This is a genomic window from Pontibacter chitinilyticus, assembly GCF_039748935.1.
Classification (GTDB): domain Bacteria; phylum Bacteroidota; class Bacteroidia; order Cytophagales; family Hymenobacteraceae; genus Pontibacter; species Pontibacter chitinilyticus.
In genome coordinates this window covers 115,343-173,013 of the sequence record NZ_JBDIZJ010000003.1, presented here as the reverse complement: position 1 = coordinate 173,013, position 57,671 = coordinate 115,343, and the positions used below count along the sequence as shown (strand labels likewise).

45 protein-coding genes, 1 tRNA gene and 1 pseudogene (2 of these 47 running past the window's edge) are annotated in these 57,671 nt (G+C 53.0%); 23 read left to right on the top strand and 24 right to left on the bottom strand.

Annotation, left to right across the window (positions count from 1 at the left end; translation table 11 throughout):
- On the bottom strand, positions 1-1,025 hold the 5' portion of the coding sequence (locus tag ABDW72_RS07115; protein WP_347157813.1) for an MFS transporter. The gene continues 313 nt to the left of window position 1, outside the view; the window shows 1,025 of its 1,338 coding nt (coding positions 1-1,025); it begins with the start codon at positions 1,023-1,025; the stop codon falls past the left edge of the window.
- A gap of 283 nt (positions 1,026-1,308) precedes the next feature.
- Here ABDW72_RS07115 and ABDW72_RS07110 point away from each other — a divergent pair, with 283 nt between their 5' ends.
- Both ABDW72_RS07110 and dnaE read left to right on the top strand, forming a co-directional pair.
- The gene (locus ABDW72_RS07110) at positions 1,309-2,424 is read left to right on the top strand and encodes a mechanosensitive ion channel family protein (protein WP_347157812.1); all 1,116 of its coding nucleotides are present in this window, start codon (positions 1,309-1,311) and stop codon (positions 2,422-2,424) included.
- Between the two features lie 198 nt (positions 2,425-2,622).
- Entirely contained in the window at positions 2,623-6,246 is a 3,624-nt protein-coding gene (gene dnaE / locus ABDW72_RS07105) for a DNA polymerase III subunit alpha (protein ID WP_347157810.1), read from the top strand.
- A 179-nt stretch (positions 6,247-6,425) separates the two neighbouring features.
- On the opposite strand, the gene ABDW72_RS07100 is transcribed toward dnaE, so the two are convergent.
- Positions 6,426-6,824, bottom strand: coding sequence for a GlcG/HbpS family heme-binding protein (locus ABDW72_RS07100; protein ID WP_347157809.1), 399 nt, complete (start codon positions 6,822-6,824; stop codon positions 6,426-6,428).
- A gap of 629 nt (positions 6,825-7,453) precedes the next feature.
- Between ABDW72_RS07100 and trxA the strand changes: the two genes are divergently transcribed.
- Positions 7,454-7,780 carry a thioredoxin gene (gene trxA / locus ABDW72_RS07095; protein WP_242923051.1) on the top strand — a complete coding sequence of 109 codons (327 nt, stop codon included), beginning with the start codon at positions 7,454-7,456 and terminating at the stop codon, positions 7,778-7,780.
- 72 nt (positions 7,781-7,852) lie between these two features.
- On the opposite strand, the gene ABDW72_RS07090 is transcribed toward trxA, so the two are convergent.
- Positions 7,853-8,353 (bottom strand): DUF421 domain-containing protein, encoded by a 501-nt coding sequence (locus tag ABDW72_RS07090; protein ID WP_347157807.1) that lies wholly within the window; start codon positions 8,351-8,353, stop codon positions 7,853-7,855.
- A 42-nt stretch (positions 8,354-8,395) separates the two neighbouring features.
- Entirely contained in the window at positions 8,396-8,575 is a 180-nt protein-coding gene (locus tag ABDW72_RS07085) for a hypothetical protein (RefSeq protein ID WP_347157806.1), read from the bottom strand.
- An 18-nt stretch (positions 8,576-8,593) separates the two neighbouring features.
- Between ABDW72_RS07085 and ABDW72_RS07080 the strand changes: the two genes are divergently transcribed.
- The 4 genes from ABDW72_RS07080 to ABDW72_RS07065 all read left to right on the top strand — a co-directional run bounded on the left by ABDW72_RS07080 (position 8,594) and on the right by ABDW72_RS07065 (position 11,334).
- Positions 8,594-8,998 carry a DUF5329 family protein gene (locus tag ABDW72_RS07080; protein ID WP_347157805.1) on the top strand — a complete coding sequence of 135 codons (405 nt, stop codon included), beginning with the start codon at positions 8,594-8,596 and terminating at the stop codon, positions 8,996-8,998.
- Positions 8,999-9,066: 68 nt separating this feature from the next.
- Entirely contained in the window at positions 9,067-9,423 is a 357-nt protein-coding gene (locus ABDW72_RS07075; RefSeq protein ID WP_347157804.1) for a SpoIIAA family protein, read from the top strand.
- Positions 9,424-9,735: 312 nt separating this feature from the next.
- On the top strand, positions 9,736-10,134 hold the full coding sequence (locus ABDW72_RS07070; protein ID WP_347157803.1) for an NUDIX hydrolase: 399 nt from the start codon (positions 9,736-9,738) through the stop codon (positions 10,132-10,134).
- Positions 10,135-10,623: 489 nt separating this feature from the next.
- On the top strand, positions 10,624-11,334 hold the full coding sequence (locus ABDW72_RS07065) for an OmpA family protein (protein ID WP_347157802.1): 711 nt from the start codon (positions 10,624-10,626) through the stop codon (positions 11,332-11,334).
- Between the two features lie 94 nt (positions 11,335-11,428).
- On the opposite strand, the gene ABDW72_RS07060 is transcribed toward ABDW72_RS07065, so the two are convergent.
- Both ABDW72_RS07060 and ABDW72_RS07055 read right to left on the bottom strand, forming a co-directional pair.
- Positions 11,429-11,938: a DUF6141 family protein gene (locus tag ABDW72_RS07060; protein WP_347157801.1), complete on the bottom strand. Its 510-nt coding sequence runs from the start codon at positions 11,936-11,938 to the stop codon at positions 11,429-11,431.
- An 81-nt stretch (positions 11,939-12,019) separates the two neighbouring features.
- Positions 12,020-13,159 (bottom strand): cystathionine gamma-synthase, encoded by a 1,140-nt coding sequence (locus ABDW72_RS07055; protein WP_347157800.1) that lies wholly within the window; start codon positions 13,157-13,159, stop codon positions 12,020-12,022.
- Between the two features lie 405 nt (positions 13,160-13,564).
- Here ABDW72_RS07055 and ABDW72_RS07050 point away from each other — a divergent pair, with 405 nt between their 5' ends.
- From ABDW72_RS07050 to ABDW72_RS07040, 4 genes are all read left to right on the top strand, one after another.
- On the top strand, positions 13,565-14,296 hold the full coding sequence (locus tag ABDW72_RS07050; protein WP_347157798.1) for a TVP38/TMEM64 family protein: 732 nt from the start codon (positions 13,565-13,567) through the stop codon (positions 14,294-14,296).
- 55 nt (positions 14,297-14,351) lie between these two features.
- Positions 14,352-14,425, top strand: a tRNA-Arg gene (locus tag ABDW72_RS07045).
- 232 nt (positions 14,426-14,657) lie between these two features.
- The gene (locus ABDW72_RS20350; RefSeq protein ID WP_430438147.1) at positions 14,658-14,840 is read left to right on the top strand and encodes an AAA family ATPase; all 183 of its coding nucleotides are present in this window, start codon (positions 14,658-14,660) and stop codon (positions 14,838-14,840) included.
- On the top strand, positions 14,813-16,354 hold the full coding sequence (locus ABDW72_RS07040) for an ATP-dependent nuclease (RefSeq protein WP_347158056.1): 1,542 nt from the start codon (positions 14,813-14,815) through the stop codon (positions 16,352-16,354). Before ABDW72_RS20350 ends, ABDW72_RS07040 begins: the two co-directional genes overlap by 28 nt.
- Before the next feature lie 84 nt (positions 16,355-16,438).
- Here ABDW72_RS07040 and ABDW72_RS07035 read toward each other — a convergent pair whose 3' ends face one another.
- Together ABDW72_RS07035 and ABDW72_RS07030 are read right to left on the bottom strand one after the other, a co-directional pair.
- Positions 16,439-16,723: a HigA family addiction module antitoxin gene (locus ABDW72_RS07035; protein WP_430438146.1), complete on the bottom strand. Its 285-nt coding sequence runs from the start codon at positions 16,721-16,723 to the stop codon at positions 16,439-16,441.
- A 50-nt stretch (positions 16,724-16,773) separates the two neighbouring features.
- Positions 16,774-17,049 carry a type II toxin-antitoxin system RelE/ParE family toxin gene (locus ABDW72_RS07030; protein WP_347157795.1) on the bottom strand — a complete coding sequence of 92 codons (276 nt, stop codon included), beginning with the start codon at positions 17,047-17,049 and terminating at the stop codon, positions 16,774-16,776.
- 181 nt (positions 17,050-17,230) lie between these two features.
- On the opposite strand from ABDW72_RS07030, the gene ABDW72_RS07025 reads away from it, so the two are divergent.
- The gene (locus ABDW72_RS07025; protein WP_347157793.1) at positions 17,231-18,322 is read left to right on the top strand and encodes a Gfo/Idh/MocA family protein; all 1,092 of its coding nucleotides are present in this window, start codon (positions 17,231-17,233) and stop codon (positions 18,320-18,322) included.
- A 31-nt stretch (positions 18,323-18,353) separates the two neighbouring features.
- Here the strand turns inward: ABDW72_RS07025 and ABDW72_RS07020 are convergent, their stop codons facing one another.
- Complete coding sequence (locus ABDW72_RS07020; RefSeq protein WP_347157792.1) at positions 18,354-18,767, bottom strand: hypothetical protein; 414 nt, start codon at positions 18,765-18,767, stop codon at positions 18,354-18,356.
- 356 nt (positions 18,768-19,123) lie between these two features.
- Here ABDW72_RS07020 and ABDW72_RS07015 point away from each other — a divergent pair, with 356 nt between their 5' ends.
- Positions 19,124-20,101 (top strand): nitrilase family protein, encoded by a 978-nt coding sequence (locus tag ABDW72_RS07015; RefSeq protein WP_347157791.1) that lies wholly within the window; start codon positions 19,124-19,126, stop codon positions 20,099-20,101.
- 44 nt (positions 20,102-20,145) lie between these two features.
- Positions 20,146-20,760, top strand: a complete 615-nt coding sequence (locus ABDW72_RS07010; RefSeq protein ID WP_347157789.1) for a DapH/DapD/GlmU-related protein — start codon at positions 20,146-20,148, stop codon at positions 20,758-20,760.
- Positions 20,761-20,990: 230 nt separating this feature from the next.
- Here ABDW72_RS07010 and ABDW72_RS07005 read toward each other — a convergent pair whose 3' ends face one another.
- Positions 20,991-22,169: an acyltransferase family protein gene (locus tag ABDW72_RS07005; RefSeq protein WP_347157788.1), complete on the bottom strand. Its 1,179-nt coding sequence runs from the start codon at positions 22,167-22,169 to the stop codon at positions 20,991-20,993.
- Positions 22,170-22,258: 89 nt separating this feature from the next.
- The gene (locus ABDW72_RS07000) at positions 22,259-23,125 is read right to left on the bottom strand and encodes a creatininase family protein (RefSeq protein ID WP_347157786.1); all 867 of its coding nucleotides are present in this window, start codon (positions 23,123-23,125) and stop codon (positions 22,259-22,261) included.
- Positions 23,126-23,777: 652 nt separating this feature from the next.
- Here ABDW72_RS07000 and ABDW72_RS06995 point away from each other — a divergent pair.
- The gene (locus tag ABDW72_RS06995) at positions 23,778-24,314 is read left to right on the top strand and encodes a TetR/AcrR family transcriptional regulator (RefSeq protein ID WP_347157785.1); all 537 of its coding nucleotides are present in this window, start codon (positions 23,778-23,780) and stop codon (positions 24,312-24,314) included.
- A gap of 186 nt (positions 24,315-24,500) precedes the next feature.
- Here the strand turns inward: ABDW72_RS06995 and ABDW72_RS06990 are convergent, their stop codons facing one another.
- The 9 genes and pseudogenes from ABDW72_RS06990 to ABDW72_RS06950 all read right to left on the bottom strand — a co-directional run bounded on the left by ABDW72_RS06990 (position 24,501) and on the right by ABDW72_RS06950 (position 42,129).
- Entirely contained in the window at positions 24,501-27,437 is a 2,937-nt protein-coding gene (locus ABDW72_RS06990) for a glycosyl hydrolase 115 family protein (RefSeq protein WP_430438145.1), read from the bottom strand.
- A gap of 77 nt (positions 27,438-27,514) precedes the next feature.
- Positions 27,515-28,842 (bottom strand): annotated as a pseudogene (locus tag ABDW72_RS06985) (MFS transporter).
- Positions 28,843-28,871: 29 nt separating this feature from the next.
- Complete coding sequence (gene uxaC, locus ABDW72_RS06980) at positions 28,872-30,308, bottom strand: glucuronate isomerase (protein ID WP_347157784.1); 1,437 nt, start codon at positions 30,306-30,308, stop codon at positions 28,872-28,874.
- Positions 30,274-31,482 (bottom strand): mannonate dehydratase, encoded by a 1,209-nt coding sequence (uxuA, locus tag ABDW72_RS06975; protein ID WP_347157782.1) that lies wholly within the window; start codon positions 31,480-31,482, stop codon positions 30,274-30,276. The genes uxaC and uxuA overlap by 35 nt, the downstream gene beginning before the upstream one ends.
- 102 nt (positions 31,483-31,584) lie before the next feature.
- Entirely contained in the window at positions 31,585-33,117 is a 1,533-nt protein-coding gene (locus ABDW72_RS06970) for a glucuronyl esterase domain-containing protein (protein ID WP_347157780.1), read from the bottom strand.
- Between the two features lie 9 nt (positions 33,118-33,126).
- A complete protein-coding gene (locus ABDW72_RS06965) occupies positions 33,127-35,091 on the bottom strand; it encodes a sialate O-acetylesterase (protein ID WP_430438151.1) in 1,965 nt (654 codons plus the stop codon).
- 189 nt (positions 35,092-35,280) lie between these two features.
- On the bottom strand, positions 35,281-36,924 hold the full coding sequence (locus ABDW72_RS06960; protein WP_347157778.1) for an endo-1,4-beta-xylanase: 1,644 nt from the start codon (positions 36,922-36,924) through the stop codon (positions 35,281-35,283).
- A gap of 169 nt (positions 36,925-37,093) precedes the next feature.
- On the bottom strand, positions 37,094-39,043 hold the full coding sequence (locus ABDW72_RS06955) for a RagB/SusD family nutrient uptake outer membrane protein (RefSeq protein ID WP_347157777.1): 1,950 nt from the start codon (positions 39,041-39,043) through the stop codon (positions 37,094-37,096).
- Positions 39,044-39,051: 8 nt separating this feature from the next.
- Positions 39,052-42,129 (bottom strand): SusC/RagA family TonB-linked outer membrane protein, encoded by a 3,078-nt coding sequence (locus ABDW72_RS06950; protein WP_347157775.1) that lies wholly within the window; start codon positions 42,127-42,129, stop codon positions 39,052-39,054.
- Between the two features lie 599 nt (positions 42,130-42,728).
- Between ABDW72_RS06950 and ABDW72_RS06945 the strand changes: the two genes are divergently transcribed.
- The 4 genes from ABDW72_RS06945 to ABDW72_RS06930 all read left to right on the top strand — a co-directional run bounded on the left by ABDW72_RS06945 (position 42,729) and on the right by ABDW72_RS06930 (position 48,231).
- The gene (locus tag ABDW72_RS06945) at positions 42,729-43,769 is read left to right on the top strand and encodes a LacI family DNA-binding transcriptional regulator (RefSeq protein ID WP_347157774.1); all 1,041 of its coding nucleotides are present in this window, start codon (positions 42,729-42,731) and stop codon (positions 43,767-43,769) included.
- Positions 43,770-43,832: 63 nt separating this feature from the next.
- A complete protein-coding gene (locus ABDW72_RS06940; RefSeq protein WP_347157773.1) occupies positions 43,833-45,995 on the top strand; it encodes an alpha-glucuronidase family glycosyl hydrolase in 2,163 nt (720 codons plus the stop codon).
- 16 nt (positions 45,996-46,011) lie between these two features.
- Entirely contained in the window at positions 46,012-46,770 is a 759-nt protein-coding gene (locus ABDW72_RS06935; RefSeq protein ID WP_347157772.1) for an SDR family NAD(P)-dependent oxidoreductase, read from the top strand.
- A 279-nt stretch (positions 46,771-47,049) separates the two neighbouring features.
- Entirely contained in the window at positions 47,050-48,231 is a 1,182-nt protein-coding gene (locus ABDW72_RS06930) for an endo-1,4-beta-xylanase (RefSeq protein WP_347157770.1), read from the top strand.
- A gap of 423 nt (positions 48,232-48,654) precedes the next feature.
- Here ABDW72_RS06930 and ABDW72_RS06925 read toward each other — a convergent pair whose 3' ends face one another.
- The gene (locus ABDW72_RS06925; protein WP_347157769.1) at positions 48,655-49,683 is read right to left on the bottom strand and encodes a LacI family DNA-binding transcriptional regulator; all 1,029 of its coding nucleotides are present in this window, start codon (positions 49,681-49,683) and stop codon (positions 48,655-48,657) included.
- Between the two features lie 229 nt (positions 49,684-49,912).
- Between ABDW72_RS06925 and ABDW72_RS06920 the strand changes: the two genes are divergently transcribed.
- The 3 genes from ABDW72_RS06920 (at position 49,913) to ABDW72_RS06910 (ending at position 54,386) form a co-directional block, all read left to right on the top strand.
- Positions 49,913-51,391 (top strand): xylulokinase, encoded by a 1,479-nt coding sequence (locus tag ABDW72_RS06920; protein ID WP_347157768.1) that lies wholly within the window; start codon positions 49,913-49,915, stop codon positions 51,389-51,391.
- A gap of 205 nt (positions 51,392-51,596) precedes the next feature.
- Positions 51,597-52,928, top strand: coding sequence for a xylose isomerase (gene xylA / locus ABDW72_RS06915; protein ID WP_347157767.1), 1,332 nt, complete (start codon positions 51,597-51,599; stop codon positions 52,926-52,928).
- Between the two features lie 633 nt (positions 52,929-53,561).
- On the top strand, positions 53,562-54,386 hold the full coding sequence (locus ABDW72_RS06910) for an SDR family oxidoreductase (protein WP_347157766.1): 825 nt from the start codon (positions 53,562-53,564) through the stop codon (positions 54,384-54,386).
- A gap of 55 nt (positions 54,387-54,441) precedes the next feature.
- Here ABDW72_RS06910 and ABDW72_RS06905 read toward each other — a convergent pair whose 3' ends face one another.
- Positions 54,442-54,750, bottom strand: coding sequence for a hypothetical protein (locus ABDW72_RS06905; RefSeq protein WP_347157765.1), 309 nt, complete (start codon positions 54,748-54,750; stop codon positions 54,442-54,444).
- Between the two features lie 442 nt (positions 54,751-55,192).
- On the opposite strand from ABDW72_RS06905, the gene ABDW72_RS06900 reads away from it, so the two are divergent.
- Positions 55,193-55,612 (top strand): BrxA/BrxB family bacilliredoxin, encoded by a 420-nt coding sequence (locus ABDW72_RS06900; protein WP_347157764.1) that lies wholly within the window; start codon positions 55,193-55,195, stop codon positions 55,610-55,612.
- Between the two features lie 108 nt (positions 55,613-55,720).
- Here ABDW72_RS06900 and purD read toward each other — a convergent pair whose 3' ends face one another.
- Both purD and recQ read right to left on the bottom strand, forming a co-directional pair.
- Entirely contained in the window at positions 55,721-57,010 is a 1,290-nt protein-coding gene (gene purD / locus ABDW72_RS06895; RefSeq protein WP_347157763.1) for a phosphoribosylamine--glycine ligase, read from the bottom strand.
- 188 nt (positions 57,011-57,198) lie between these two features.
- Positions 57,199-57,671: the 3' portion of a DNA helicase RecQ gene (gene recQ / locus ABDW72_RS06890; RefSeq protein ID WP_347157761.1), read on the bottom strand. The gene runs 1,708 nt beyond the window's last position; the window shows 473 of its 2,181 coding nt (coding positions 1,709-2,181); the start codon falls outside the window, past its right edge; the stop codon is at positions 57,199-57,201.

The window sequence follows — 57,671 nt, the reverse complement described above, 5'->3', positions numbered from 1 at the left end:
GTATTGCAGGAAGCCAGCTGCACGATCATCCCAAACCCCGTAAACAACATACACACCAGCGAGAGCCATAGCACCTTTGTAAAGGAAAAAGCAATCAGCCCTAAGCCAAACAGCACAGCTGCTCCTATAATCACCTTGCCCAGCCCTACAGCTGATTTCCGGGGGGCCAGGTATAAGGCGCCAGCCAGTGCCCCAATGCCGGAGGCGCCCATCAGGAAGCCCAACGTGTTGGCATTACCGCCCAGCACATCGCGCGCAAAAGCAGGCATCAGCACACTAAAGGGCATACCGATGAGACTGGTGCCGGCTACTACCAGAATAATAGCCCGGATAGGAGGAAACCGGAACGTATACCGGAAGCCTTCCTGCAGCTGTTGCCATACTTTGCGCTTATGCTTTGAAGGTACAAAAGGCTTGGTATGCATCAGCAGCAATGAGCCGATCACCGCCAGGTAACTCAGCGCATTGATCAGAAAACAAGCCCCCTCGCCCACTGCCGCAATGATTACCCCTGCAATGGAAGGTCCCACCAGGCGCGCCACGTTAAATAACGACGAATTCAGGGCAATGGCATTGCTCAGGTCCTCCCGGTCCTCCACCAGCTCAATTACGAAAGCTTGCCGGGTAGCAGTATCGAAGGCATTAACGATGCCCAGGAAGGTGCTCAGGGTTAGAATATGCCAGATCGTAACGGTATCGGTGAGCACCAGCGCCGCTACCACGCTGGCCTGCAGCATAAAGAGCGTCTGCGTGATGACCAGTATCCGGTGCCGGTCAAAACGGTCGGAGATCACTCCTGCAAAAGGGCCCAGCACAAAAGAGGGGGCCAGGCTGCAGAAGCTCACCATCCCCAGCAAAAAAACAGAATCAGTGAGGCGGTACACCAGCCAACTCATGGCGATGCGCTCCATCCAGGTACCGATCAGCGATACGCCCTGTCCTATAAAAAATAACCGGTAGTTCTTGTGGCTCAATGCCCTGAACATACCGCTTAACCTGTTTGTCGATGTTTCCGCTTGCTCCATACCGTAATGCTATGTGGCCTTGTTGCTTGGCTGCCACTGCTTCTTGTGTACGTACGGGCACACAGCACGCGTTATACTTTCAAGCAGCTTGCTAACGGTCCTGCCCTTTAAGCCGACGATCAAATTGGAGCAGCCCATCATTTTCGCCAAAGTCCTTGCTCCACTTATTAACGCTACCTCTCTGACTCTCAGAAAAGTAGTATGGCGAGAAGGCACAATAGCGGGAGAGAAAAGAAACCTATGACCGGAAGGCCGGTATAACTAACTTAAATCTGAAGTAAAAATGAATACGAATATAAATGAATTTCTGGACCGGGTTTATTACCATAATACGGTCCGGGACTATCTGCTTGTTTTAGGATGTGTCTTTATCGCTTTACTGCTGATCAAGCTGTTTAAGCGGGTTATTTTAACCCGGCTTACCAAGTGGACAGAGCATACCAGTACCACCTTTGACAACCACCTGGTGAGCAGCTTTGAGCGCTTCGGCATCCCGATCATCAACATCTGCATCGTGTATGCCGGCCTGGATTACCTCAACCTGAGCGCCCGGGCAAATCAGATCCTCAACATTGCCACCACTGTCGCTATCACCATTCTGGTGATCCGGTTTGTGACCTCTACGTTGGTGCTGGTCATCAACTCCTATTTCCGTAAGAAGCACAACATTGTGAGCGCTGCCAGCGAGATGGGGGCTGTAAGCCTGATCATCAACTTTGTGATCTGGTTTATTGGCCTTGGCTTTTTGTTTGATAACCTGGGCTATGATTTAACCGCCATTATTGCTGGCCTGGGCGTGGGTGGTATTGCCGTGGCCCTTGCGGCTCAGAACATTCTCGGAGACCTGTTCAACTACTTTGTTATTTTCCTGGACAGGCCCTTTGAACTGGGCGATTTCCTGGTGGTCGGTGACGAAAATGGGGTTGTAGAGCACATTGGCGTGAAAACAACGCGCCTCCGCACCTTATCAGGCGAGCAGCTGGTGTTCTCGAACAGCGATTTAACTTCCTCGCGCATACACAATTTTAAAACCATGCAGCAGCGCCGGATCGTGTTCAAGATCAGCGTTACCTACCAAACGCCTTATGAGCAACTCGAGCAGATACCCGATATCATCCGATCCATTATCGATGCACAACATCCCGTACGTTCTGACCGGATTCACTTTAAAGCTTACGGCGATTCCAGCCTGGATTACGAGATTGTATACTATGTACTCGACCCCGACTACACCAAGTATATGGACATTCAGCAGGCCATCAACCTGGGTATTTATAAAGAGTTCTCCAACCGAGGTATCGAGATCGCTTACCCAACCCGTACGCTGTATATGGTAAACCAGCAGCAGGATGGGCAGGAGATGGAGCAGTTACAACAACCTCAGCGCAGTAGATATTGAAGCAGCTAACAGGAGGTATAAATACGAAAGCAGCGGAGACTTTTTCCGCTGCTTTTTTGTTGTAAGAACAGCTGTTTATACTTGGGCAGCCGCCCGAATTTCCGTACTTTTAACCTCCCAAGAATGACCCGCAAGTATAGCTTTATACTTATACAGCTTCATTCAGAATTCAAGATATTTAATCCCTAACTCCCCGAAATGCCTGTTTTTTCGCATTTACACACGCATACGCAGTACTCGCTGCTCGACGGCCAGGCCAGCATTGCCGCGCTGATGAAAAAGGCGCAGGCCGATGGCATGCCTGCCGTGGCCATGACCGACCACGGCAACATGTTCGCCGCCTTTAACTTTGTGGCCGAGGCCAACAAGTATAACGTGAAGCCGATCGTGGGCTGCGAGTTTTACCTGGTGAAGGACCGCCACCTGAAAACCTTCAGCAAAGAGGTGAAGGACGTGCGCCACCACCAGCTGCTGCTGGCCAAAGACCAGGAGGGCTACCAGAACCTGGCCAAGCTGTGCTCGCTCTCTTACATCGAAGGCATCTACAGCAAATGGCCGCGCATCGACAAAGAGCTGCTGCAGAAGTATAGCAAGGGCTTGATCGCCACCAGCTGCTGCATCGGTGCTGAGCTGCCGCAAACCATCCTTTGGAAAGGGGAAGAAGCGGCTGAGGAAAACCTAAAATGGTGGCTCGATCTGTTCGGCGAGGACTACTATATCGAGCTGCAGCGCCACGGCCTGCAGAACATCGACGGCACCGGCAAAAGCCAGGAAGACGTGAACCAGGTGCTGCTCAAGTTCGCCCAGAAGTATAACATCAAGGTCATCTGCACCAACGACTCGCACTACGTGGACCAGGACGACTGGAACGCGCACGATATTCTGCTGTGCGTGAACACCGGCGAGGACCAGAGCACGCCCGTAGGCGACTTTGCCACCAAGTATTACCGCTTTCTGTCGGATGACCAGAAGGTGATCTACGACACGGTGGACAACGTGCGCAACAGCCATGGCCACCATTCCAGCGTGCGCCAGATGCTCAACCGCATCGACGAGGCCGGTCCGAAAACGCGCTTCGGTTTCCCTAACGACCAGTTCTATTTTAAGACGCAGGCCGAGATGAACCAGCTGTTCAAGGACGTGCCGCACGCCGTGGACAACACCAACGAGATCATCGACAAGATCACGCCGCCCAAGCTCAAGCGCGACATCCTGCTGCCCAACTTCCCGATTCCGCCAGAGCATGCCAACGCCGACGCCTTTTTGCGCCATCTGACCTTTGCTGGTGCCGCCAAGCGCTACACCAAGGTGACGCCGGAGATCGAAGAGCGCCTGGACTATGAGCTGCGCATCATCGAGACGATGGGCTTTGCCGGCTACTTCCTCATCGTGCAGGACTTCATCAACAAGGGCCGCGACATCGGTGTGGCCGTGGGGCCGGGCCGTGGCTCGGCCGCGGGCTCGGCGGTGGCCTACTGCATCGGCATCACCAACATCGACCCGATCAAGTATAACCTGCTCTTCGAGCGCTTCCTCAACCCGGAGCGTGTGTCAATGCCCGATATTGATATTGACTTTGACGACGTGAACCGCCAGCGCGTGATTGACTACGTGGTGGAGAAGTATGGCAAAACGCAGGTAGCGCAGATTATTACCTTCGGTACTATGGCGGCCAAATCGTCGATTAAGGACGTAGCCCGCTCTACCTCCTTGCCGCTGGCCGAGGCGAACGAACTGGCCAAGATGGTGCCCGACACACCGGGAACGACGCTGGCGAAAGCCTTTATCGAGAACCTGGAGCTGGCCGCCATCCGCGAAGGAAACGATGCGCGTGCTGCGGTGCTGAAGCTGGCAGAGAAGCTGGAAGGCTCGGTGCGTAACACCGGCATCCACGCCGCCGGTGTGATCATTGCCCCCGACGATATTACGAATTATATACCGGTTTCGACTTCCAAAGACTCGGACCTGCTCGTGACGCAGTTCGACGGCAAGGTGATCGAGAGCGCGGGCATGCTGAAGATGGACTTTCTGGGCCTGAAAACCCTCACTATCATCAAAGACGCCATCGAGCTCATCAAGAAAAACCACGGCGTAAAAATTGATATCGACGAAATTCCGATTGATGACGAAAAAACCTACCAGCTCTACCAGCGCGGCGACACCATCGGCACGTTCCAGTTCGAGTCGGAAGGCATGCGCATGTACCTCAAGGACCTGCAGCCAACCAACATTGAAGACCTGATTGCGATGAACGCCTTGTACCGCCCGGGCCCAATGCAGTTCATCCCGAACTTCATTAACCGCAAGCATGGCCGCGAGGAGGTAGAATACCCGCACGAGCTGCTGAAGCCGATCCTGGAATACTCCTACGGCATTATGGTGTACCAGGAGCAGATCATGCAGACGGCCCAGATCCTGGCCGGCTACTCGCTGGGCGGTGCCGACTTGCTGCGCCGCGCCATGGGTAAGAAGGACATGAAGAAGATGGCCGAGGAGCGCGAGAAGTTCATCAAAGGAGCCGCCGAGAAGCACAGCATTCCAGCCAAGAAAGCTTCTGAGGTGTTCGACGTAATGGAGAAGTTCGCCCAGTACGGCTTTAACCGCTCCCACTCCGCCGCGTACTCCGTAGTAGCCTACCAGACCGGTTACCTGAAGGCCCACTACCCGGCCGAGTACATGGCCGCCGTGCTCACCAACAACATGAACGACATCAAAAAGGTGACGTTCTTTATCGAGGAGGCGCGCAAGCAGGGCGTGGAGGTGCTGGGGCCGGACGTGAACGAATCCTTGCTCAAGTTCAACGTGAACGAAAAAGGCCAGATCCGCTTCGGCTTGGCAGCCATCAAAGGCACCGGCGAATCGGCGGTGGACGCCATCATATCTGAGAGAGAGGAGAAAGGGCTCTACCAGGATATTTTTGACTTTGCCAAGCGCGTGAATTTGCGGGCCGTGAACAAGAAGACGTTTGAAAGTATGGCCCTGGCCGGCGCCTTCGACTCGTGGGAGCTGTACCACCGCGCCCAACTGATGGAAACGGCGGAGGGCGAAAGTATGAGTTTGCTGGAGAAGGCGGTGCGCTACGGCAACAACTATCAGGCAGAGCAGCAGGCGGCCCAGCAGTCGCTGTTTGGCGGCAGTGCCGCGGTGGCCGCGCCGATGCCCAAAATTCCGGAGGTGCAGCCCTGGACGCAGGCCGAAATGCTGCGACACGAGAAAGACGTGGTAGGCTTTTATATGTCGGGCCACCCGCTCGACCAGTTCAAGCTGGAGATTGACTCCTACTGCACCTGTTCTTTAGACCGCATTGAGGAGTATAAAAACCGTGACGTGAACGTGGCGGGCATGGTGTCGGAGGTGGTGCTGCGCACGGCCAAGAACGGCAACCCCTTTGCGCTGTTCTCCATCGAAGACTACGATTCCACGATGCAGATGGCGCTTTTTGGGGAGGACTACGTGAAGTTCTCGCCTTACCTGAAGCAGGGTTTATACTTGTTTATCCGGGGCAAGGTGCAGCTACGCTATAAGACAGAGGACCAGTGGGAACTGAAACCCTCCAACATCCAGCTACTCGGCGATGTGCTGGATAAGATGGCGCAGGGCGTGCAGCTCAACATCAACCTGCAGCACTTTAACCAAAACCTGGCCGAGGCCCTAGAAACAGCTATTGTAGAGAGCGCCGGCCAGAAACGCCTGGAGATTACGCTGCACGTGCCCGATGAGAAAATAGCCGTGCCGATGTACTCCCGCAAGTACCGCATCGACCCGAAGGTGTTCCTATCTTCTGTAAAGGGCATGGGTCTGGGTGAGTGTAAGCTGATTTAGCGGATTTGAAAATGTGAGAATTTAAAAGTTTAAAGATGTGGAGGTTTGAAGATGCTGCCACATTTGTGAAAAAAGCAAAAGAGGTGTGCCACCACAATAGCATACCTCTTTTGCTTTCTTAGCTATATATCGATTTGTAGTTATAAAATTCTGCTATTCGATTATATTGCTGCCTTTGCTTATAGCGTTTCTGCGCCTGCCTGTGCCACCGCATGGTCGTTTTCTACAGTACTTCCCGACACGCCGATAGCACCTATGATATCTCCGCTTCCATTTTTCAAAGGAATTCCTCCAGGGAAAGTGATCAGTCCTCCATTAGAAACTTCGATGTTAAACAGAGATCCCCCTGGCTGCGATGCCTTTCCTAAATCACCTGTGTTCATATCAAAAAAACGCGCTGTTCTCGCTTTTTTAATGGCTATATCCACTGAACCCAGCCAAGCGCCATCCATCCTGGCAAAAGCAACTAAATTGGCCCCGGTATCCACAACAGCTATATTCATTTTAACGTCCATCTGCTCTGATTTCCTTATAGCTGCTTTGATAATAGCTTGAGCTTGTTCTAAAGTAATATTCATCGTTCTGATTTATAGTTTACCAACGCTATTTACCGTGTATTACCTAACTTTAGCCGGTGCCAATAAGCTATACCTAAACAGGCAACATGCTTTGAAAATCGGCTACATCCAGCTTATCCTTAGATAAAGATAGATTTTACGCAGTCATACTTCATCAACGCTTTTGCTATGCTTTAGTTATCGGCAAGACTCCTTAACTTTAAAAGCAAAGACAAGGTTATAGAAGTTAAAGTAGTCAATTGAAAGCAGCAGATGCTTATGAAGCATCTGAACCGGACTTTTCTCCTACATTTCTGCCGGCACCTATACCAGAGAACCCGGCATGCTTGCTGCAGATAGAGTTACAACCTACACATAGTTTCTATGCCTTCTTTTACCCCAACACCTACTCCCCATTACTTTTTCGTTCCTATACTTGCATCTGAAACTTTTATCTGCAACATTTGTTTATACAAATAATATGCACCTCGCGGTTGATTCTGCCGTAAGTATAAAGTGTATAGAAACAAAAAGAGTTGGGCGGTTATCCGACAGCTTGTCAGGTGACCAGAGTTTGGGCAAATTTTTGCAAAACCTGTACTTGTTACTATATTTAAACGACGTATTTAACACAACAAAATAATAACGTTATGGCTAACAAAGCAATAGAAATCACAGACGCTAATTTTGATGAGATCATCAATTCAGATAAACCCGTGTTGGTAGACTTTTGGGCAGAATGGTGCGGCCCTTGCCGCATGGTAGGCCCAATCGTAGAAGAACTGGCTGGCGAATATGAAGGCAAAGTGGTAATTGGCAAAGTAGACGTAGATGCCAACCCGCAGACCTCTGCCAAGTTCGGCATCCGCAGCATCCCAACGCTACTGGTATTTAAAGGTGGCCAGGTAGTAGACAAGCAAGTAGGCGCCGTGCCTAAGAACGTGCTGTCGCAGAAACTGGAAGCACAGATGGCGTAAGCACATCAGTATAAAAATAAAAACGGCCTCTCCTGCACTAGCGGGAGAGGCCGTTTACTTTATAACCCCTGCTTAACCGTCTTTTTTAATAATACTGATATCGCCGCTACGCTCCAAGTAAGCTGCTTTGATGTGCCTGGGATCTGCCGTATTCCCCGAACTGCGCATCGCCTCTTCCAGATCATGTTCAGTTACGCTGTTCTGCCGCATGTTCTCCCGCTGCAATTCTCCGTCTTTCACCAGCAACTTTGGGCTTCCTTTTAGCAGATTGCCGATGCCGGAATGGCTATGATAAGCCAGGGCTGCCAACCCTTTATGCAGCAGCACCAGCGTAAACGCGGCGGCAACAGAAGGGAAAAAAGGAGCGCTCCCGTTGATGGCCCGGCTTAGAATAGAACCATAGATAATGCCGAGGATAATATCAAAAGCAGTATTCTTACCGAAGATGCGGTGATTACCGATTCGGATAATAAGCAAGGCCGCAAAAAAGATCCCCACTGCCCGAAGCGACATCTGCCACCAGGTGAGCGTCTCATCATGAATGCCAAAAGCTATATCAATAAAATGTTGCATAACTTTTTTGAAACGGCTCTTTAGAGGGAAAGTTATACTTGTTTAAACCCCAGGCGCTATCGTGCAAACAAGCATGCGCCGGCTTTCTTCCTCCGCAAAGTAGCTGCCATTACGCGTTAAATCTGCTGCCAGGTGCTTGAGTTCTGCTATTGGCTGCAGCACATGCCAGAACTTAAGCGTCCGAAAAATGGTAGTATAGGTAGGTGGCAGCCTTTGTGCCATCTTTAACCTGATACAACTATGCTAAAGTATATTACCCTGGGCGCCCTTCTTGCGTTGGGAGCACCTGTTGCGTGCATGGCGCAGGCAAACAACAGCCCTGCTACTTCATCCACCCAAGAAACAAACAAGCACCTGACAGAAGAACAGAAAGTGCAGCAGCTGATTTCATATGTGCGCCACATGCAGGGAGCCACCTTCATCCGCAATGGAAGCGAGTACAACTGTGAGCGCGCAGCCGACCACCTGCAATCTAAATGGGAGAAACATAAAGAGGAGGTGAAAGACGCCAACGGCTTTATTGATGAGCTGGCTTCCAAGTCCGGTATGTCGGGCAAGCCCTACCAGATTCGTTTTGCCGATGGCAAGACTGTGAACAGCGGGGTGGTGCTACACCAGGAACTTGCGCGCATTGAAGCGCAATAAAAAACGGAGGAGGTGTTGGTTACGTAGTTTAAACATTAAATAACACGTAAACTTAAAATACCAATATTATGCTACAACTCTTAGATGAAACAAAAGGAGACTTAGCGGCTTTCCGTATTTCCGGCCAGGTCGATAAGCACGATTATGACATAATGCTTCCGGTACTGGAAGAGAAAATAAAGCAGTACGGCAAAATAAAGGTATATGCCGAACTGCAGGAGGTAGACGAATATTCGGCAAAAGCCCTCTGGAAAGACGTGAAGTTTGATGTGAAACACGCCACAGACTTCAGCAAAGCCGCCATTGTGGGCGACCAGAAATGGCTCAACTTACTTTCATCTGCCGCTAGTCCTTTTACCAGTGCAGAAGTAAAGCACTTTGATACATCGGAGCGCGCGCAGGCCCTTGCCTGGGTTAATGATTAATTTACCTGGCAGATAGAAGCTAAACTCTTCCGTCCTGACCACCACATCATGCGGCAGTAACCTCACTGCTAAAGGGAGCGGCCCCTGAAGATAAAACTTCAGGGGCCGCTCCCTTTTATTGTTTGCCAGATCAGCGCCGAAGACGCTTCTTCATATTTGCCTACGTAGGTGGTAGATTCTAAAATGTATACTTTAACTCTAAGCACAAGGGCAACGGAATCATGTTCTTTGGTAAATAAAATGAAGCCGCTACAGGCCCGATGCGGCACTTAAGGTTTAGAGATTGAGCAGCAAGGTGCTTATCTTCGCTGCATGATACTGATCGACAAACTGGCCTGGATCGAGCTACAGGACGGCAAATTGCTAAGTACGCGCAGCCGTGGCAAGGATACTTTTTACATACCCGGTGGCAAGCGCGAAGCCGATGAATCAGATGAGGCGGCACTGCTGCGGGAGATACACGAAGAACTAACCGTACACCTGCTGCCGGCCACGCTCCGCCTGTATGGCATCTTCCAGGCGCAGGCGCATGGGCATGCTGCCGGCATCGACGTTAAAATGCAGTGCTACACCGGCCGGTATACAGGCACCATCACCGCCAGTGCAGAAATAGCAGAAGTAGTATGGCTGACGTACCAGGACCGCCCACGCGTATCGCCTGTCGATCAGCTTATCTTCGACCAGCTAAAGCGCGAAGGACTTTTGAAGTAAAGCCAACATTTCTGCTTCCTGGCTGACTAGTACCAAGCTTTATAGTTGTTCTGCATACAACCGTTATCACCGGAACGGATTCGGGTCTTCGGCCTACGCATCCCTCCTGCCGGTATTTCTGATTGGCCTTTCAAGTATGGCTATACTTATGCTGCAGTAACAGACAACTGTGCTGCCTTGGCCCCGGCAGCAAGTATAACGCGCACCAAGCGTAGACTTGCTGCTGCAAATCATGCCTCTTCTCTATACTTCGTGGAAAGCACAAGTTGCGGTAAATGCGGCGGAAAGGCGGGGGGAAAAAACTAAAAATAAATTATTCAGAATATATGTTTATGGAAATATTATTGCAGTAGATCCGTTCAGAATAGAAGGCAACAATAGCGCTATATAGCATCTTTTATCTATATTTATGGCGCGGACTGCAATCCTTGCCAAGTTTATACTTTACATTAACCAGTTCTATACTCAAACAACAATTAATCAACACCCATGAAATTCAATTTCTTCAAAGCCTCCCTTTCCCTGTTCCTGTGCGCTACCCTGATGGCGTCATGCGTGTCTTCTAAGAAGTATGAGGACCTAAAAGCCAGCAAAGAAGCGATGGAGCGGGAGCAGGCCGCCTCGCAGCAGAAAGTAAATGATTTGAGCACTAGCCTGAAAGACCGGGAGCAGCGCCTGGCCGAAATGGAGCGCGCCATGAACGAGCAGCAGAAGATCCTGGACGACCTTCGTGCAGAGGTAAACACGGCGCTGCAGGGCTTTAACGAAGGCGACCTGAGTGTAAACATCCGCGACGGCAAAGTATATGTGTCAATGTCGGATAAATTGTTGTTTGCAACAGGCAGCACCAAAGTGAACGACAGCGGCAAAAAAGCCCTGAACCAGTTGGTGAATGTGCTGAAGAAGAACCAGCAGGTAGGCGTAATGGTAGAAGGCCACACCGACGATGTGAGCGTAGCCAACGGCATGAAATACCTGACTGACAACTGGGACCTGAGTGTACTGCGTGCCACTGAGATCACACGTTTGATGGTTGACAAAGGATTGTCGCCGGACAGAATTACGCCAGCAGGCCACTCTTACTACATGCCTGTAGATACGGGCCGTTCAGCGGAAGCAAAAGCTAAAAACCGCCGCACCGAGATCGTCCTGACGCCGGACTTTACGGAGCTTTACAAGATCCTGGGCATCAAAGCCTAAGTATAAAACCGCTTAATTAAAAGCAAAGCGCTGCCAGCCGTAGGGTTGGCAGCGCTTTTTTGTTTACCTGCAGTTCACAGCAATAAGACTGCTTTCATCTTTTCTCCCGCGCCTGCCGGATAGCCTCGTATAATGCCTCCGGCTGCTGCGAGCCTATCAACAGCGGCTTTCGGTTGTAGAAGTATAACTTCACCCCTTCGTTGCCCGACATGTTGTAGGCTTTGCCATAAAAGGTCCAGCGGATGCCCCAGCCGCCATAGTCCAGGATAGGATTGTAAGTAACGCGCTCGAAGTCGCGCACCAGGTGCAGCGGAATGCTCACCGGGCGCAGGTGAAAGGGGTAAAACCGTACCCGCAGTTCGCCCGGTACAACCTCCGTCTGCAGCCGCATGGTGTAAAAGAAACACGGCAGCCCTACTCCCAACAGCACTGCCAATACTGCCAGTTGCACATCCGACGCAGGCCTGTTGCCAAAGGTGCCACCGAGCAGCACCTGGTATACAAAACCAGCCCACAACAAACCGGCCACCCCGAGCACCACCACCCACAGCCATACTTGCCGGAACCGCTGCCGCTCTTTAAAAAGTATCTTATCCTGCTCCATGAAGTAAAGCTTTAGGTATGCTACGAAAAAAGCCGCTCCCTGTAGCAGAGAACGGCTTTTAAAGTATGGCAACCGGCTTGCCTAGCCTAAGGCTTGCGCCAGGTCAGCCAGCAGGTCTTCGGCATCCTCTACCCCTACGCTCAGGCGAATCAGGGAATCGCTCAGGCCGGCTTTTAAACGCTCGGCAGGTGGTATGCTGGCGTGCGTCATCGTGGCCGGGTGTCCGCACAACGATTCTACACCTCCCAGCGATTCGGCCAGTGCAAATAAGGTGAAGTTCTCCAGCACCCGCGTTACATCCTCTGCCTTGTCGCTCTTCAACTCAAACGACACCATGCCGCCGAAATCGCGCATCTGCTCCCGGGCTACCTGGTGGTTGTTGTGCTCGGCAAAACCCGGCCAGTATACTTTCGCTACTTTCGGGTGGTTCTTCAGGAATTCTGCTACCTGACGGCCGTTCTGGCAATGGCGTTCCATGCGCAGGTGCAGCGTTTTCAGGCCACGCAGCACCAGGAAGCAGTCCTGTGGCCCGGGCGTGCCGCCGCAGGAATTCTGGATAAAGGCCAACTGCTGCGCCAGGTCATCGTCTTTCACCACCAAAGCGCCCATCACCACATCCGAGTGGCCGCCCATGTACTTGGTCAGCGAGTGCATTACAATGTCGGCACCCAAATCAAGCGGCGTTTGCAGGTAAGGTGTGGCAAAAGTATTGTCGGCTACCAGCAGCAGGTTGTGGCGCTTCGTTATCTCAGCACAGCCTTTTATATCGATGATGTTGAGCAGCGGGTTAGTCGGTGTTTCTACCCAGATCATCTTTGTGTTTTCGTTCACCAACGCCTCTACCTGGCGCAGGTCGCCCATGTTGGTAAAGTGAAATTTGATGCCATAGTTGGCAAATATCTTGGTAAAGATGCGGTAGCTGCCGCCGTACAGGTCGTTGGTAGAGATCACCTCATCGCCAGGCTTCAGCATTTTAATGATAGCATCTACCGCGGCCATTCCCGAGGCAAAGCACAGGCCGTGCTCGCCATTCTCCAGCGCCGCCAGTGCATTCTGCAACTGCGTACGGGTAGGGTTGTGCGTGCGCGAGTATTCGTAACCCTTGTTGTCGCCGGGCGAGCGCTGCACGTAAGTAGATGTCTGGTAAATGGGCGTCATGATGGCGCCGGTACTTGGGTCTGGCTCCACGCCAGCGTGTATGGCTTTTGTTCCGAACTTCATAGGTAAGTATGAATTTATAGTAAGTGATGCGATATAATTTAAAAGCTGCCCTTCAAGCAAAATAACAAACAGGATCAGGCTTGCAAGTATAAGTTCAGCAACTACGCCGCCGGAATAAACAGTGCCTGCCGACGCTTCGCTGCTGATAAACCTGCACAACAGCAGACGGTAACTTTCTGCTATTTTCCGCAACACGTATGCTGTCGCGCAAGCCCTGTTCTGCCGTCCATTTTACTGCGTTGATTCCTTTTATGCTTAAGGGCAACGCTGCAAGTTACTAATTTTAACGGGCAACTCCTGACGCGTCCTGCTTACAGGCCAACAGTAAAAAGAGTTAACTGTTTTAAAGCCTCCGGTATCTTTCGTCCTTTGTATCTCGTCTATTAAGTTATACTTAGACTATACATGAAGCGACTTACCCTGCTACAGAACCTCATCCGCCAGAATGCCTCCACGTTTATTTCCATGTTTTTGCTGGTAGCGGTGCCTGTGGTTGTGAGTTCTACGCTGGCGTATGTTTTATACGAGCACCAGGGCTTGCTGCAGGGGCTGAACTGGTGGCAACTGCTGTTATACTTTGCCGTAGTGTCTCTTACCATGGCGGTGGCCCTGACGCCGACTACCTTTGTGGCACTGGTAAGCGGCTTTTACCTGGGCTGGGCGGCCTTTCCGGGAGTGGTGCTCTCGTATGGTGTAGCTGCCCTGGTGGGCTATAACCTGGCGCAACTGGTAGACCACGGCAAGATGATGAGTTTCCTGAACCGCTTTGAGAATGCCCGCAACCTGATGCAGGAACTGCGCGCCGAAAGCTGGAGCCTTATTTTCCTGACCCGTATTTCGCCGGTGCTGCCTTTTGCGCTGATGAACTTTGTGCTCTCGCTGCTACAGGTAGATAAGAAGAAGTTCTTCCTGGCAAGTATTGTGGGCATGCTCCCACGCACACTTTTCTTTTACTGGATAGGCGAGCAGGCCAGCGACATCCTTAAATTGCTTCAAAGCCCCGAGACAGGCGGCTCCGGCAAACTGCTCATGATCCTGCTGATAATCATCTCGATAGGCGGTTTATACTTCGTTTTTGACCGTGCCCTAAAGAAGGCCTTGCGGAAAGCCACCGTAAAAAATGAAGCAAATTTTTAGTTTGGTCTTGCGTATAACGAAAAAACACCTTTACTTTGCATCACCATAACGGAATGGTCACGTAGCTCAACTGGATAGAGCATCTGACTACGAATCAGAAGGTTAGGGGTTCGACTCCCTTCGCGACCACTTAATAATCAGCCACTTACAGGTAAAACTGCTAAGTGGCTTTTTTGTTTGCATACATTTTTCATACATATAGTTTCTAACTTCCTGTCCTGCGCCCTTCCGCACATATTGTCCTTAGTATTTTATTAAAATAATATTTATAATTATCTATAAATTTATTGCTATACTGTCAGTATCAATTAGTCTTGTCAAAGTAATAATTTCCACACTTGTTACCGAAACATCACTCCTTATGATAATCAAGAGATTAAAAGCAAAGAATTATAGAAGCCTTGAAGATATAGATATAGAATTTAATCCATATTACAATGCTATTTCAGGCAAAAACAACTCTGGTAAGTCAAACTTAATTAAAGCGATACTAACTTCCTTACCTACGAGCATAAGATTTACTCAAATCATATTTCTGATTTAGATTATGATAATGACTTTACTCATTGGAAGAAAAAGAACAAGGACAAAGAGGAGATCTTTGTCCTTTTAGAAGTGGAGCTAAATAAAGATACTGATACAGGAAATTTCAAATTCTTAAAAGAACTCATTTTCAAAAATGAAGAGGAATTTAACCGCTCTGATGAAACTCTTAGGATAGAGGCCACGCATTCGCACCAACACAAGAAGACCAACATTAATGTATACTTCGGAAATCATCTTATTGAAGATGAATACAAAAGAGATGAACTGCTAAGAAGGCTACGTGGATCGAAAAGTGTGTTATTCCATAACTCTACAGAAAATCACCCATTCTTTTTTACGAGGGGTTTTAGCAAAGAAACTTTATCATCATACTTAAGCCATGATGATGCAGATAGTATTTCTAAAAAGAAGTTGTCTTTAGAAAATGCTGTTACTAAGTCTTTGAAGAAGCATCAAACCGATTTGAGCGGTTTGTTAGGTAGACTACAGGAAAAATATGATGTGTCACTAGAGATTAACAGTTTCAAGTTTGAGCGAGAAAACATTGTCATTTCACTAAAGGAAAAGGATATAGAAGTGCCTCTTGAAGAATGGGGTAGTGGAACAAGAAATAGAACTCTTATTCTCATGAACTTGATGAATGCCAAGAGAATGCAGAATTCAGGAGACTTAACTGACAGAATCACACCTGTAGTCATAATAGAGGAACCAGAAAGTTTTCTACATCCTTCTGCTCAAGCTGAGTTTGGTAGAATTCTTCAGGATATAGCTATTGAATTTAAAATTCAAATTATTGTAGCAACTCATAGCCCTTACCTTTTAAGCCATAAGTCTCCTAAAGCTAATATCCTTTTAGAGAGAAACTTTAGCCTTCCAAATAAAGGATCAGAGGTTATAGATACTGCACAAGAAAAATGGTATGAGCCTTTTGCCCTTTCTTTAGGCATCAATGGCGATGATTTAGGCCCTTTAAAATCAACCATATTTAGTAATTCGAACGACATTATTTTAGTTGAAGGCGATACAGACAAGGAGTACTTCGAATTACTCAAAGATTCGAGACATGGAGCAAACAGACTAAAGTTTGAAGGCGACATATTTGCTTATGGCGGAGCAGGTAATCTTAAAAATAATATTCTTGTAAGATTTATAAAGGACAGGTTTAAGCGCTTTGTCGTTACTGTTGATTTAGACAAATACAGTGAAGTGAAAAAAACGTTAGAAACCTTAGACCTAAAAGAAAATCAAGAATTCATAATTATTGGCAAGAACGAAACGGGAAAGAAATGCATAGAAGGTCTTGTGCCTGCTAACATTTGTAAACTGGCTTATGCTGAGAATGCTGATTTGGTGCAGAAGGCAATGGAAAATTCTGATAACGGCAAGAGTGCAAGGAATGAGTTGAAGAGCAAAGTATTAGACGCATTCAAGAAAGAAGCATTTGGCAATCTTAATAACTTCTCTGACTTTTACAAAGTGGTAAAAACTTTGAATAAAGCTTTCAAAGGCTAATAGTTAAAAGGACTGTGTTACTCTATACAAAAACTTCTACACAGCTAACTTCGATCAGGTGTTCACCTGATCGAAGTTAGCCACTTAGGCAGCAGACTCTAAGAAAGGCTTGATCTGGGAGGTATCGACCTTCTGTTTAGCCTGCCACAGATCGTAGTTCTTCTGAAAGTTCAGCCAAAACTCCGGTGAGGTACCAAAAGCCACCGATAATTTCCAGGCCATTTCTGCACTGACACCAGCATGTCCATTCTGGATCAGGGACAGGTTTTTACGACTGATCATCAGCCCTTGTGCTATCTCCGTGATTGTTTTTCCTGTCCCGCTGATATACTCCCGCAGTATCTCGCCTGGGTGCAAAGGATTGTGCATGATCATAATTGGAATTCTTTAAGTAATACTATTTACTATTTTTAAGCAGCCTAGTAGTAATCTTGGTAATTTACATCCAGTACTTCTATCTTATCCCCTATAAACCGGAAGGTTATGCGCCAGTTGCCATTCACCTTCACAGACCAATGCTCTTTTAAATTGCCCTTCAGGGGATGCAGGTCCCAACCGGGCACATTGATATCCTGAACTGTTACGGCAGCATGCAGCGTAGACAGGATTAGCCTGATCTTGTTTAAGTGTGCCGCTGGCAGCTTTGACGAGTCTCCTTTCAGAAAGAACTTCTCCAGGCCCTTGTGCCACACCACCTTTTCTTTTCTACTTACGATTTATGTCCTGTGCTGCTCTCCAAAAACTAAAATGAGCAACTATATGAGGTATAGGCAAGTATGAGGAGCTAAGGAATAGTCCATTAACGGGCAACATTCAATGCCAATTAGCAACTTTTAGCGCTTATTCCACTTTACTACAGTTATACTTCCTCAGCCTATGAAACTCCTCTTCACCTGCCTCATTTGTAGTTTGTTCTTCAGCCAGGCCTTTGCCCAGGCGCCGGTACGCATTGCTTTAGCGGGTTTGAGCCACGGGCATGTGGACTGGTTTTTCAACAGGGACGGGAAAAAGGACGTGGTGTTGGTCGGCATTTATGAGCCCAACAAGGAGCTGGCTGCTAAGTATGCGAAGCGCTATAACCTGGACCAGAAGCTGTTTTACGATGACCTCGGCAACATGCTTGACCAGGTGAAGCCCGAAGCTGTCTCTGCCTTCGGGGCCATCAGCGACCATGTAACTATTGTGCGGGCCTGTGCGCCGCGCAAGATCCATGTGATGGTGGAAAAACCGCTGGCCACCACCTTTGCCGATGCTAAAGAGATTCAATCGCTTGCGCAGCAAAACAACATTCATGTGCTCACCAACTTCGAGACGTCGTGGTATGCCAGCAACCAGTATGTGGATAGCCTGGTGGTTGCCGGAAAATTAGGAGACATCCGGAAGGTGATGGTGAACGACGGGCACCAGGGGCCGCAGGAGATCGGCGTCAGCAAGGAGTTCCTGGAGATCCTGACCGACCCGGCAAAGAACGGCGCCGGCGCTTTGATGGATTTCGGATGTTATGGAGCCAACCTGATGACCTGGCTGATGAAAGGCGAAAAACCAATTTCTGTGACAGCGGTAGCTCACCAGAACAAGCCTGCGATCTATAAGCAGGTAGACGACGAAGCCACGATCATTCTGCAGTACCCCAAAGCGCAGTGCATCATTCAGGCCTCGTGGAACTGGACCTTCTCGCGAAAGGACATGGAAGTGTATGGCACGAAAGGCTATGCCATTGCCGTGGATGCCACTACCGTTCGACAGCGCCTGCAGGAGAAGTCACCTGAACAGGCGCTGCAGCTGGCTCCTCGCCCTGCCCCCTATACCGATCCTTTCTCTTTGCTGGCGGCGGTCGTAAGCGGCAAACTGAAACTGGAGAAGTACGACCTGTATGAACTACCCATCAATGTAACGACAGTTGAGATCCTGGAAGCAGCCAAGGCATCTGCCAAGTCAAATAAGACGGTTTTCTTAAGCAAATCTTAGCAAAGGCTTCCCTTCTAGCTTTGCTTTCCTCTTATGCGCCCTTCAACAGCCATTCAATCGCTTCTGCCCTGCTGGTAAACGCCTGAATCTGGAAGGGGGGTACTTGTGTTTTCTCTATGTGCTTCACGTTGTCCTGCGCCCTTTGCTCCACATTATCAGCAACAGACTGCATACGGGCTAGCTTCTGTAGGCGCGTTTTCATTAGTCCCGCTGCCAGGTAGATGGCGATTTCCCTACCCTGCTCCACCTCAACCGTAGATACTGTTCGGGTGCCGTCCAGTATAAGCAGCTTCACGTCGTAGCTCCTGAGGGTATCCACCATCAGATCAATGCTGTGCTTTATTTCAGGAAGCAAGTAGTTGTGCAGGTCAGGATACTCCGCCACGGCAATGTCGGTAGCGGGGTTATAGTCTAATTTAATCAGGCTGTTCTGAAACAAGAGCATATACAAAGTGCGAAATTCCAGTGAAGATACTAAAACTGAAGCTTGCCCGCCAGTAAATATTCAACAATAGGCATGTTGGAATAAAGCAAACTCAGCACTTCTGCCATCTTGCTTCATGGGATGTTAACAAGCGGAGTACCTATCCGTGTTTCAATGATCAGAAACAGGCAAGCGTCCGTAGCACGTTGATCGCTTCACATTAACACACCTGAAGTATAAACTTAAAGGCTTAACCGCAGGCAGCCCTGCTCTGTGGAATAGCTTATACTGCCATCGGGGAAAGCAGGTGCATCTTCTGGTAAATTTTTCAATTCAAAAGGCCACATCCATACTTTACCTCCTCCGTAGAAAGCGATATGAAAAACCTTAATGTTGCCGTTGCGCAGTTTGAGCCCAAAGATGGGGATAAAGCCTACAACCTTTCTGTGATCGAAGAACTAACTGCCAAAGCAAAGGCGCGTGGTGCTGACGTGATCAGCTTCCACGAAATGTCTGTGACGGCCTATACTTTCCTGAAAGACCTGACGCGCGAGGAGGTGGTGGCACTGGCTGAGCAGGTACCCCACGGCGATAGCACGCAGCAACTGATCCGGTTGGCCAAGCAGTACGACATCGTCATTTTAGCCGGCCTCGTGGAGATAGAAGATGACAAACTGTATAACACCTATGTCTGCGTGGACCAGGATGGTTTTGTGGCGAAGCACCGTAAGATTCACCCGTTCATCAGCCAGTACCTGGCAGCAGGTGCAGCCTATACCGTTTTTGACCTGAAAGGCTGGACGTGCGGCATTCTCATCTGCTACGATAACAACGTGGTAGAGAACGTGCGCGCCACGGCGCTGCTGGGAGCAGAGCTCATTTTTGCGCCACATGTAACCATGTGCACACCCTCTGCAATGCCGGGCCGCGGGTATGTGGAAGATAAACTATGGCAGGCCAGGCATACCGATCCTGTTCCGCTGCGGCTGGAGTTCGACGGACCGAAAGGCCGCAGGTGGCTGATGCGCTGGCTCCCCGCCCGCGCCTACGACAACGGCGTATACTATGCCTTCTCCAACCCCATCGGGTACGATGGCCAGCACCTTAAGAACGGCAACGCGATGATCCTGGACCCTTATGGCGAAGTGCTGGCAGAGGTGAAGAGCTTTGAAAACGAAATAACCATGGCCACTATTACCAAAGAGAAGCTAACACTTGCCGGCGGGTACCGTTACCGGAATGCACGAAAGCCGGAGCTCTACAAAGACATACTAGGGGCTGACCATACTTCGGAAACAAAACCGGTTTGGCTTAATGGCGATGCTGCTTCGGCCAGCAAAGCAGAAGACGTTTGAAACTTATATTTTAGCTACACTGGTATCCCCGCACACCCTACTACATGAGCTTATCCATAGACGATTACATTACCGGCTTCTCTGCCACCTTCCCTACTCCGCAGAACAGCCCACCGTGGCTCCTGACACAGCAGCTTACTAATCTATTGCAGGAGATGATGCGCCACCTGGATGCCGCCTATCTTGTTCAAGAAGGCATTGCTATACATAAAACGGCTACTATAGAGCAAGGTGTGGTGTTGAAAGCGCCTGTGATCATTGGGGAAAACTGCTTTATAGGTGCCAATGCCTATCTAAGGGGCGGCGTATATCTGGGCAAAGGCACCACCATTGGCACCGGCTGCGAAGTAAAGACAAGCATCGTGCTGCAGGAAAGTGCCATCGCGCATTTCAACTATATTGGCGACAGCATTATTGGCCGGAAGGTGAATTTTGAAGCGGGCTCCATTATCGCTAACCACTACAACGAACGGGAAGACAAGCAGATCCGGGTACTAGCTGGCGAAGAAATCATTCCTACAAACGTGGAAAAGTTTGGAGCGCTGGTGGGAGACAACTGCAGGATCGGGGCGAATGCAGTGCTGTCGCCGGGCACAATTTTAACGAAAGGCACGATTGTAAAACGCCTGGAACTTGTTGCGCAACTTTCGGAAGCTTAAACCTGAACGGAAGTATAAAAAGCAGCAGGCCGGCTAAAAAGGAGATAGCCGACCTGCTGCTTTCAGTTGAAGTGAGTTGCTAAAGTAAGTATAAGTATTTAAGGAAGTTGTCATCCTGAAAGGATCTTGTGGGCTCATAGCGAATGCTTAACCTCCCTTCTACCAAGATTCTTACAGAATGACAGTACTTTTTATACTCTGATCTAATTGCTACCTCTATACTTAGCTGCTTATACTTTGATATAGATCCTCTTTTTGTCCATCCAGTAGCCGATGCACCACAGCAGCAGCATGTAGCAGATGGCAAACAACAGCGACGCGTTTTTAGGCGCCAGCCAGGTAGCGAAGGCATTTTCATACAACCAGCCACTTAGCCCCATTCCGTTTACCCGTATCATGCTCATCAGCTCGATCACAATGCCAGACATGGCATAAATGAACAGCGGGTTGCGACCAAACACTTCAAAAAAGTAGGTCCAGCCTTTAGAGCCAGCCACTTCGATCACCAATATCAGCACGGCTAATATTACCAGGTCAATACCGATGGTGTAGAGCACGTAGGAGCTCGTCCAGATAGGTTTGTTGATGGGAAAGTATATATCCCATACCAGTGCAATGATTCCGAGTATTACTCCCGCCAGCGCCAGCCGTGTTACGGTGTTGCTGTTGTTGCCGCGCTGCTGCAAGTATAAACCTGCCAGGTAGCCCCCAACCACGTTCACGATGGCCGGCAACGTGCTCAGCAGCCCTTCCGGATCGAAAGGAATGCCATAGCCGTGGTACATGTTTTTCGGGGCGATAAACAAGCTGTCGAACTTGAGTGAGGCATTGTGCTCCAGGCTGTACGGGTCAGGATGGGTGCCGAAGAAGTACATAATTGCCCAGTACGCCAGCAAAGCTATCACGCTAAAGATGATGGCTCCGTTCTTATTAAAATAATGCACCACCAGCGATCCGATGCCATAGCACAATGCAATACGCTGCAGCACGCCCATAATCCGCACATCAGCAAAATTGATCAGTTGCAGCTCTCCGGAGTCGGTGTGGGTAACGAAAGGAAAGGCATTCAAGAACAACCCGACTAAAAAGATGAGAGCCGTGCGGGTAAATACTTTCCGGAGGAAGGCGCTTTCCTTGTTTTCGAACTTACGCATACTGAAGCTCATGGCGTTGCCCACCACAAACAGGAACGTCGGGAAAACAAGGTCAGTGGGCGTGAAGCCGCTCCAGGGCGAGTGCTCAAAAGGCGCATAAATGTGCTGCCAGCTGCCAGGCGTATTTACCACAATCATCAAAGCGATCGTCATGCCGCGCAGCACGTCCAGCGACAGGTAACGCTGCCGGGTAGGTTCCCGGAGCAGCCCCTGGTCAGTTACCGGGGCAGTAGTTGCTGTAAAAAGCTTATTCATATACAAGATATTAAATGTGAGAAACTTTCCTATCTGCCAGCCTGACAAGAAGCTTTAAAGCTGCAGCAGATTCTGTCGCCAGCGTCTTGCTATTTGCCTCCTACCTGGTCTACTTTATCAAAATACTCTTTCTGCAGCTGCAGCGTTTTCGTGTCTGCTTTTACTACTTTCAGGGCCGTAACCAGCTCGTCTACCATGTTCTCCACCAGCACCTTGCCAAACTCCTTTGTTGCCTTGGCTCCTTCACCGGCATAGTGGTTCGGGTAGCTGGCATACCACCAGATGCCCGTGTAGAGGTTGTCGGGCAGTGCCAGCCGCTTCTGGTTTTCGCCCGATTCCTGGGTAGAGCGTTCCTGCTGCACCAGGTCTGGGCGTAAGTATAACAGGGTGGACGTTTCGTTTTCGCCGGCATGTTGGTCGCCGGCAGGGTCTGTTTTGCGCATCTTGTTTACTTTGGCGGTAAACTCCGGCGTCTGCTGTGGGTCAAAGAAATATACCGCGTAGTCGCGGCGCTTATCCAGCTGCGACTGTATAAAGTAGCGGATCAGTTCGGGGTTGCCGCCATGCCCATTCACAATCACAATCTTGTTAAAGCCGTTGCGCGCGATTTCCTCACAAGTAGCTTCCAGCAGGTCCATCGCTACACGGTTAGGCAGCGAAAAGGTGCCGGGCTGATGCCGCGCTTCGTTGATCTGTCCGTAGAAGTAATCTGGAAATACCACCGCATACTCTTTTTTGGTGGCCCTCGCCGCCCACTCCCGCACCTTAATCAGGTCGGAGCCGATGGGTGCCTGGGGCCCGTGTTTCTCTAGTATACCGAAAGGCAAAATACAGGTGCGGGACGACTTCTCCAGCGCCTTTGGCCAGTCGCTGGCCGTCAATTCGTCCCAGCGGGCAGGCAGGTTCTGCGCCGTAGCGCAGGTGGTGAAAAGCAGTAAAATTACAAGTAGTCTCATAGGCATAAACAGTTAGTGATATATCCTCTGAATGTATGAAATATTTATACTTTATGGAAGGATTAGTTGGTATTATTCTCTCTGCGGCTATGCTGCAATCGCCTTATCCCCCAGCCTGCTGTATCTGAAACCAGGTGCTGCTATTCTACTGGCAGTGTTAAATAGCAAAAAAGTACTTTTTCAGCACCCTTTTCCTCTTGAAGCAGGCAAAGCTTAGCAGCAGAGAAACCTAGAAAAAGTTGTTATATACAATGGAGAAAAGCACCTTTAGCTGTGGAAATTCCGGAAACCTGCCGTAGTTTATACTTGTAGCAGGATGCTACTGCAGCCACAAGTATGAGTTGGTACTTTATTGAAGTATGAAACAAAAGTGGTTGTTAATGGGGAAAGAAGGCGTTCTGAGCCGGATTGTCGGAATGCTATACCCCGCAGGTGGCTATAAGCCCAACCTTGTACCTGCAAATCCTGTATGTTATTAAAGTTCCGACTTCTTTGATGTTTTAATAACACCGGCTAGTGGTGTAATAACAACTTCTCATTAACTTTGCGCTTTCATTGACACCCTTGCTTAATTAGTATACTTACACCGGTAACGGGAACGTTATACCTTATCAGGTGTTTTGCAAAAAGCAATTCATTAATCAGTAACGAGATGCTTAAAACGAAGAAAGAAATGATCCTGGAAACAGCCTTAAACCTGTTTTCAGATAAAGGATACGATGCCACGCCCACCAGCCTTATCGCCAAAGAGGCCGGTGTATCAGAAGGACTTATTTTCAAGCACTATGCCAGCAAAGAGAACCTGCTAGAGACGATCATCAAGGCTGGCTACCGCCGTATTACGGAGAAGAGCAAAGGCGTGGTGATGGAGAGTGACCCTGAAAAGCTCATCAGCAACGTGCTTGATATGCCGCTGAAGCTGGTAGAAGAGGAGCGCAATTTCTGGCGCATGCAGTTCCGGCTGGTAGATGAGGAAGTAGCTCAGAAGCACCACCTGCGCTATTCGCAATCTGTCATGCAGAAGCTGGTGGAGGCGTTTCGCAAGCTGGACTATGCGCAGCCGGAATTGGAATCGGAAATCCTGATGCTGATGGTAGAAGGCCTCTGGAGGCTCTACTTAACCAACGAGGACAAAAGCCACTTCAACCAAATGCTGGACCTGATCAAGTCTAAGTATAGAAAGAAGTAACGCTTTCTATACTTAGACTCTCCCCTCCTACTTATCTTCTTTAAAAGCCTAACACATTCATTCTTCAGATCACCGCATAGCGCCTGCCAGCAGCACTCCCGCAGTTCTTCAACACATTCGCCACAGTTTGCTTTTATCCTGCAGGTCATCTACCACAAAGGTGCACCTTATCCCGCTTTAGTTGCTTCAGGGTTTCGCTTTTTCGGCCATGTTAAAGCTCTCCGGCGGACCCAGATAGCTGGGTTTGGCACCTTTGGTTTCTACCACGATCTTCTGCACCACCACACCCGGGTCCACCATCCATACTTTAAGCACATGCTGCCCGGGCTTTTTGAGGGTGTGTTTCGATTGCGTGACGATGATATTATTGGCTACCCACTCGTCCCAGCCCGGCGTAGTGTTGTCTTTGTGGATGTTTACCAGCTGCGGCGCCTGGTCGTCGAACGCTACGGCATAGCGCAGGCCTTCCGAGTCGTTGTAGTTGAGCGTGGGCGATACCAGCACCTGCACGTTTACCTGACCGCTGTCCAGCAAGTAGAGGTCATACTCCAGCCTGGGGCTGTCTGCGCCGGGCTTTCTGCTCTTGGCCGTCACCGGGAAGGGCGTAACGGCGGAGCCTGTGCGGCCCAGATCCGGGAGCACCTTCCAGAAGGCATCCCCTGCGTGCACCGTGCGGCTAAAGCCGGGGGCCTCCATCGATATATAACCGTTGCTTTCCACAAAGCCTTTCACCTGCTGCGCGTTTAAAGCCAGGTTATTTACCACCGCCTGCACCACCACGCGCTGGCCATTCGGCCCGGTGATCGTGATCGGCACGCGCTGTTTTCCGGCAGGGGCCTGCTCCCAATTTACGCTTACCCAGAGGCGCTGCTGGTCATCTACTGTGCCTTCTGTCTTGTCCACTTTCAACCACGGCGCACCCGTTTGCACGGTGTAGGCAAAGGGCTTTTGCCCGCGGTTGAACACGTCGATGTAGGTAGCTTCCGGGCTGTATGGCGTCAGCGCCGGCAGCACGGCCTCCGTTTTTGCCGCTGGCCACCAGTCCTTTGATCCTTCCACGGCCACGCCCATGTCGGCGCCTGCTGGCAAAGTTATTTCCTTTACTTCCGGCAGCACGTCTTTATCGGGCTGCTGCCAATAGGTGTAGCTGATGTGCGTCTGGTCCATCATGTGGGGCCACTTGCCGTTGGCGATTTCCTCGTTATACTTTCGGGAGAGCTCCTGGTCAGTGGCAAACAGCTGCTTGGCCTGCGCTGCCAGCGCGTTGGTAGCGGCGCGGCCCTGTTGCGCGTAGAGGCGGTTTCTGGCGACGGTATAGTATAGGTCGTTGAGGGTGGCGCTGGCTTTTACCGGGTGCAGCACCAGCTCAAAAAAGGGGTCTTTGTAGGCGGCGGGCAACTGCTTGTAGAGCTGCTCGGCCTGCCGGGCCAGTTGGTTGTAGTCGGCCACCACCGTTTCAAACTCACGGTAATTGGTGAGGCTGTAAGTTTCGGGGGACAAAAGTTCGGGTTTACGGCGGGCGTTGTACTTGCCATACTTGGCCAGCAGCGCTGCCACCTCGGGTGCATACTTTTCGCCGAACTGCTGCGCTGCCCACTGTCGAGTATACTCATCCAGGCGCTCGGCCGTCCACTTCTCCGGGTTCCAGGCATAGTCCAGGAAGAACGAGGTCGGGAACTCCATCGGCTTGATATCGCCCACGTTCACGATCCAGATCCTGTCCACGCCGTGCTCGTAGGCCAGGTGCATCTGTTCCCAAATGCGGGGCAGCGGGTTGGTGTTGATCCATTTATAGTTGCGGGGACCGCCCACGTAGTCGAAATGATAGTAGATGCCGTAGCCGCCAGGACGCGTTTTGGCATCCGCCTTGGGCAGCTTGCGGAGGTTGCCCCAGTTGTCGTCGGCTAGCAGCAGCGTCACGTCGTCGGGTACGCGCATGCCTTTGTCGTAGTAATCCTGCACCTCTTTGTAGAGGGCCCATACCTGCGGCGTTTCGGCGGCGGGCTTGCCTGTTTCCTCAGCAATGATCTGGCGCTGGTCTTTCACGATCTTTTCCAGCAAAGCAATGTTGCTGCCCTCACTCATAGGTTCGTCGCCGTCGCCGCGCATACCAATGGTCACGAGGCTCTCGTGGCTGCCCATGTTGCGGATGCCCTGGCGCCAGAAGGCCCGCAGCGTGTCGGCGTTGGTTTCGTAGTTCCAGGGGCCGGAGCCGTAGAGCTTCCACTCCTGCTGCGCCCGCAGCATCGGCTCGTGGTGCGAGGTGCCCATCACGATGCCATACGCATCTGCCAGTTGGGGGTTCAGCGGGTCATCGGCATTAAAGGCCTTGCCCCACATGGCAGGCCAGAGGTAGTTGCCTTTCAGGCGCAGGATCAGCTCGAATACCTTCTCATAAAACTGATGGTTCACGCCGCCGAATTTCTCCACGGCCCAACCCGTCAGCGCCGGGGCCTCGTCGTTGATAAAAATGCCCCTATACTTTACTTTCGGCTCCCCATCGGTGTGGCGGCCCGGCAGCACGTAGAGGTTCTGCTGCTGCTTTACCGGCACATCGGCCCAATAGTACCAGGGCGATACGCCGATCTGCGCCGACACATCATAGATGCCGAAAATGGTGCCGCGCTTGTCGCTGCCGGCTATCACCAGCGCCCGGTCCACGCCGCGCATCGGCTTGTCCACCACCTGCACCACGTAGGTTTCCCACTTGCCGGCGATGCCCGCCACGTTCAGCTTTTTGCGTTGCACCAGCTTGTCGATCAGCGGGCTTTTGCCGAGGGTGCCGATCAGCACCACCTGCTTCTGGTGCGGCACCTTCTCCGAAGTATACAGCGCCGGCTTTGCACCTGTGACCCGCTCCAGGTCCGCCTGCAAATCACCAGCTGCCCGCCACACGCCCGGCCAGTCCTGCGGACTGGTATAAAGTGGCGCCGGTTTACCCCCCACGGCCAGGGCAAAATAGCCTTTGCCGCTGGAGGAGGAGACGTAAGCGGAATCCGTGCTGGCCCAAGCCGCCTGCGTAGCAAACACAAGTATAAACAGTACGGCGCAGGGACGCATCACCCTTGCGCCCCACTCCCGACGCATCGCCGGGAATATATCTTTCAGATTTGTCATCTTCATGTCAGTCTAAATAAAAGCAGCCGGCTCACCGCTTGTGTTCTTCTTCAGATCATCCCTATACTTGGGGTATTCTTTTGCTACAGCACCACCTGCTTTTCGCGGGGCGTCAGGAAATGCATCAGCACCCAGGCCAGCACATAGGCGAGGCCGCAAACCGTGAAGATGATGTTGTAGCCGGCGGTCAGGTTACCCAGGCCTGTGTAGTAGTCCAGCACGGCCCCGATAAACAGCGGGAAGAGCGCCCCGCCCACGGAACCGGCCATGCCGCCGATGCCCACCACCGAGCTCACGGTGCGCTTGGGGAACATGTCTGACACGATGGTGAAGACGTTGGCGCTCCAGGCCTGGTGCGCGGCGGCAGCCAGGCTGATCAGGCCCACGACCGCCCACATATCCGAAGTATAGCGGGCCAGCATGATGGGCACCACCAGCAGGGCAATGATCAGCATCGCCACCTTTCGCGCCCTGTACACGGGCATGCCCCGGCGGATGAGGTAGGACGACAGGTAGCCGCCGCCGATGCTGCCATGCTGCCTACGGTGGTGGCAGTGTAGACGATGGCCAGTGGCAGGCCCAGGCTGCTCAGGTTCAGGTCGAAGGTGGAGCTGAAGTAGGAGGGCAGCCAGAATAGGAAGAAGTACCAGATGGGGTCGGTGAAGAACTTGCCCACGATGAACACCCAGGTTTGGCGCACAAACAGGAGCCGCCCCCAGTTTACCGGCGGCTCGTTCACCTCTGCCGGTGCTTCGTCATTGTCGCTGTGGATGTAGTCGTACTCTGCTTTGCCGAGCCGCTTTTGCTTGGCGGGGATCTCATAAAGTATAAACCAGGCCACCAGCCACAAAAAGCCAATGGCTCCCGTGGCGACAAAGGCTTCCTGCCAGCCATAGGTCGTCACGATCCAGGGCACCAGCAGCGGGGCGGCGATGGCGCCCACGTTGGCGCCGCAGTTAAACAGGCCGGTGGCCAGGGCCCGCTCTTTTTTAGGAAACCACTCGGCCACCGTTTTAATGGCCGCCGGAAAATTGCCCGACTCCCCCACGCCCAGCGCGGCCCGGGCCACCCCAAAACCAAAGGTGGTTCTGGCAATCGCATGCCCCATCGCCGCCAGGCTCCAGACGATGATGGACAGCGCGTAGCCCATCTTGGTGCCCACTTTGTCTATGATCCGCCCGAACACCACCATGCCAATAGCATAAGAGGCGGTAAAGGCCGTCACGATGCCTGCGTAATCGCTCTCCGTCCAGCTAAACTGCTCCTCCAGCACCGGCTTCAGGATGCCCACCACCTGCCTGTCGAGGTAGTTGATGGTGGTGGCGGCAAACACCAGGGCGCAAATCGTCCAGCGGTACGAGCCGATCGTTGCCTTTTTTACGTCGGGTTCTGTGGTGAGGGGTGCGTTCATGGCAGGGGCGGTTACACGGTTAGCTTTCGTTAAAAGGAGAAGTAGTTCCTGGCGTTATGGTAGCAAATATCCTGCACCAGCTTGCCCAGCCAGGCGGTGTCGTCCGGCAGCAGGCCCTGCTCCACGTCGTTGCCGAACATGTTGCACACCAGCCGCCTGAAATACTCGTGGCGCGAGTAGGACAGGAAGCTGCGCGAGTCGGTCAGCATGCCGATAAAGCAGCTGATGAGGCCCATGTTGGAGAGCGCGTCTAGCTGCGCCTTCATGCCGTCCAGCTGGTCGAGGAACCACCAGCCGGACCCGAACTGCATTTTGCCTTTGATGCCGCTCTGCTGAAAGTTGCCGATCATAGCGGCAAAAACGGCGTTGTCTGCCGGGTTGAGGTTATAGATGACCGTTTTCGCCAAAAGACCGTCGCTTTCCAAGGAATTGAAGAAAGTAGCCATGGTGGCCGCCTGCGGAAAGTCGCCGATGGAGTCGTAGCCGGTGTCGGGGCCGTTTACCTGCAGCATGCGGGCGTTGGTATTGCGCAAGGCGCCCAGGTGAAACTGCTGCACCCAGCCTTTGCGGGCGTACATCTTGCAGAGCTCCAGGAGTATGTATCCGCTAAAGGCCTCCTGCTGCGCGGCAGTGGCTGCATCGTTACCGGCCAGCACGGCGCCAAAGGCCCTGTCTAAATCGCTGGTGCGTTCGCTTGGAGAAGGCAAGTATGACAGGCCATGATCTGAAAGGCGGCAGCCGTTCTCGTGGAAGTAGTTCACCCGCTGTTGCAGGGCCTCCAGCAGGGTGTCTATACTTGTAATTTCAATGCCACTTGCCGCTGAGAGTTGCTGCAGGTAAGCGCGGTAAGTTTCTCCGCCGCCCAGGTGCAGCGCCTTGTCGGGCCGGAAGCTCGGCAGCACCTTTACGCTGATACCGGAGTGGGCGAGCTGCTGGTGGCAGGCCAGGTTGTCCACCGGATCGTCGGTGGTGCCCACCATCTCCACGTTAAAGTGCTTCAGCAAACCCTGCGGCGAAAACGCCGGCTGCTGCAGGAGGCGGTTACAGTGGGCGTATACCTCCAGGGCATTGTCGCCGCACATCAGCTCCGTCACGCCAAAGGGGTCCTGCAGCTCCAGGTGCGTCCAGTGGTAGAGCGGGTTGCGCATGGTATAGGGCACGGCCTCCGCCCATTTCACGAATTTCTCTTCGTCCGTAGCGTTACCGGTGATGTAGTGCTCCTCCACGCCCAAGGTGCGGAGGGCGCGCCATTTATAGTGGTCGCCGGCAAGCCAGATCTGCGTCATGTTGGCGAAGTTCTGGTTGCGGGCGATCACCTCCTGCGACAGGTGGCAATGGTAATCGATGATGGGCAGGCCTTTGGCGTAGTCGTGGTAGAGGTGCCGCGCCGTTTCCGTTTGCAGCAGGAAGTCCTCGCCCATAAAACCGGGCCTAGTGGCGACTTGCCGTGTTATGGCTTTGCTCATGTGCTTCGTCTTTAGGTAAGGATCGCGCGATGCCTAGCTCCAGGCCGCGCAGCTCGGCCAGCCCCCGCAGCCTGCCGATGGCGGAGTAGCCGGGATTGGTGACCTTGTGCAGATCGTCGAGCATTTGGTGGCCGTGGTCAGGCCGGAAGGGGATTGGCTGCTTCCGCTTGCTGTTGATAGCGATCAGCTCGCGCATCACCCCGTACATGTCCACGTCGCCAGCCAGGTGGTCGGACTCATAAAAGTTGCCCCGCTCATCTTTCAACACGTTGCGCAGGTGGGCGAAGTATACCCGATGCCCCACCGCCTGCAGAATCTCCACAGGGTTGTTGTGCGGCCCCGCGCCCAGCGAGCCGGTGCAGAAGCAGATGCCGTTCGGCTTGCGGTCTACGGTGTTGAGGATGTAAAGCAAGTCTTCTTTGGAGCTGGCGATGCGCGGCAGGCCAAGTATAGGAAAAGGCGGATCGTCGGGGTGGATGGTCATATTTATGCCGGTTTCCTCGCACACGTCCATGATGGAGGCCAGGAAGTAAGTTAGGTTTTCGCGCAGGCCGCTGTGGCCGATGCTTTTGTAGATGTCGATGCTTTGCTGCAGCTGCTCCACGGTCACGCTCTCCTCGGTCGGCACGCCCATCAGGATGATGTCGTGCAGGTGCTGCAGCTCTTCCTGCGTCGCCTTCTCATACTTGGCCCTGGCCTCCTGCACGACCGCCTCGGCATAATCGTTCTCGGCGCCCGCCCGCTTCAAGATGAATATATCGAACAGGGCCAGCTCAGACCAGCTAAAACACAGGGCTTTGGCGCCGCTCCACAGCTCGTAGGCCAGGTTGGTACGCGTCCAGTCCAGCACCGGCATGAAGTTGTAGCACACCGTATCGATGCCGCAGGCGGCCAGGTTGCGGAGCGTCTGACGGTAGTTCTCCAGGTACTGCTCGCAGTCGGCGTTGCGGGTTTTGATGGCCTCGTGCACCGGCACGCTCTCCACTACCACCCACTGCAGGCCAGCGGCTTCGATAATGCTTTTACGCTCCCGGATCTCCTCCAGCGGCCACACCGCGCCGTGCGGGATGTGGTGCAAAGCGCTCACCACGCCAGTTGCTCCGGCCTGCTTCACATCCTGCAGCGTCACGGGGTCGTTCGGGCCATACCATCTCCAGCTTTGTATTAAAGGCATATTGTCTTGTTTATGATGTAAGTCCATTAATTTATACTTGCAGCTACGTTAGCTCCTTTTGCCTCCTTCGAAGAGGGCCTTTGCTCCATATTTATACTTGCGCTATCGGGCAGAATGCTGCAGGAGCTTATCCGCCCACGGGATGAAGTACTTCACATTCGGAGCGTCGGTGTGGCCGCTGTCATGCTGCCGCCAAGCCAGTTCCCCGTCCAGCAGTCCCGCATTTACGCCAGGCATTTGGGCTGTTTTATAATCAGCAGGCACGCCAAGGCCACGGGCACCTAAAAGTTCGTACACCGGCTGCGCCGCTACAGTGGCCATGTAGCTACCCTGCTGGTCCAGCCACTTGGCGTCGCCCTGCTCGGGGATGCCGTAGCTGATGAAGACCGGCCGGGGGGCGCACAGGGCGATCAGTTCGTGCGCGTCCACCGGAAGGTCGCCTGCGTTCTTGCTTCCAAACATGGCTTTGGCGGCGCCATACTTCAGGAAATTGCCCGCCATCCAATGGTATTCGCCGCTGCTTGTCAGGCTCTCCACGGCCTCGCCGAAGTTGCGCCGGTGCAGCTTCGCGCCCCCTTCTCCCGAGGAGCCGATCAGGCCCAGGGCAAAGCGCCGGTCGAAGGCCATGGTCACGAGCGCTGCCTTGCCAAAGCGCGACACGCCTTCGATGCCCACCTTTTTGGCGTCTACGGCAGGGTCGGTTTCCAGGTAATCCAAGCCGCGGGAAGCGCCCCAGGCCCAGGCGCGCAGGGCACCCCAATCGTTTGGCTTGCGGGGCTGCCCTTTGTTCACGAGGCCGATGATGCCTTTGGTGAGGCCCGCGCCATTGTCTGCCTGGATGGTGCCGGGCTCGATGAGCACATAGCCCCAGCCGTCGGCCAGCAACTGTTGCGGGGTGGGTGGATCGCCGGCTGGCGGTGGCCCAAAGGCCGGCACCTGCGAGGCAATAGGCGTATAGGCTGGGTACTGCGCAAACACCTCCTGCAGGCTCGGGTCTTGTTTTACCAGCAGCTCCTTCAGCGCCGCGTTGATCTTGTCGAGGCTCTCTTGCGACGGCTGGGCCGGAGCCGGCAGGGCGCTGTGGGCAAACATCATCAGCACCGGGACAGGGCCTTTGGCGTTTGCCGGCGTCACCACCGTCATGGCGATGTCCACGTTCAGGAGCGGGTATTCGGAGTTGTTCACGTGGCCCACCAGCTGCTTGGCGACCACCGGAAACCAGCCGACGCGCTCCTTTTCGTTGATCAGCACCTCCCAGGTTACCTGGGGCACATTTTTGGGCACGCGGCCGTATACTTCTTTTTCGAACGCCTCCACGAGCTCGGGGCGGCGCTTGTTCCACCACATCGCCGCGGAGGTTACTTTCTTGCCGTTTTCCAGGGTCAGCACCGGTGGCAGGTCGGGGTAAGGGTTGGCCAGGGCCTCGTTGTAGTTGGCGTGGTTCGGCGCAGACTCATCGCCGCTCGGCCCGGGCCGCAGCGACTGGATACCCAGCTGCTGCATCATGTGCTGGTGGTCCTGCTCGGCCGTAAAGTTCACCGGCGCCGGATAGTTGCCGCTAGCGCCCATAGTGGTGTTTTGGGCCGAAGCAGAAGAAACAGCCAAGGCGAAAAGCAGGTAGAGCGTCTTTTTCATGGCAATGAGTTAACGGTTAGTCGTTGCCACCGGCTGGTCTGTTCGGAAAGGAGAAGCCGGCAAGCCCTCCTTGTTGTATAGGTTGGCGCCAAAGGGGTTATTGGCCCAGGCGTAGCGCACATACTTCGGATCCGGCACCTCCTCGCTCCACACCACCACTTTATCGCCCTCGATCTTTGCGTTAGCCCATACAAACTGCTTATCATCCCCGGCAATGGCAAAGCGCGCGAGCTCCTCCCCGTCTATAGCAACCAGCCCGCTGCCGGTGTTTGTAAAGCTGAGGATGATCTTATCGCCCTCTACTTTGGAGGACTCGTACAGCGGACCGGAGGAAACGAGGTTCTTTTCGCCATAGGCCAGCTTCTGCGCGGCGAGCGCCAGCCGTTCGCCCACGTCTTTTTTATCGTCCGGGTGAATATCGTTCCACTCCCCTACATCGATGGTGACGGCCATGGCGGTGTTGGGCACTGACAGGGTCTGCAGGGCCGCCTCACGCATCAGGGCCCAGTTGCTCTCGGCAGGCAGGTAAGTGGCGTCCATAAAGTTTGGCAGCTGCACGTACAGGAACGGGATGTCCCCCTCCTGCCACTTCTCGCGCCAATCCGCTATCATGGCCGGAAACAGCTTTTTATACTTCTCCGGGTTCCCCGCATTGCTCTCGCCCTGGTACCACACGATGCCTTTTATGGTATAATTCGTTACTGGCGCCACCATGGCATTGTATAAAGCCGTTGGCTCGTTCTGGGCATTCAAGCCACCCGGTCCACCAGCGCCGGGGCGGTATACTTCTCCTACCTTGTACTGCCAGGTGCCTTTCAGGTCGAGGGTTTGCCTGTTGGCCTCTATAAAGTAGGGCTTGTCGGGCACGAAGCCGCCTTTGCCCCCAAAGTTTTGCACGCGTACCACCAGCAGGTTCTTGCCCGGCTTCAGCATGCCTGCCGGAATGCTGTACCTCCGCTGCGGATATTGGTAGGTGGTGTTGCCTACCTGCTGCCCGTTGATGTAAAGCACGTCCGCATCCACGATTCTACCCAGGAACACTTTTGCCGGCACACCGGCCATGGATGCGGGCACCTCTATTTCGCGGCGGTACCACACGGATCCGTTCAGGTCCCGTACGCCCTGGTCTTCCCAGTAGCCGGGGATGTTGATGTTCTGCCAGTTCTTCGGCACATAGGCGGGCTCATACCATTTCACCGGACCCGTCAGCCCTTTGTCCTGCTCCGGCTTTGCCCGGTTGGCGGCAGCAGCGGCTTCAGCGCGGCGATTAAGGCTGTTCACGTAGCTCGTATCGCTGTTCCTGTTAATGGTGGCGATGTCCGTAGGGAACTCCCGCAGGCCTTCTTCGCTCATCCAGGCTTCGATGGGCGTGCCGCCCACGCTGGCGTTGATCAGGCCGATGGGAATGTGGTACGTCTCATAAAGCTTGCGGGCGAAAAAATAGGCTACGGCCGAAAAATCGTTGATGTCCTGCGGGTTCGCTGTTTTCCAGGAGCTGGGTGGCAGTTGCTCGGCAGGCCCCTGCAGGTTGGTGGTTGTGGGAATCCAGAACTGCCTTATCTGCGGGTAATTGGCCGTGGCGATCTCCTCGGCATACCGCACGTTGTGGAGCTTCATCTGGTGCACCATGTTTGATTGCCCGGAGCACAGCCACACATCGCCCAGCAGGATATCTTTTACGGTGATGCGGTTGCTGCCATTGATCTCCATGGTATAAGGACCACCGGCGGGCATCGGCTTGAGGGTGAGATGCCATTTGCCGTCGCGGCCGGTGGTAGCCCGGTAGGTCTTTCCTTTAAACTTCATGGTCACTTTTTCCCCGGCGTCGGCCCAGCCCCAGATGTTGGTTTTGGCGTTTCGCTGCAGCACCATACCGTCGCTCACCAGCTGGGGCAGCCGAACGGCGCCAAAGGAGGTAAAAGTCAGGAGGAAAGCTCCCCAGACCAGCAGCATCCGGATAAGGCTTAGGGGCATTCCGCTTCTTTGCTTTTGCGGCACGGGCATTTTACAGTTCACTTGTTTCATAGTATAAGCTTTTGGAAGGTTAGCAGCGGCCGCCTCTGTCAACCACAACGGCAGTCGTATACATAAGGAAAAAAGGATGTGAACAGCACATCCCCTTTACCTTAAACAAAATCAATCTAACCAAATCCTTTTATTTCCTTATTTCGATAATAGTGCCTTCAGAGCGCTGAAGTAGGCGTCTTTCTTGCCGTAGTTCGCATCAAACAGCGTGGGATTGTCTTTGTGATCGGGCTGCTGCACAATCCAACTGTCCTTGTCTGTTACGTTCCAAAAGGTAAGGCCGTACTGCTGCGCCGCCGGCACCAGGCGCTGGTAAGCATCGATGACAAACTGCACCTTATCCCCCTGCAGCTTCGAAATGCCGGGGGTGAAAGTATAGGCGGCACTATTGGACGGATTCGTCCGCACGTCCAGCTCCGAAATGTGTACCAGCAGGCCGGTAGATGCCATTTGCCGGATGGCCTCTTCAATGCCCGAGTTTGGAGTGTTGACGCTGATGTGCATTTGCAAACCTACGCCGTCTATTGGCACGCCCTGTGTTTTGAGCTTACTGACGAGGGCCACAAATGCATTCAGCTTCTTGCCGTCGGCCTCCTGGTTGTAATCGTTTAGGAACAACTTGGCCGTTGGATCAGCTTCGTGAGCATACTGGAAAGCTTTAGCGATGTAATCCTCGCCCAGGAACTCGGCCCAGTAAAAGGTGTCGCCGGTCGTAGGCGTACCAGGATTAGGGTTGGTGCGCAACTGCCCGGTGTTATCCGTAATAGCTTCGTTCACCACGTCCCAGGCCTTGATCTTGCCTTTGTAGCGCGTCATGGCGGCGGTGATGTAGTCTTTCATGGCTTTGTCCACAGCGGCGGCGGCAGCCGGGTTATTCACCGGACCGGAGATGCTGACTTCCCGCACCGTCACCTCGTCGATGTAGTAGGTGTCGGCTTTGGCGCCCATGTCAAACAAGAGCTGCGTTTGCGCGTCCTGGGCCGTAAAGGTCCAGATCACTTGGGTCCAGGTGGTGCCAATGGTCTGGTCGCCCTGGTAGCTGGCGGTGGGTTGGGTGGAGAGGCGCATCAAACCACCTTCCTGCGCCGCTTTTATCCAGAATGACACCTTGTACGCCTTGCCTACCTCGGTATCTAACTTGTCGCTGGCCAACTGTACTTTCCACTGGTTGCCGGGATTATCGGCCGTTACCGTCACTTTCAGAGCCCGCGTTCCTTCCTTCACGTCAGGAGCGGTGGCGGCGCTAAAGGCGGTGGCCCCGTTAAAGGCTGACCAATATGTAAAGCTGTCGTCATCGCCTTCTTCAAAGCCGCCGTTGGCCAGCAGGTTCTCGCCACTTTCATCGTAGGAGGTACCGCCGTTGCCTGCCACCAGCGCGCGGAGATAGGTGCCGTTGTTGTTCTGGTACCACACCAGCGTATGCCCATGCACGCGCATGTCGTGCTGGGCAGCATAGTTTACCAGCTGATCTACTTTGCTAAAGTTATAGGTGCCATCGCTTTGTACCACTGCCCCCTGCTTCAAGGCATACTCGAACGTGAGGCTGTTGAAGTTCTCGGCTACGGTGCTGGCGTACTTAGGGTCGTTGAGCAGCAGGTTGTAGCCTATGCCCGCACCTACCGGAAAACTCGCTGCTTCTTTTAACGTGCTGGCTACGGGGGGCACCACGGGGTCGGGTAAGCTACTACCCGTATCGTTGCTGTCGTCTTTGTCGCAGGCGGTGAGCAGCGCCAGGGCCAGGCAGCCACCGAGCACATAGTTATGTAAGTTATACTTGTTCATTCAATTCATTTGGTCTTGTGCAGCGAATACAGGTATGTAAGGTGGCAGTAATTATGTATAAATCCAGCAGCGGCAGAAAGAAATAATGCTTCGGGATGATTACCGCTGCATAAAAAGTTTAAAGATTGGCTGCTCTACTTCAGCAGCCAATCTTTAAACTTGCACCTGCTTAATTATAGCCAGGGTTCTGGTACGCTTCCTTACCGCCTTGCATCGCTTCGAGCTGCCCCTGCGGAATTGGGCGCAAGTATAGGTAGGGTTCAATTTGGCGCGTTATCGTTTGTGGCGTATGATCTCCGTAGTTGCTGCCAGCAATTCTGTACGTAGCAGCAAGCTCTTCCCATTTCTGGGTACGTACCAGGTCGAACCAACGGTAGCCTTCGCCATAGTATTCGCGCGAACGTTCTGCCAGAATATAGTTAATGTCTATCGTTTCTGGCGTGGCAGCAAGCATCTCTGCACTATGATCTTCCACTTTAGCAGTATTGCCGTTGTTGTCATAACGCCACTGGCCGGCACGCGCACGAATCACATTGATCAGTTCTCTGGGACTTTTACCAGCTTGGGGCGCTGCCCCTTTTACGGCTGCTTCGGCCGCGATGAAGTATAACTCCGAGAACTTGGCAATATTAAACGGCCGGGTACTGGCGGCATTTGGCTGCCCTAATCCGTCGCCATTGTCGGTGCGGTAGGTGCCCATTTTCCAAAGCCCCGGGTATACGATCCGGCTGATGCCCTCTGGCGCGATCACAAAATCAGACCTGCCGGGCAACTCGCCTGCACCAATATTACTTTTACCGGCACCGACTGGGTAGCTGATAGGTGTTGCGGGCTGCTCGTTCAGGAAGGTAAGGATGGCCCCACCCGGTTCAACCGGCAAACTGTTGGCATTGTACACAACCGGTGCATCAACGCCTCCTTTCGGCCAGTTGCCCCGGTAAACGGTTGTAAAGGTACCGTCGTAACGGGAGTCATTGGTTTTGTCGGCAAAGGTATTCGTGATGACACCAATCGGGGGCGCCATACGTGTCCACGGGCGGCCCAGGTGTTGTTCTGCGGCACGCTGCACAGAGCTGATCACATTTGTCCAGCTAGGGTCAGTCGCGCTTCGGATGTTGGTGTAGTTCCACGTCATCATCCAAACAGCAAAGTTATCAGGGGCACCGCCATTGCTATACGTCAGGCTGCCGCCGTTGTAGAACTCGCTTGTCTCTGTATGGTCAGCGTATAGCAGTATTTCAGGATTGCGGTCGTTTGTTGCCACATGCACATCATAGTATGTGGGTTGTAAACCGAAAGGGCCCGGGGCATCAATAGCGGTTGTGGCTACGTCGTATGCCTGCTGAAAATACCACTGGGCATCATGCCCGTCCGGGTCGGTGCGGGGAGCTTCCGGATAAGTTGGAATGTTGTTGGGGTTCTCCAGCCACCAGCCGTAAGTCAGGTAGGCTTTTGCCAGGTAGAGGCGGGCCAGCGTCTGGGTTACACCGCCAGTGATTCGTGGGCTTACCGGTAGGTTTTCTACTGCAACCAGCAGGTCCGGAAAAATGGCTTTGGTGTAGACTTCCGGCACAGTGTTGCGCACAGAAGTTCTCACAGGATTGGTGTTAAACTTCAGTTCTCCGGCACCCAGGTCCAAGGGCACCCCGCCAAAGGTCTGCACCAGCTGAAAGTAGTCGAAGGCACGGAAGAAACGGGCTTCGGCAATCAGCGCATCCGAAATGGTGCCGACTTCAGCAGCATTTTCAATGATGCCGCTGGCGGTGTTGATGTTCGGGAAAGCAGCGCCCCACAGCACATCGGCCCGGCTGTTGGAAGGCGTAATCACCCCCTGGCCTGAAAGGTCCATCACCTTGAAGTTTTCGTCCGCACTCTGCGCGTAGGTTGCTTCATCCGTACCGGTTTCGGTGGCGTTATAGTAGTAAGCTTGCCCGTAGATGTAGCGTAAGTGGGCGTACATCGACGTCAGGCCGCCGTAGACGCCTTTCTCCGTACGGAAATAACCGGGTTCGTAAATACTGCGTGGCTGTTCTTCCAAAATGTCCTCGCACGACGCCAGGAACAACGTCATCAGCAGGGCTGTTCCTAAAAAAGCTTTTCTATGAATACGTTTCATCATTATCCTGTTTAAAAGGTGAAATTAAGACCAACCAGGTAGCTGCGCGTAGCAGGCGCGTTCGTGCCTATGGTGAGCAGGCGAGGCTGGTAAGCCGTAGTTACAGCCGCATTTTCGTTGCCATAGGAGTTGGTTTCAGGGTCCATCCCGGATTCTTTGTGGTAAGGCGAGAAGAGCACAAAAGGGTTTTGAGCCGTTACATAAACCCGTAGCCTGTTCACTCCAACGTTTTTCAACCAGTTGTTGCTGTCAAAGTTATACCCCAACGAAATGGTGCGTACCTTCAGGTAGGAAGCATCGAAGTAGCCCAGCGTGCTGCCATACCTTGGATTGTCGCTGCTGGTAGCACCCCCTGGTTTTGGATACTTGGCGCCAGTGTTCTCTGGTGTCCAGTAGTCCACGCTTACGTTGCCGCGGCGCCCGCTTAGCATGTTAAGATAGCCGGATGAGCTGTAGAGGGTACTGATGAGGATACCGCCACTCTGGAAAGCACCGACAGCGCTCAGGTCGAATCCTTTGTAAGATACGCGGGTGTTAAAGCCGCCTTGGAAGTCTGGATTTACATCCATGATCTGGCGGTCATCCGGGTTAATTGCTCTTACAGGCGTACCATCGGCATTATACTCGCCGGTATACTTCACTTTAATCATCCCTACATTTCCGCCTGGTTCCAGGATGTCCAGGTACGGATCTTCCGCTTGCCAAAGGCCTACTTTCTCGTAATCGTAGATAACGTTGATCGGATGGCCTACAAACCACCAGTTGGATTCATCTCTATCCTGTCCGGAAGCAAGTGCAACCAGTTTATTGCGGTTGCCATACATGTTCAAACCGGCCTCCCAGGTCCAGCCGTTCAGGTTATCCAGGATGATGCCGTTGAGCGACAGCTCCAGCCCCTTGTTTTGGGTTTTTCCTATGTTCGACACAACGGTGTTCACACCTGATGTAGAAGGCAGATTAACGCGCAGCAGAATATCCTCGGTATTGGTAACATAGTACTCTACCGTACCTGAAAGCCGGTTGCTCAGCAGGGCGAAGTCCAGGCCATAGTTCCAGGTTTTAGAGAACTCCCATCCTAAGTTAGGATTCGGGATTTCGGTTACATATACGCCGGTATAAAAATCATCAGGCCCAAAGTTGTACGGCCGCGTGCCCAAGCGCCCGAGGGTAGCATAAGGGTCCACTGCCTGGTTGGAGGTTTGCCCGAAGCCCACGCGCAGTTTTAACATATTTACCAGACTGACATCCTGCATAAACGACTCTCTGGCAATGTTCCATCCGGCTGATACGGCAGGATAAGTATGCCATTTATGCCCCGGCGCCAACCGCGAAGAACCGTCGGAGCGAACCGTCGCGCTCAGCATATAGCGGTCGTCGTAAGAGTACATCACACGCCCCATCCACGACAGCAGGCCGCTTACCCGGTAAACCTGGTCATTCGGGTTGATCGTGATTTCGCCGGCAGCCTGCCCCAGGTTATAGAACTGGAAAGCGTCAGCGGGAATATCCCTTGCTCCGATGCGTGAGATGTTGTAGTGGTTTTCTGAAGCAGAGTACAAGGCTACTGCATTCACGTTATGTTTTCCCGCAAAGGTGCGGTCGTAGGTCAGCAGGTTTTCAATGGTCCAGTCAGTCGTTTGTGCATTGCTGATGGAAGCGGTGGAAGGAGTAGTTGGCGTGGCGCTGTTTATGCCCTCTCCGGTGTAGCTGCCGCCGTTACTCTGGCGGTAGTTCAAGCCCAGATTGGCGCGGTACTTCAAGCCTTTTACGCCGGGTATCTGCACCTCGCCATAGAGTGTATTATACGTTCCGAAAGCCCTGGTTTCACTCAGCCACTTATCATTTAAACCGCTTAAAATATCTTTTGTATAGAGCCAACTTTCATCTAAAGGCATCCGGATCGTTCTTTTCCAGCTGCCATCTTCGTTATAAGGGTTAGCAATAGGCGACAAGCTTAAAATGCCGTACAGGCCCACATTGTTGCCTTCTGTCACGTTATAGTTATTGTAAGTTGTAAAGCCGAGGCGCACATAATCTCCTACTCCCTGGTCGAGCGTACCACGCATGGAGTAGCGGGTATATTGCTGTGTCGGAATCACGCCTTTATCCTTGTAATAACCTGCGCTGAAACTATAGCGGCCCTGCTCCGTGCCACCCGACACGCCTAAATCATGGCTTGTGGTTACTCCGGTTCTGTATAGCAGGTCCTGCCAGTCGGTATTTACATCATCCGACTCATCCAGTGCATTTGTGTATTGCCCCGCTGCCTTGCGAAGCGCCACAAACTCCGGCCCGCTCATCATGGGGTATTTGGCAAAAACGTCTTTCACGCCATAAAAACTATTGTAAGTTATCTGCGCTTTCTGCCCCATCTGGCCCGCCTTTGTTGTAACCAGTATCACGCCGTTGGCGCCGCGTGAGCCATAGATGGCGGTAGCCGAGGCATCTTTCAGAATATCGATGCTTTTGATATCGTTGGGGTTGATGTCGCCAATGGCTCCGGCAAAAGGAATACCGTCCAGCACCACCAGCGGGTCGTTTGTGGCAGTGAGCGAGCGGGTACCCCGAATCCGGATCTGCATGGCTGCACCCGGCTGGGATGACGTTTGCGAAAACTCCACCCCCGGCAAACGACCTTGCAGCGCCTGCGAGAGGTTAGCCGATGGCACTTCGCGCATCACATCTCCCCCTATCGAGGCAACAGAGCCTGTCACCGCTTCTTCCCGCTGCGTACCATAGCCTACCACCACTACCTCCTGCAGCGCTTTGGCATCTGTGCCAAGTTGCACATCAATAGTAGAGCGGTTGCTGATGGGTACCTCCTGCGGCTGATATCCTATATAGGTAAACACCAGTGTACCGGTACCAGTGGGCACATCGATCGTGTACTGACCATCTGCACCAGTAGGGGCAGCCGTTGTCGTGCCTTTTAGTAGTACTGTCACACCTGGCAGCGCCAGTCCTGTTTCTGCATCTGTCACGCGGCCGGTCACCGTTGATGTTTGGGCCATGGCCTGTGCGCTTACCAGCAGCAAGGTCAGGAGCGCCACCAGCCGGATAGCCTCTGGTAAACGCCACCGTGAAATCATCGATCTGGGGCTTTGTGTAAAATCACATTTCATAGATATTCATGTTTGAAGTTAGGATTACTACTATTGACACTGGTATCTCCGGAGCCAACTCCGGCACAAGGATGGATTCACTCTTCAAAACTTCACTCAGCAGCTACATCTGACTGGTCGGTCGGTTGCCCCGCGTGGTTGCTGCACAGGCAGGAGGTCCAGGCAGCATTGATTCGGTTTATCGTGACCTAATGCCTACCTTGCTTTAAGATGCAGCACTATTTACCTGCCGCCAAACCAAACCGCAATGAGTAACTACTCACCAAGCGTTAGTAAAACTGTTTATATTAATTCATAATTGCAACCGATTTCATGAATTTGTTTTCAATAATTTTGAAACCATGGACCTCAATTGTGTTTGTTTCATACTTGAGAAAGCTACCGGGATGCACTTTTGCAGCTATAAAAGAAGCTTCAACGGCGATTAAGCGTCTATTCACAATCTTTTTTGTTAATTTTATAAAAAGTGATTACTCATACTAATCTGGCTTCAGCTACAAAAGAAACAACTCACATGCTTTTAAATATGAAATCGGTTGCATATCTTGTTCCTAAATTTACCCGCCATGGATAAAGAAATTACCATCTATGATATTGCAAAGGAGCTGGACGTGTCGCCTACCACGGTCAGCCGTGCACTGAACGACCACCCGGCGGTGAACAAAAACACCAAACAGAAAATCTTTGATGCCGCTAGTCAGATGGGCTACCGCACTAACCTGTTTGCCAGCAACCTTCGCCGCAAGCGCACGAACACGATCGGCGTGATCGTGCCCATCCTGAACAGCAACTTTCAATCGTCGGTGCTGGCAGGCATGGAGACGGTAGCCAATGAAGCGGGTTTTAACCTGATCATTACCCAATCGCTGGAGGCAGCAGAGAAAGAGATCGCTAACGCCCGCACCATGTTCGATAGCCGCGTGGATGGCCTGCTGGTGTCGCTGGCATATGATACCGAGAACACCGACCACTTTGAGCCGTTCTTCAGCAAAGGCATCCCGGTGCTGTTCTTCGACCGTGTGGCCGAGCACAACCAGAGCACCGGCATTGTGATCAACAACATTCAGGCGGCTTACAAAGCCACGTCCCACTTAATTGAGCAGGGCTGCCGCAACATTGTACATATCAGCGGCAACCTGAAAATCAATGTGTATGCCGACCGCCTGAAAGGATTCAAATATGCGCTGATCGACAACGGACTGCCTTTTAATGACGCGCACGTGCTTGTAAATGAGAAACTGGACGAGGCTGCCGGTATAGCGGCTGCCCAGCAGATCCTGCGCATGAACCCGGCTCCGGACGGCCTCTTCGTATCAAATGACTTCTGCGCTGTTAGTTGTATGAAGGCGCTTAAACAAGCGGGCAAACGCATTCCGGAGGACATTGCCATTGTGGGGTTCAACAACGATGCCATCTGCCGCATCGTGGAACCCAGCCTGACGACCATCGACTACCCAGGCTATGAAATGGGGGAAGTGGCGGTCCGAAGCCTGATTCACCTGATCAACGGCCTATCGGATGCCAGCATGACCAACACCATCACGCTGCGCTCGGAGCTCATTGTGCGGGATTCCTCCAAAAGGAAGCAGGCTGAAAAGCAAGCGTAGCGGATATTCTGCCATACTTATACTTATACTTATACTTATACTTACAGCCATACTTATCGCCTGATGAAAAAACTGCTGCCTTACCTCTGCCTGCTGCTTTTAGTTCTGCTCGTGCACCCAGGTGCCTACGCCGAGGACGGCTACAGACTATGGCTGCGGTACGACCCCGTGCAGGACCAGGCGAAGCTGGCGGCCTACCGGCAGGCGGCAAAGGAGCTGGTTTTTGAAGGCGAGTCCCCTACACTGCAGGCGGCGCAAAAGGAACTGCAGACAGGTTTGCAGGGGCTGCTGAGCATCACCGTGTCCGTGGCGCGGCAGCCGACGCAGGCAGGGGCAATTGTGGCGGGCACGCCAGCAAACTCTAAACTCATCGCCTCGCTCAACCTGAAAAGCCAGCTAGCAAGTATAGGCAACGAGGGCTACCTGCTCCTGACCAAAACCATGAATGGCAAGCCCTGCACCGTCATCGCCGCCAATACGGACACAGGCGTTTTGTATGGCGCGTTCCATTTCCTCCGGCTACTGCAGACGCAGCAAAGTATAAACCACCTCTCTATCGCCAGCGCGCCTAAGGTAAAGCACCGCGTACTCAACCACTGGGACAATCTGGACCGCACCGTGGAGCGCGGCTATGCCGGCTTTTCGCTCTGGAAGTGGCACACGCTGCCCGATTACATCGACCCGCGCTACATCGACTATGCCCGCGCCAACGCCTCCGTCGGCATCAACGGCACCGTGCTCACCAACGTGAACGCCAACGCACTGGTGCTCACCAAAGAATACCTCATGAAAGTAAAGGCGCTGGCCGATGTCTTCCGCCCCTATGGCCTGAAAGTATACCTCACTGCCCGCTTCAGCGCACCGATTGAGCTCGGTGGACTGAAAACGGCTGACCCGCTGGACCCGCAGGTGCGCGCCTGGTGGAAAGCAAAAACGGACGAGATTTATACGTATGTGCCCGATTTCGGCGGCTTTCTGGTGAAGGCCAACTCGGAGGGGCAGCCGGGGCCGCAAAACTATAACCGCACCCACGCTGACGGCGCCAACATGCTGGCCGATGCCGTGGCCCCGCACGGCGGCATCGTGATGTGGCGCGCCTTTGTGTACAGCGATAAAGAACCCGACGACCGTGCCAAGCAGGCCTACAATGAATTTAAGCCGCTGGATGGCAAGTTCCGCGACAATGTGCTGGTGCAGGTAAAGAACGGAGCCATTGACTTTCAGCCACGCGAGCCGTTTCACCCGCTGTTTGGGGCTATGCCCAAAACGCCGCTGATGATGGAGTTCCAGATCACGCAGGAGTACCTGGGGCAGGGCACACACTTAGCCTACCTCGCCCCGCTGTTCAAAGAAACCCTCACCGCCGACACCTACGCCAAAGGCAAAGGCTCCACGGTGGCAAAGGTAGTAGACGGTACGCTGGACAACCACCGTGTCACAGGGATGGCCGGCGTGGCCAACATCGGCGACGACCGCAACTGGACCGGCCATCCTTTCGGGCAGGCTAACTGGTATGCCTTTGGCCGCCTCGCCTGGGACCACACCCTCTCCTCCGAAGAAATAGCCAGCGAATGGCTGCGGATGACCTTCAGTAATAACGAGCAGTTTGTGGACCCGATTCAACGTATGATGATGACCTCACGGGAGGCCGTGGTGCATTACATGACGCCGCTGGGCCTGCACCACATCATGGGCCGCGGCCACCACTACGGCCCCGGTCCCTGGGTGGAGGGCGGCCCCCGCGCCGACTGGACCGCCGTATACTACCACCGGGCCGATGAAAAAGGCATCGGATTTGACCGCACCGCTAGTGGCAGCAACGCGGTGGCCCAGTACTTCCCGCCGGTGGAAGAAAAGTTTGCCAGCCTCGATAAATGCCCTGAAAAGTTCCTGCTCTGGTTCCACCACGTGCCCTGGAACTATAAAATGAACTCCGGCAAAACGCTTTGGGATGAACTTTGCTATACGTATCAGGAAGGCGTAAACGAGGTGCAGCAGATGCAGCAGACCTGGGACAAAGCGGAACCCTATGTGGACCCGGAGCGCTTTCAACACGTCAAATCCTACCTGGCTATTCAGGAGCAGGAGGCGGAGTGGTGGCGCAACGCTTGCCTGCTCTACTTCCAGACGTTCTCGAAGCAGCCGATTCCGGCAGGTGTAGAAAAGCCGGACCATACATTAGACTATTATGAGCAGCTGGACCCTAAATTTGTGCCCGGCATTTAATGACGACATCCAACGCATGAACGAAAATACTACTTCAATACCTCCCGTAGCCATTGTTACCGGCGGCGCATCGGGCCTAGGTTATGCTATTGCCGAGAAGTTTGTCCGCAACGGCATCAAGACGATTATCATTGGGCGAAACGAGGAAAAGCTGCAAAAAGCGCAGCAAGCTTTCGGAGACCTGTGCACCTATACTTCCTTCGACCTGACGCAACTGGACCAAATTCCGGCGCTGGTGGAGCGCCTTGTGCAAGAGCATGGCCCTATCGACATACTGGTGAACAACGCCGGCATCAACATGAAAAAGCCTTTTACCGAGGTGACTGATGCTGATTTCCTGAAAATCATACATACCAACGTGGCGGCCGTATTTGCCCTGAGCCGCGAGGTGGTAAAAAACATGCTGCCCCGCCAGCGCGGCGCCATCGTCAACATCAGCTCCATGGCTTCGCAGTACGGCATCCCGAAGGTTATCGCTTATTCCGCGTCTAAATCCGCCATTGAAGGTATGACGCGGGCGATGGCTGTGGATTTGTCGCCGCAGGGCATCCGCGTGAACTGCGTGGCCCCCGGCTTCATCGCCACTGATATGTCGGCTAAGGCGCTGGACAGCGAACCTGAGCGCAAAAACAAAGTGCTCTCGCGCACGCCGATGGGCAAGCTGGGCCTGCCCGAGGACGTGGCCGAGGCAGTCTACTTCTTCTCCACGGAAGGCACCAAGTACGTGACGGGCACCGTGCTGCCCGTGGACGGCGGCAACTCCATCGGGTTTTAAGCTCCAGTTATACTTTGGCCGGCGTCTTCTTAAAACACCTTAACATGCCGCAAGTTTGAGCACAGCGGCGACTTGTGGTGGGGAATAGCTGCCAATTTGTAAAGGCATAAGTTAACTGGCGGAAGTATAAATTGGAAGTTGGCAGTTGCAAACTGGCCTCATGCATAGCCACAAGTTGCGCTGACGCTAAACCTGCGGCATGAGCGGTAATCAGGAGCCCATCCTCGTTAAAACTATACTTGCTCGATTTCAACCTCACACTAAAGTAAATCATCCCCTATGACACGATTGAAGACACTGTTGGTCCAGTCGCTGCTGCTGGCCTGTATGGCCACATCCTCCTGCACCAGCCAAAATACCACCAACCAGCAAGCCACAGCGCAAGCGGCTCCTATCGATGCCGCCGCTCCTACTACGCTCAAGCAAGCCCTGCACGACAAGTTTTACATTGGCGCCGCCCTGAACTGGAACCAGGCCTATGAACGGGATGAGAAGGCCAAGAACATCATCGTACAGAACTTCAGCACAATCAGCCCGGAGAACCTGCTGAAGTGGGAGAACGTGCACCCTAAGCCGGACAAGTATAACTTTGAACCCGCCGACAAGTATGTGGCCTTCGGCGAGCGGAACAACATGTTTGTAGTGGGGCACGCGCTGGTGTGGCACCAGCAAACGCCGGAGTGGGTGTTTGAAGACGCTAACGGCAAGCCTGCCAGCCGCGAACTGTTGCTGAAACGTATGCAGGACCACATCAGCACCGTGGTGGGGCGCTACAAAGGCCGCATCAACAGCTGGGACGTGGTAAACGAGGCTCTGAACGATGACGGCACGCTGCGGCAGTCGAAGTGGCAGCAAATTATCGGCGACGATTTTATCGCCAAGGCTTTCGAGGCGGCCCACAACGCCGACCCCAACCTGGAGCTGTACTACAACGACTATAACCTCTGGAAGCCGAGCAAACGCGATGGGGCCGTGCGCCTGATAAAAAGCCTGCAGGCGCAGGGCATCAAAGTCTCGGGCATCGGCATGCAGGGGCACTACGGGCTGCACGCGCCTTCGCTGGACGACGTGGAGGCCAGTATCCAGGCTTTTTCTGATTTGGGCGTGAAGGTGTCGTTCTCGGAGCTGGACATTGACGTGCTGCCCAACCCCAGCCACCGCCAGGGAGCCGACATCGACGCGACCTTCGGCTTCGACGAGAAGTATAACCTCTACACCAACGGCCTGCCCGACTCGGTGCAGCAGCAGCTGACGGCACGCTACAAGGACCTGTTCACTCTGTTCCTCAAGCACAGCGACCATATTGAGCGCGTGACCTTCTGGGGCGTCACCGACAACGACTCCTGGCTCAACAACTGGCCCATCAAAGGGCGCACCAGCTATTCCATGGTGTTCGACCGCCAGTACCAGCCCAAGCCAGCCTTTGAAGCCATCCTGCAAGCCGCTGCAAACTATAAGTAAGGTATAAAAGATGCCGCAGCCGTTTTGTAAATAAGCTGTTCCTGAGGACGAGGATGTCCGAAAGAGCAGCTTATTTATATTTAAATCTACTGCGCTGGTTTTCAAATCTGTGTCTAAAAATGATGTCGGGTTTGCAACCTGATTGGGCCGCAGGGCCAAAAAGCAACTGTGAGCGAGAATGTCATACTATAGGAACTGCGCTATTGCTCATTGGAAGTCCGCTTTAGGGCGTTGCGCGCCCGTGCAGTCACAGACTGCACTTCATGTAAAGGCACGAATCTGGAGATTCGCGCCAGCAAGTATAGATAACCAAGTATAAACAGAAAGTATAAATCGGAGTGAATTCCCCTCCCCGGAGGGGTTAGGGGTGGTTAAAGCTGTCCGCCATTCAGCAACTATGCAAAGGCAGCAGACAGCAGAAAATCAGGAAGTGGTGCGGCGTAGCGTCGATGCGCGGACAATCAGGTGCGGGTCGAGTACGATGCGCTCGGGCAGGTTGTTGTACAGGTCCTCGGAGCGCAGCATGCGTATAAAAAGCGCGGCGGCGGCCTCTCCCATCGGCACCGTCTGCTGGTCGATGGTGGAGAGGCCGGGCGTGACCAGCGCGGCAAATGACTCGTTGGCAAACCCGATAACCCCAACCTGCTCCGGCACCCGCACATTATAAGCCAGCAACTGCTGCAGCGCGCCCATGGCGGTAAAATCCTCCAGCGCAAAAACCGCGTCGAAGGCAACGTGGCGCTGGTACAGGTCACGGACGCACTGGCGGCCGAAGTCCAGCGAGAAGTCGCCGTACAGGATGAGCCGCTCGTCTATGGGCAGGCCATACTGTTGCAGGGCATCCACATACCCCCGCAGCCGCTCATGGAAGATGCCGAGGCTTTGCCGGGCGGTGATATGCACGATGCGCTGACATCCCTGCTGAATCAGATGCTCGGTGGCCAGAAAGCCGCCTTTGTAGTCGTCTATCGTGACGGAGGGCACCTGCAGCGCCTCCACTACCCTATCGAAAAAAAGGAGCGGGATGCGCCGCCGCTTGATTTCGGAAAAATGCTCATACGCAGTCGTTTCTTTGGCCACCGACGCAATGATGCCTGCCACGCGGGAGTTCAGGAACGTCTCAATGCCTTTCTTCTCGTTTTCGAACGACTCATTCGACTGGTAGAGCAGAATGTTGTAATCATTTTCGTTCATGATTTTCTCGATGCCATGCACGACAGAGCTGAAGAAACTGACGTCGAGGCTAGGCACTATGATACCGATGGTGTTGCTCTGGCCGGAGCGCAGGGAGGAAGCCAGCTTGTTCTGCCGGTAGTTGAGCCGCTGCGCCGTTTCCCGCACTGCCTTTTTGGTCGCCTCACTGATGGCCGGGTGGTCGTTCAGCGCCCGCGCTACCGTGGAGAAGGCGATGTTGAGCTCTTTGGCAATATCCTGTATGGTAACTTTCTTCAAAGGCTGCTGCTGGGATGAAATCTAAAACAAACAAAGGTAAAGCTTCTTTCCAGTGGCAAGTATACATTTTAAAGTATGGCTCGCCTCTTTTTGGGAAAGAATAAGTAAGTAAACACTTGTGAATTTATGTAAAAGTTTTCAACTTTATGCCAACGTTGGCATAAAAAGCGAACGGCTTTTCTTAAACAAGCGTTAAAACAACCAAACAGCAGCTAAACCTCAGGCATACATGTTATTACTTGGCATCGATATCGGCACCTCTTCCATCAAAGTATCCGTGGTAGACGCGCAAACGCAGCAGTGCGTCGCTTCGGCGCAGTACCCCGACACCGAAACCGCCATCACTTCCACGCAACCCGGCTGGGCCGAGCAGTCACCGGAGATGTGGTGGGAACACGCGCAAATGGCCCTCGGCCGCGCCAACGCCAGCGGCAAGTATAACCCGCAGGACATCGGCGCCATCGGCATTGCCTACCAGATGCACGGGCTGGTAGTGGTGGATAAGCAGCAGCAGGTGTTGCGCGACTCTATCATCTGGTGCGACAGCCGCGCCGTGGAAATCGGCAACAGCGCCTTCGACGCCATCGGCCATGAAAAGAGCCTTTCGCACCTGCTCAACTCGCCCGGCAACTTTACCGCCTCCAAACTGGCGTGGGTGAAGAAGAACGAGCCGCAGACCTATGAAAAGGTGCAAAGCGTGCTGCTGCCCGGCGACTTTATCGCCATGAAACTGACCGGTGCCATCACCACCAGCCCTTCGGCTTTGTCGGAAGGCGTTTTCTGGGATTTCCAGCAGGATGCGCTGTCGGAGGATGTGCTGCAGTACTTTAAGTTTGAGAAGGAGCTGATACCGGAGGTGAAACCGGTGTTTTCGGAGCACGGGCGGCTGCGGCCGGAGGTGGCGGCGCAGCTGGGCCTGAAGGCGGGCATTCCGGTGACGTATAAATCGGGCGACCAGCCCAACAATGCGCTGTCGCTGAACGTGCTGAAGCCGGGCGAGGTAGCGGCTACGGCGGGCACATCAGGCGTAATCTACGGCGTGAGCGACCAGCTGGTGTACGACCAGCAGTCGCGCGTAAACACCTTTGCCCACGTAAACCACGCCACCAACGAGAAGCGGGTGGGCGTGCTGCTGTGCATCAACGGCACCGGCATTATGAACAGCTGGACGAGGCACCATATCGGGGGCGGCACCAGCTATGCCGCCATGAACGAAGCGGCGGCTACCGTGCCCGTGGGCAGCGACGGCCTGCGCATCCTGCCGTTTGGCAACGGCGCCGAACGCATGCTGAACAACCGGCAGATTGGCGCACATTTCCAGAACCTCGACCTGAACCTGCATACACAGGCGCATGTTTTTAGGGCGGTGCAGGAGGGCATTGCCTTTGCATTCCGCTACGGCCTGGACATTATGCGCGAAAATGGCATGCACCCGCAGGTGATTCGCGCCGGGCAAGCCAACCTGTTCCTGAGTCCGCTGTTTGCCGAGGCCTTTGTGAATGCCACCAACGTACCGGTGGAGCTATACCAGAACGACGGCAGCGTGGGTGCGGCCATCGGCGCAGGCATCGGCGCGGGCGTGTTCGCCTCCGCCGAAGACGCCTTCAGCCAGTTTCGCCCGGTGAAGCTGGTGGAGCCGCAGGCCACGGCGCAGTACGAGCCGCTGTACCAGGAGTGGAAGGCGCTGCTGGAGGAAAAGCTGAAGTAACGTAGTTAGATATAAGATAAAGGGCATAAGATACAAGACTCTTGTAGAGAGGCTGCTGCTTTTAGGAAAAGTCCTCTTTAAAAGGGGGATTTTCGCACTGATAGTATACTTTGTGAAACATCGTTTTTTACGAGCTATACTATAACTTTTACCTTTTTGAACATCAACTCAATAAAACTAAACGATAACTTATAACGATTGTATTATGGCAAATCCGCTGATAGGAGACACAGAGTACTTTAAGGGCATCGGCCAGATTAAGTATGAGGGACCGGAAACGGACAACCCGCTGGCGTACCGCTGGTACGACGAAAACAAAGTAGTGGCCGGCAAAACGCTGAAAGACCACCTGCGTTTTGCAGTGGCGTACTGGCACTCGTTCAACGCCAATGGCTCTGACCCTTTCGGCGGTCCCACGCTGAACTTCCCTTGGAACACCAAGACCGACCCGATTGAAAATGCGAAGGAGAAAATGGACGCGGCTTTTGAGTTCATCACCAAAATGAACATGCCTTATTACTGCTTCCACGACGTGGACGTGGTGGACTATACCAACGACGTGGCTGAGAACGAGCGACGCCTGCAGACGATGGTGGAATACGCCAAGCAGAAGCAGCAGGCTAGCGGCGTGAAGCTGCTGTGGGGCACGGCCAACGTGTTCTCGCACAGCCGCTACATGAACGGCGCCTCCACCAATCCCGACTTCCATGTGCTGGCGCACGCGGCGGCGCAGGTGAAAGGCGCCCTGGACGCGACTATCGCGCTGGGCGGCGAGAACTACGTGTTCTGGGGCGGCCGCGAAGGCTACATGACGCTGCTGAACACCAACATGAAGCGCGAGCAGGAGCACCTCGCCCGCTTCCTGCACACCGCCAAAGACTACGCCCGTCAGCAGGGCTTTAAAGGCACGTTCTTTATTGAGCCCAAGCCGATGGAGCCGACCAAGCACCAGTACGACTACGACGTGGCGACAGTAACAGGCTTCCTGCGCAAGTATGATTTGCTGGACGATTTCAAAATAAACATTGAGGTGAACCACGCCACGCTGGCCGGCCATACGTTCCAGCACGAGTTGCAGGCTGCCGCCGACGCGGGCTTGCTGGGAAGCATCGACGCTAACCGCGGCGACTACCAGAACGGCTGGGACACCGACCAGTTCCCGAACAACATCAACGAGCTGACCGAGGCGATGCTGGTGTTCCTGGAGGCTGGCGGCGTGCAAGGAGGCGGCATCAACTTCGACGCCAAAATACGCCGCAACTCCACCGACCCGGCCGATTTGTTCTACGCCCACATCGGCGGCGCCGACACGTTTGCACGCGCCCTCATCACGGCCGACAAGATTTTACAAAACTCCGATTACAGGAAAATCCGCGAGGAGCGCTACGCCTCCTACGACAGCGGCAAGGGCAAGGAGTTTGAGCAGGGCAACCTTTCGCTGGAGGACCTGCGCAACTATGCCGCAGCGCAGGGCGAGCCGGAAACCCGTAGCGGTCGCCAGGAGTACCTGGAGAACCTGATTAACCGCTACATTTAAGTATGAAAGTGGCTGCCCCGGCAGCAGCTGAATGAATTGCCTGCGCCTCCGCTTTACAGAAAGCGGAGGCGCAGCTTTTTTATACTTGTGCGGTTTCCTTTGCGCTAGGAAACAGCATACAAGGCCATTTTATAGCTTATCGATTCAATCGTGCGCAGACGTGCTCACATTGATGCGCCCCATTCCCCTCCTCATAGTTCATTTTGTAGAGAAAATACAGAGCCCTTACCCCCTACAAATACTATTACCGTTCCCCAGGTACAAAGTATAAAGCCCTTGCCAAGTGCATGATTTAACAATTTTTGTTTGAACGTCAGCGAGTTCAAAATCGTCTTGATTCTTTTGCTTACGGGGTAGGGGCCCTCTCTTTTTCTCATCAAGGAGAAAAGTAAGGCCCCGCCGGCGAGGCGAAAAGCTGGCAACAAAGCAGAGGCTGTAACACCTGAATAAGCTTTCATGCCGTCGATTTAGAAGATTGAAAAGTTTCCCTACAAGAGGAGCCCTGAAAAGCGCTAAAGGTACATAAATGAGGAAGCAGCATTCCTTATACATCCACATATACTTCCATGGCTGGCCCTCAAGTACAAAATTGCTATATTTACACACATGCTTGCTTTTCAGGTTCTATAAAGTATGAATAAGGTGCTGGAACAATTCTCTTTGCAAAACAAAGTAGTGGTAATAACCGGTGCCACGGGCGTGCTGGGCGAGGCTTTTTCGCTGGCAGTGGCTGGTGCGGGTGCTAAGGTGGCGGTGCTGGGCCGCAACCGCGAACGCGCTGAGGCGCGTGTGGCGGCGATACAGGCAGTGGGTGGCGAGGCCATGGCAGTGTTGGGCGATGTGCTAGACGAGGCGCAGATGAAGGCCGCCAAGAAGCAGGTGCTAACCGCCTGGGGTAAAATAGACGGCCTGGTGAACGGAGCGGGCGGCAACATCGCCGGCGCCACCATCGGCCCGGACCAGAACGTGTTTGACGCGAAGGTGGAAGACACGCGAAAGGCCGTGGACCTGAACCTGTTCGGCACTGTCATTCCTACACAAATCTTTGGAAAGGTGATGGCGGAGCAAGGAAGCGGCTCGATCGTGAATATCTCGTCGGTGACGGCGCAGCGGCCGCTTACCCGCGTGATGGGCTATACTTTGGCCAAGGCGGCCATTGAGGCGTATACGAAATGGATGGCGGTGGAACTGGGGCTGCGCTACGGCGGCAAAATAAGAGTAAATGCGCTGGCTCCCGGCGTTTTCCTGACGGAGCAGAACCGCACGCTGCTGCTGCACCCCGACGGCAGCTACACCGACCGCGCCAATAAATTTGTGACGAACACGCCGTTCCAGCGACTAGGCAACCCGGAGGAACTAACCGGCACGCTGGTATACTTGCTGAGCGATGCCTCAAAGTTTGTAACCGGAGAAACGATGCTGGTGGACGGCGGCTTTAATGCCTTCAGCGGGGTGTAAGTAGTTTTAGAATAGAAAAAGAGAAACAGGAAGCTTGACGGGCATAGCAGACGGGCTATTCAGCCAAGGCCATGTGGTGGCACAAGTCATGCTGGCATACCTTAATGCGTTGCAATACCTCGCGGTTTACACCCATCTGCTGATGGTCGATGATGAGTTCTTCCCAATTGCTAAATACTTTCCAGGTCTGTGTCTGGGCAGTATCGGCCATTTCTTTCAGCGTCATGCAGCGTTCAAAAAAACAGGACAGATCTACATCTTCATCGCGCATAGGTACCTGCACCTGCTTGGAATCGCTGTTGAGCACAACAATTACTTCGGGCTGCCGCCCTTCTCTGGCACTTAGAAAGAAATACCGCGCCATACCACGTTGCTGCAAAAGCAGTTTTCTGTTTCCTGCACAGGTCAGATAGCTGCTCCTTACTGATTGTAAACTAGGCATACTCTTGTTAATTACTGATTTTATAACATCCACTATACCGGCAGATATGTTTGCTCTTTTACACGGGTGTAGCGCTACTTATTTGATCTACAACACGAAACTTTCCAAAAATAGTAACAATTAAACTCGCCATACTTTTATAGCTATTAGCTAACTTAATTGGTAGCTTGGCTAATTTTAAGTTCATCATCGTATACTTTATACTGCGTATTAAAGTTTGCCCGCATCTTAAATTTGTTCGTATTTATTAAAGCGTATCTGGCATTTAAATTGCATTGGAGCAGGCACAAGCCGTGCAGATTATCTTTTATAAAAGAAATTCGTTAATTTTGCAGCTGAATCTTTCATTAAAAACAGAATAATCATGGGAACATATCCTGAATATATGGTTGCTCCAATACGCGAGGATTTGACCTCAGCAGGTTTTGAGCAACTGATGACACCTGAAGAAGTGGAGCAGGCGATCAGTTCCGAAGGAACAGTATTGGTAGCAGTAAATTCCGTATGTGGATGTGCTGCTGCTAAAGCACGGCCGGCCCTTAAAATGGCTGTTGCATCATCTGATAAACGACCAAGCAAACTGGTTACGGTATTTGCCGGCATGGAGCAGGACGCCGTGGCCAAAGCACGCGAGCACATGCTGCCTTACCCGCCGTCGTCTCCTGCTATTGCGCTGTTTAAGAACGGCGAGCTGGTGCACATGATTGAGCGCTACCACATTGAAGGCAACGAACTCAACCGAATTGTAGACAACCTGCAGGGAGCATTTGAGGAGTATTGCTAACAGTTGAGGAGTATTATAATAAAGAAAGGCTGGTGATGATTCACCAGCCTTTCTTTATTTATAGGGAGAAAACTACCTGCCAGGTTAAGATTAGGGTGGCGGCAGGTCTTACATATAAGTGCCTTTCAGGTCGAAACCGATGTCGTGGCGGTAGTAACGGTCCTGCCAGGTGATCTTTTCGGCGGCGGCATTGGCTTTAGTCAGCGCTTCATCCATGGTATCGCCTAGTGCGGTCACAGCAATTACGCGGCCGCCGTTGCTCAGCAATTTGCCATTCACCATGTTGGTGCCGGCATGGAAAACCAGCACATCTTCGGGTACCTGCTCCAAGCCGCTGATCTCCTTGCCTTTCTCAAAGCCCTCCGGATAGCCGCCCGACACCAGAAACACCGTAGCTGCCGTACGCGGGTCTACCTCTAACTTAAACTCGCCTAGTTTATGGTCGTGCAGGGCCCGGAACAGTTCGAACAGGTCAGATTTGATACGCGGGAGCATCGCCTCTGTCTCAGGGTCACCGAGGCGCACGTTATACTCTATCACATAAGGCTCGCCGTTTACATTCATCAGCCCGATAAACAGGAAACCACTGTAATCCAGTTGCTCTTCCTGCATGCCCTGCAAGGTTGGCAGTATTACCTGCTCCTTCACCTTCTGCATAAAAGCTGCGTTGGCAAATGGCACCGGCGATATGGCGCCCATACCCCCGGTGTTCAGGCCGGAATCGCCCTCGCCAATCCTTTTATAATCTTTTGCCTCAGGCAGCAGCACATACTCCTTGCCATCGGTTAAGATGAACACCGACACTTCAATTCCCTGCAGGTATTCTTCTATCACCACTTTGCTGCTTGCTTTGCCAAAGCGCTTGTTGCGCAACAGGTCCTCCAGGGCATCTACCGCCTCTTCAAAGTCCTGCGCGATGATCACGCCTTTACCGGCTGCCAATCCGTCAGCTTTGATTACGACCGGGTAGCTGTGCTGGCGCAGGTATTCCGTGGCTTCGCGGAAAGTTGCCTCGGTAAACGCCTGGTAACGGGCCGTAGGAATGTTATACTTCTGCAGAAACGACTTGCAAAAATCTTTACTGCCCTCCAGCATAGCACCTGCTTTTTTGGGCCCTACTACCAGAATATGCTTTAAGTATTCTGAACGCTGGAAGAAATCATGTATGCCCTCTACCAGTGCATTCTCCTGCCCTACTACCAGCATCATGATATTAAAATCGGTAGCAAACTTAGCAACTTCATCAAAATCATGTATGTCGATGCAGGCATTGGTGCCGAAGGCACTCGTTCCGGCATTGCCAGGGGCTACAAACACTTGCTCACAGTATTCGCTTTGGCTTAGTTTCCAGGCAATGGCATGCTCGCGGGCACCGGATCCGATAATCAGAACGTTCATTCTATACTTGTTAATGGCTGTTTGATACTATTTATGTCCGTTGGCACGTACAGCGTGCTGCTGCGAAGTTATAAATTTATACTTGCCCTTGCAGCACTCAACTGGATTTATACGTGGTATAAAACAAAAAGACCGCCATAGAAGCATGGCGGTCTTTTATACTATGCAGTGCGGCATCAGCAGCTATACTAGTTGGCATACTCCGACAAGAACTTGATACGCATCAGGCGCAGGTCTTCTTCAGTATAATCGTCAGCGCCAAGTTCCTGCAGGGCTACGCTGATATTATCGGTGCTGGCGTGCATAAAGTAGTCGTATACTTCTTCTTGGCGCTCCTGGTCCAGCACGTTGTTGATGTAGTAGTTCAGGTTCAGTTTGGTGCCGGAGTAGCAGATGTGTTCGATCTCAGCAATCAGTTCCTGCATTGTCAGCTCCTTCGAGGCAGCCAGTTCTTCCAGGTCCACTTTTTTATCAATCTGCTGGATGATGTAGATTTTGATCTTCGACTTGTTAACCGTCGTTTTCACCACCACATCAGCAGCTGTCACAATATCGTTTTCCTCTACATACTTGGTGATCAGGTCGAGGAACGGCTTACCAAACTTTTGCACCTTGCCCATACCCACGCCGGCAATATGCGCCAGTTCGTCTCTGGTGGTTG

Coding starts and splice junctions, on each gene's coding strand:
- ABDW72_RS06960 (WP_347157778.1), bottom strand. CDS start 36,924: ATGAACAAGTATAACTTACATAACTATGTGCTCGGTGGCTGCCTGGCC.
- ABDW72_RS07100 (WP_347157809.1), bottom strand. CDS start 6,824: ATGAATATTACTTTAGAACAAGCTCAAGCTATTATCAAAGCAGCTATA.
- ABDW72_RS06995 (WP_347157785.1), top strand. CDS start 23,778: ATGCTTAAAACGAAGAAAGAAATGATCCTGGAAACAGCCTTAAACCTG.
- ABDW72_RS06950 (WP_347157775.1), bottom strand. CDS start 42,129: ATGATTTCACGGTGGCGTTTACCAGAGGCTATCCGGCTGGTGGCGCTC.
- ABDW72_RS06970 (WP_347157780.1), bottom strand. CDS start 33,117: ATGAAAAAGACGCTCTACCTGCTTTTCGCCTTGGCTGTTTCTTCTGCT.
- ABDW72_RS06990 (WP_430438145.1), bottom strand. CDS start 27,437: ATGAAGATGACAAATCTGAAAGATATATTCCCGGCGATGCGTCGGGAG.
- ABDW72_RS06900 (WP_347157764.1), top strand. CDS start 55,193: ATGGGAACATATCCTGAATATATGGTTGCTCCAATACGCGAGGATTTG.
- ABDW72_RS07060 (WP_347157801.1), bottom strand. CDS start 11,938: ATGGAGCAGGATAAGATACTTTTTAAAGAGCGGCAGCGGTTCCGGCAA.
- ABDW72_RS07070 (WP_347157803.1), top strand. CDS start 9,736: ATGATACTGATCGACAAACTGGCCTGGATCGAGCTACAGGACGGCAAA.
- ABDW72_RS06940 (WP_347157773.1), top strand. CDS start 43,833: ATGAAAAAACTGCTGCCTTACCTCTGCCTGCTGCTTTTAGTTCTGCTC.
- uxaC (WP_347157784.1), bottom strand. CDS start 30,308: ATGAGCAAAGCCATAACACGGCAAGTCGCCACTAGGCCCGGTTTTATG.
- ABDW72_RS07110 (WP_347157812.1), top strand. CDS start 1,309: ATGAATACGAATATAAATGAATTTCTGGACCGGGTTTATTACCATAAT.
- trxA (WP_242923051.1), top strand. CDS start 7,454: ATGGCTAACAAAGCAATAGAAATCACAGACGCTAATTTTGATGAGATC.
- ABDW72_RS06965 (WP_430438151.1), bottom strand. CDS start 35,091: ATGCCCCTAAGCCTTATCCGGATGCTGCTGGTCTGGGGAGCTTTCCTC.
- ABDW72_RS06910 (WP_347157766.1), top strand. CDS start 53,562: ATGAATAAGGTGCTGGAACAATTCTCTTTGCAAAACAAAGTAGTGGTA.
- dnaE (WP_347157810.1), top strand. CDS start 2,623: ATGCCTGTTTTTTCGCATTTACACACGCATACGCAGTACTCGCTGCTC.
- ABDW72_RS20350 (WP_430438147.1), top strand. CDS start 14,658: ATGATAATCAAGAGATTAAAAGCAAAGAATTATAGAAGCCTTGAAGAT.
- ABDW72_RS07025 (WP_347157793.1), top strand. CDS start 17,231: ATGAAACTCCTCTTCACCTGCCTCATTTGTAGTTTGTTCTTCAGCCAG.
- ABDW72_RS07005 (WP_347157788.1), bottom strand. CDS start 22,169: ATGAATAAGCTTTTTACAGCAACTACTGCCCCGGTAACTGACCAGGGG.
- ABDW72_RS07090 (WP_347157807.1), bottom strand. CDS start 8,353: ATGCAACATTTTATTGATATAGCTTTTGGCATTCATGATGAGACGCTC.
- ABDW72_RS07075 (WP_347157804.1), top strand. CDS start 9,067: ATGCTACAACTCTTAGATGAAACAAAAGGAGACTTAGCGGCTTTCCGT.
- purD (WP_347157763.1), bottom strand. CDS start 57,010: ATGAACGTTCTGATTATCGGATCCGGTGCCCGCGAGCATGCCATTGCC.
- ABDW72_RS07010 (WP_347157789.1), top strand. CDS start 20,146: ATGAGCTTATCCATAGACGATTACATTACCGGCTTCTCTGCCACCTTC.
- ABDW72_RS06945 (WP_347157774.1), top strand. CDS start 42,729: ATGGATAAAGAAATTACCATCTATGATATTGCAAAGGAGCTGGACGTG.
- xylA (WP_347157767.1), top strand. CDS start 51,597: ATGGCAAATCCGCTGATAGGAGACACAGAGTACTTTAAGGGCATCGGC.
- uxuA (WP_347157782.1), bottom strand. CDS start 31,482: ATGCCTTTAATACAAAGCTGGAGATGGTATGGCCCGAACGACCCCGTG.
- ABDW72_RS07020 (WP_347157792.1), bottom strand. CDS start 18,767: ATGCTCTTGTTTCAGAACAGCCTGATTAAATTAGACTATAACCCCGCT.
- ABDW72_RS07055 (WP_347157800.1), bottom strand. CDS start 13,159: ATGAAGTTCGGAACAAAAGCCATACACGCTGGCGTGGAGCCAGACCCA.
- ABDW72_RS06920 (WP_347157768.1), top strand. CDS start 49,913: ATGTTATTACTTGGCATCGATATCGGCACCTCTTCCATCAAAGTATCC.
- ABDW72_RS07065 (WP_347157802.1), top strand. CDS start 10,624: ATGAAATTCAATTTCTTCAAAGCCTCCCTTTCCCTGTTCCTGTGCGCT.
- ABDW72_RS06930 (WP_347157770.1), top strand. CDS start 47,050: ATGACACGATTGAAGACACTGTTGGTCCAGTCGCTGCTGCTGGCCTGT.
- ABDW72_RS06935 (WP_347157772.1), top strand. CDS start 46,012: ATGAACGAAAATACTACTTCAATACCTCCCGTAGCCATTGTTACCGGC.
- ABDW72_RS06955 (WP_347157777.1), bottom strand. CDS start 39,043: ATGATGAAACGTATTCATAGAAAAGCTTTTTTAGGAACAGCCCTGCTG.
- ABDW72_RS07085 (WP_347157806.1), bottom strand. CDS start 8,575: ATGGCACAAAGGCTGCCACCTACCTATACTACCATTTTTCGGACGCTT.
- ABDW72_RS06905 (WP_347157765.1), bottom strand. CDS start 54,750: ATGGCGCGGTATTTCTTTCTAAGTGCCAGAGAAGGGCGGCAGCCCGAA.
- ABDW72_RS07000 (WP_347157786.1), bottom strand. CDS start 23,125: ATGAGACTACTTGTAATTTTACTGCTTTTCACCACCTGCGCTACGGCG.
- ABDW72_RS07035 (WP_430438146.1), bottom strand. CDS start 16,723: ATGCACAATCCTTTGCACCCAGGCGAGATACTGCGGGAGTATATCAGC.
- ABDW72_RS07015 (WP_347157791.1), top strand. CDS start 19,124: ATGAAAAACCTTAATGTTGCCGTTGCGCAGTTTGAGCCCAAAGATGGG.
- ABDW72_RS07080 (WP_347157805.1), top strand. CDS start 8,594: ATGCTAAAGTATATTACCCTGGGCGCCCTTCTTGCGTTGGGAGCACCT.
- ABDW72_RS07050 (WP_347157798.1), top strand. CDS start 13,565: ATGAAGCGACTTACCCTGCTACAGAACCTCATCCGCCAGAATGCCTCC.